Here is a 57671-nt window from a genome sequence, read left to right as displayed (position 1 = left end):
CCCTGTGGACCAATGACATGAGCCCGGGCCGCAAGACGTGCGAGAACGGCACGATCAAGATCCGCGGCGACTGGCGCGAAACCATGAGCACCCACTGGTTCCACGACCACATGCTCGATTTCACCGCGCAGAACGTCTACAAGGGCAACGCGGCGATGATGAACTACTACAGCGCCCTGGACCGTGGCAATGAATCGGTGAACGACGGTGTCAATCTGCGTTTTCCCAGTGGCAGCGCCTTGCCTTGGGGTAACCGCGACTACGACGTCAACCTGCTGTTTGCCGACAAGGCGTGGGACAAGAACGGTCAACTGTGGTTCAACCCCTTCAACACGGCCGGCTTCCTCGGTGACCAGGTGCTGGTCAACTGGAAGTGGAAACCGACCCTGGACGTGCGCGCCCGCAGCTATCGCTTCCGTATGCTCAACGGCTCGGTATCGCGCTACTTCAAGCTGGCGCTGGTGCGTGAAATCAAGGGCACCACGGGTGAATTCCAAGGGCCCGTCGGGTCAGGAGTGTCCTATGCCCGCGTGCCGTTCCACATGATTGCCAACGACGGCAACATCATGGAACACAGCGTGCCATTCGACGGCAGCATGGACCTGGACGCCGACGGCGACAAACAGAACCACAACGCGATCCTGCCCACCCTGGGCATCGCCGAGCGTTTCGACATCATCGTCAACTTCGCGAAAAACGGGATCAAACCGGGCGACAAGCTGTTCTTCGTCAACCTGCAGGTGCATGAAGACGGCAAGGGCCCGGAAGAACCCGCCTCCCTGGCTGACGTGTTGTCCGAGAAATACCGGGCGATCCTCAAGCAAACCAGCAAGGGGCCGAAGTGGGAGGAGGGTGATCCGACGGTGGGCAAGGTGCTGCAACTTAACGTCAAGGCCTATACCGGGCAGGACCTGGCCATGGACCCGGCCGCTTATGAACCGGCCAAACCCGGTAAGGCTGAAGGCCTGGTGATGATCCCGCTGAAGATTCACCGCGACAATCTTGCCGATAAGGCGCTGCTGGCCAAGGCCCGTCACCGCACCTTCACCTTCGGCCGCTCCGACGGCACTGATGAAGCACCCTGGACGGTCAAGACCGATGGCGGCTTCGGTTTCCAGATGGACCCACGGCGCCTAAACGCGTCGACTCAGTTGGCCAGTGGCCCCACCGATGCCGGTGCGACCGGTTTCGGCACCCTGGAAGTCTGGAACATCAAGCTCGGCGGCGAAGGCTGGAGCCACCCGGTGCATGTGCACTTCGAGGAGGGGATCATCCTCAATCGCGGGGGCAAGGCGCCACCGGAATGGGAAAAATGGGCACGCAAGGACGTGTACCGTATAGGCCCGGAAAAGGACGGCCTGGACAACGTAGAAATAGCGATCAGCTTCCGCGAGTTTGCCGGGACCTACATGGAGCACTGTCACAACACCCAGCACGAGGACAACTCCATGCTGCTGCGCTGGGACGTTGAGAAACCCGGGCAATTCCAGCTGATGCCGACACCGCTGCCCAGTTGGGACGGTGTGCGCTACGTGAATTCCGCCGCGCTGCCAACCTTCCGCACTGGCGACGGCAACGGCCCGCAAGCGGTGCTCAAGCCATGAACCGCGAGGGAGCCCGGCCTTACCATGTATGCGCCGTGCTCCCGCGCCCCGGGCTTGAAGGAGCCCTGTCGCCGATGGAGTCGGCGACGCTCTGGGGGGGTGGGATTGCGTTAGCGTAATCGTCGGTTCGGTGGTCATGGCTAACGGTGGCACACTGTCGTTCTCAGTCTTTCCTTCGTACCCATGAGTACAGGATGAAAAAATGAGTAGCGAAAGTCCGCGCACCGGCGCTGAGCGCTCTGGCATTCCCCGCACGATCTGGACGTTAGGCTTTGTCAGCCTGTTCATGGATCTATCGTCGGAGTTGGTCCACAGTCTGCTGCCCGTGTTCATGGTCACTACATTGGGGGCCAGTGCATTGACCGTCGGGGTGATCGAGGGGGTTGCCGAGTCGACCTCGATGCTCATCAAGGTGTTCTCCGGGGCGATCAGTGACTTCATGGGGCGGCGCAAAGGATTGTTACTGCTTGGGTATGGCGTAGCGGCACTGAGCAAGCCACTGTTTCCCCTGGCACATTCGGTGGAAGTAGTCTTCACCGCACGTTTTCTGGATCGAATCGGCAAAGGCATTCGGGGGGCACCGCGAGATGCCCTGGTCGCAGATGTGTCGCCGCCGTCAATCCGTGGTGCCTGTTTTGGGCTGCGCCAGTCGATGGACACCGTAGGCGCTGTTCTTGGCCCGGCCATGGCCATCGTACTGATGTTATGGCTTGCCGATATCCAGCTTGTGCTGTGGTTTGCAGTGATCCCGGCAATAGTGGCGGTGGCGCTCATCTTCGTGGGGGTCAAGGAGCCCACGCCAGTCTCCCGGGAGCGAACGTTCCGATCTCCCATTCATTGGCGAGTCCTTCCCGGCTTCTCCCGTGGCTATTGGTGGGTCGTCGTGATTGGCGGCGTCTTTACACTTGCCCGTTTCAGTGAGGCATTCCTGGTTTTACGGGCGCAGCAGACAGGCCTGTCGGTCGCCTGGGTTCCGCTGGTGATGGTCGTCATGGCCATTTTTTATGCGTTGTCCGCTTATCCCGCCGGCTGGCTGTCTGATCGCATCAGCCGTACGAAGCTGCTGTGCATGGGCATGGGATTACTCATCCTGGCGGACCTGGTGCTCGCTGGATCCGGTTCGTTCATCACGATGATGCTGGGTGTCGCGTTGTGGGGACTTCATATGGGATTCAGCCAGGGCATTCTTGCCTCGCTGGTAGCGGATACCGCGCCCATGGACCTGAAGGGAACCGCCTTCGGTATTTTCAATCTGGTCAGTGGTGTATGCATGCTGATCGCCAGCGTTCTGGCGGGTGCGATATGGCAAGGCATGGGCTCAGTCAATACGTTCCTCGCGGGGGCATTACTGGCCGCGACAGCCCTGTTCTTGCTGATTGCTGTTGAGCGCAGCAGGGCCCGAGCAAGCTAGGGCGTAACGCCCTGGCGGATAGCGGATGTCACGGTTTCTTTTTCGCCGGCTTGTCTGCCTTGTCTTTCTTGTCGGATGACTTCGAAAGCGCTGAGGCCGCAGCGGATTTCCTTTGCTTCGAAATCGACGACCCTCTCCAATTGGGGGGGGAGAAACCGGAGAGCAGGGGACACAGTGTTTGCTCAACGGCAGCGAGTAAAGGCACCCGGGATGCAACAGACCGACCCGGGTTGCGTGTCGTTGAGCGGTTGCAATCGAGTGAGGTCGGTGCATGGCGCAGCCTGATTCGCAACAAGACGATCGATGATCGCTTGGATAATCGAAGGAGAGAGAGATGTCAGGAACATCCAGGGCACTGGGACAGATGCTGCCGATCGCAATGGCGGCGCTGCTCGGCACCGCCGCACCCGTTGTGCTCGCCCAGGCAGAAGCCGTGCCCTCGCAAGCTCTGGTACTGCCGTCAGGACCAGCCGAAAATACCCGTATCACCGAAGCATACGCCCGCCTGGTGGCGCGTGATGCCTGGTTCTGGGCCTGGCCGATGGTCAACATGTACAATCGGCGCCTGGCGTACGCCAAAGCCCCCGAGCAAGGGCTCATTGGCGGCACGCTGCCAATCGCCCCTCACAATCGCCTGACCATGCTCAGCGATTACATCAAGCCGGATCAGCGCTCCATCGCCTGTCCCAACCAGGACGTCGTTTACGGCGCTGGTTACCTGGCGCTCAATGACAGCCCGGTGGTCATCCAGATACCTGACTTCGGCAAACGATTCTGGGTCATTCAACTCTCCGATCTGCGCACTGAAAGCATTAATGGCCTGGGCGTAATGTACGGAACCAAACCCGGTTTTTATCTGGTCGTGGGGCCGAATTGGCAGGGTACGGTGCCCAAGGGCATTACCCGAGTGATCCGGACTCAATCCAATGCCGCCTTCGTCGGCCCACGCGTTTTTCAAGATGACACGCCGCAGGACAGGCAAGCGGTGCAAGAGGTCATCCAAGGCATCAACGTCTATCCAGTCGCCGAATACGACGGCACCCTGAAACGCCAGGACTGGCGAAAGCTGCCTGTCTTCCCGAAGCGCGATGACGCCAGGGGCGAAACCCGCTGGGTGCGTCCCGACGTCTTTTTCGATCAGTTGCCGGCCGTATTGGACCTGGTACCGGCGGTGGCTGGCGAGGCGGCGCGTTATGCGCAAGTATTGGCCGTGATCGCCGCTGCGCAGAAAAATCCGGAATTGAAGCAGGCCATGATCGACGAGGCGGAAAAAGCCGATCGGGAACTGATCGACCCATTGCTACAGTTCCGCAACTGGGGCATTGAGCTACCCCATCACTGGTCCACCATCACCAATGGGGCACACTTTGGCACCGACTATTTCACACGCACCGCCGTGGCGAAGTCGAACATCCTGGTGAATGCACCCAACGAGACACGGTACTTCTATCAAGACCTCGATGCAGCCGGCATGCGTCTCAACGGTGCGACTGCTTACACGGTCACCTTCGCGAAGGGACAATTGCCGCCCGTGAAGGGCTTCTGGTCGCTCACTGCGTATGACTCTGCACACTTTTTTGTGCCCAACCCGCTCAACCGTTATTCGCTCGGCACGAAAAACCAGGATCTGAAGACCAATGCTGACGGCTCGCTGACATTCTACGTACAGGCCGAGTCGCCAGGCGCGGACAAGGAAAGTAATTGGCTACCGGCACCGAAAGGGGCGGACTTCTCCCTCTTCCTGCGAGCTTATTGGCCGGATGATGCAATTACGAAGGGCCTCTGGACACCCCCGGCAATCGAAAAGCGTGCAGTCGATACCTCCAGCTGACAGATCGCCAGCGAGCGGGAGAAATCCCGTTCGCAGGGGCGATTTTTTTCAACAGTGGGTTGGTCGTCGCAGGTCTTAAGACTCAGGAGCCAAGCCGGATTTTTTGTTTCTATGGCAATTCGATAAGAATAGAATCGAACCAAAGTAGTTAATTTCTGTGGGGTGCAATGTGAAACGAGACAACACGCTGATTTTTGGAGTTTTGTCGTGCATTGAATCCAGCCTGATATCCGTTGGGTCTTCATATTCGGAAATTACGCATCAGCTTGAACACGACTATGGCATCTCTGATGATAGTGAGCATCTTGGAGATTTCCAAAGAAGCTTGGAGTATCAGATGGAGATCCTCGAAGATGCTGGATTCGTGAAGAGATACTCAGAACACTACGATACTCCGGACAATATTTTTTATCGTTTGACGTGGGCTGGACACGATTATCTCGATGACAGAAGAACGGCTGGTTGTTTAGTCACGCGGCTTGTCACTTAAAGACCCCGTTATCATGCAGATGAAAAGCTCAAGCGTATCTCGTCAGGACCACATGTGACTTTGCTTCCCAGTGTGGGATATCAAGATAGGCCAACGAGTACGAAATGTGGTTGGCTTACTGAAGTCGTATCCAGGCACACGCGCCATCGACAGTAGCTTTTTAACGATGCTCACCTTCAATGCTGGCTACCCCTGCAAAAAATGATCTAGGTTGCATCTTGGGCATTACCCGCGACGAAACCATCTAGTTGCTGTAAAAATTGGTTTACAACGGGCTAGCGAATCCACTGTGATTCAAGGTGCGTTGACGATGTCGCCTGAGGTGAATGGACCTTATCGCGCCCACTGCGATCACCGTTTCGAAGCTCTCCTGCCGGCAGGTGAAAAACTGCACGTTAAGCAAATCCTTCCACGCCCCATGATTGAACAGGCCGGTGAGACTATCGGTACAGCTCAGGGCGCTAAGACGGCGCTTGTGGTCGGCGAGCTTAATGGCCAGGCGATAACAGACCCAGCCCAGCGCTAACGGGTAGAGCGTCAGCATCGGCAAGCAGGCGTAAATCTTTAGGGCGGTTACATTAAGCTGCACCTGCGGACCGAACAGTGTTATCGCAAGCAGAATTCCGACAACCTGGGCTAGCGCGCCATGCACGAACAAACGCTGGCCGCCTGCAGCGACGTTGTTCATCGTCATCATCGAAAGGATGGTAACGGCAGGCAACGGATTGAACTGCATGGTCGCGGTCCAGAACCCGCCCATCACTGAGTCGTAGAGTAAGTTGCGCCGCTCCGCCTGATACGGCTCACTCGCACGGATGGCCAATTGATAGGCCAGATGCGGCCAAACCAAGCCGTTGAAAAGCAACAGTACCCATATCCATCCCGGCAGATCCAGCGGCGCAATGGCGGCCAGTACGCTGAGCATGCCAATCGCCAGACCGATAAGGCGTGGATGCTTTAAGGAAAGCAGGGGCGATTCCCCTGCCACCTAGTCGGTCCGACGGTGTGGCTGAAGGGGCAGTAATGGCCCACTCGTCCTGGTCTGAGATATCAAGGTGACAGTACGGCGAACTAGTGGTCAGCTACGACATTCGACCTCTAGTGAAAAAAGCGCGCCGTCTAGCCAGTGTGCACGGCGCCTTAAGCTCGTCGCCCAGTACGAGCGGGCCTTAGCTCATGCCACGGCCCGCTTGCGCTTGGCGACAATTGTGCCTGGTCATGATGTTTGGGAGATCATGCTGGGCACTAACGGACGGGATGCCACCCGCCAAGCGCGGTATCAAATAGCCATGCAGGATCTGGTTCGACCCGCCTGTGCCCAGTCAACTATCACTGACATGATCATGTCTCCAAGGCGTGATCCAAGGGTTAAAAGTGGATCTCAGCGGTCTTGAGGCCCAGGTCTCGAAGCTCGGCGATCAAGTCATCCAGATGCCCAAAAGACTCAACCTCCTCGTTGTCATCAACCAAGAAATAACTTCTGCCAGCGTCCTTCTTGAAGAACACTATCCACTCCTTGGGGTTGGTCGGGTTTGCGATCACATGGGTGTCGAAGGTCACGCCTTCGGCATGTTTGGTTTGTACAGTTTTACGATTCATGTCTGTCACCACGCTACGCGCGCTCTCAAAATTCTCTATTTGCAGTGCATGCCCGCCCAGCTCCGTCTGAGCTTTCACTATAAACATCTCCAGCCGCTCGAAGCAGTGGATCTAGGGCATTTCAATTATCACTGCATGTTAATATTATGCACATGCATCCACTGAGGGGCTAGCCATGATTGCGATAGGTGAGGCATGGAAGGCGGGGTTGTTGGGTCGAGGACACTGGCTTCGCAATATGGTGTCTGGCGTGATCGTCGGGGTCGTGGCGCTCCCTCTGGCAATGGCGTTTGCCATTGCATCTGGCGTCAAACCTGAGCAAGGCATTTACACCGCAATCATCGGTGGTCTGCTGGTTTCACTCTTTGGAGGAAGCCGCTTGCAGATTGCCGGACCGACAGGTGCGTTCATCGTGATTCTGGCGGGGGTCACGGCCAAGCATGGCGTTGACGGTCTGCAAATCGCCACGATGATGGCGGGGGCCATCTTGTTATTGCTGGGGATGGCACGGCTCGGTGCAATCATCAAGTTTATCCCCGACCCGGTGATTGTCGGATTCACCGCGGGCATCGGTGTGATCATCTGGGTCGGGCAGTTGAAAGACTTTTTTGGATTACCGACGATCAGTGGAGAGCATTTTCATGAAAAGCTCTGGCATCTGCTACAGGCCCTGCCGGATCTTCACATGGTCACCACCCTGCTGGCGCTACTTAGCCTTTTCCTGGTCATCACCGCGTCCAGAATTCCCGGTCTCAAACGCGTGCCTGGGCCGCTGGTCGCAATGGCGGTCGCTACAGCAATACAGTCAACCTTTCATTTCGAGGGGGTAGCCACGATTGGCAGTGCATTCGGTGGTATACCTCAAGGCTTGCCAGCGTTGAGCCTGCCTGAAATTACGCCGTCCCGCGTCATCGATTTGATTGGTCCGGCGTTCACTATCGCCATGCTTGGAGCAATCGAATCGCTGCTGTCCGCGATGGTGGCCGATGGCATGGCGGGCACCAAGCACGATTCCAATCAGGAGCTGATCGGTCAGGGGGTCGCCAACCTGGTCACACCATTGTTTGGAGGCTTTGCAGCTACCGGGGCCATTGCCCGTACTGCAACCAATATCCGTAACGGCGGTACGAGCCCGCTGGCCGGCATTACGCATGCGGTCACCTTGGTGCTTATTGTTCTGTTCCTGGCACCTCTAGCCTCAAACATCCCACTGTGCGCCCTGGCTGCCATTCTATTCGTGGTCGCATACAACATGAGCGAGTTGAATCACTTCAAACGCATGGTCCAACGAGCCCCACGCGCAGATGTATCCATCCTGCTCATCACTTTCAGCCTCACGGTGTTCAGTGACTTGGTGATCGCCGTGAATATCGGCGTCATTCTTGCGATGCTGCACTTCATGCGCCGCATGGCCTCATCGGTGGAAGTGCAACAGGTCGTGGAGCACGAGCTTGAAGAAGAGCTGAGGACCAATGGCCATACTCGCCTACCGCCAGGGCTTTTGATTTATACGATTGAAGGGCCATTGTTTTTTGCTGCGGCCGAGACCTTCGAGCGTGTGATAGCTCAGACCCACACTGACCCAAAACTGCTGATTATCCGTCTGAAGCGCGTACCGTTTATGGATATCACGGGCTTGCAAGTGTTGGAGGAGGTTATTCAGCAGCTGCACAAGCGGCATATCGTGGTGAAGCTCTGCGAAGCGAACACGAAGGTGCTCAACAAGCTCGATAGGGTGGGTATCCTGCAAGAAATTGGTCCGGAGCATTACCACGCCGACTTCATCACTGCGTTGGCTAAAGCCGTCAGTCACGTAGAGGGTCCGTCGACTCTCTAGAGACTACTGCCCGTCTTAGTTATGACTTGGTGCTGGTGGCATGCTTGCTCTTGGTCGAATAGCTGGCGCCGTGAGCGTCCAGGTAGTCACGAATCAGTTGGCGGACCACCTGCGAAGACGTCAGGTCTTGTGCTGCACAGAGGTCCTCGAAAGCTTTTTTCTTGACGGGATCAATGAGCACAGTGAGGCGCGCAGTCTTGCTTTCCATGGGGTATTCAATCGCTCAAGTCGCTGGATGTTAATCAAATTGTAATTGCCTTGTCCGGTGCTGTCACTGTTGCGGCGGTGGGTTGTTCCGTGCCTCGACTTAACACACTGGAAAGGAATTGGTGCCTACAGTGGATGAGGAAGCGGATCTGCGTTGACTCAAGATGGATAACTCCCGTCCGCGAGCAAGAGTGCGGATTTATTCTGAGCTGGCCGCCTGCCTGCAACGGGTTGACTGTGATCAGTACCGGCAAAAGTCGACCCGAAGCTGCCATCCAGGTCTACCTGACCTACTTGAGGGTGATCCATTCAATCCCCTCAAACTTGTCACCGCGCGGCCGATAGCCTGATACCCCTTCTGCCTCAATGCCTAGCGATGTCACCCCATGCCTGAACACCCACCTTCTGTCCTTGGCTTAGCGCACCGTCGCTCAAGTGTGAGCATCATTCGTGTTTCACTGTTCAAATTCGTTGGCTTGCTGACGGGGGTGTTTTTCCTCGCCGGTTATTTGATTCTCTACCTGGCGCACGACCTGGATCGCAACGAGGAAACCGAAAGCGCGTTCTATACCAGGAAAGCCGTGCAAGGCCTGGAGAAGTCCATAAGCGCCACGGTCAAGGATTACGCGTTCTGGGGCGATGCCTATAAGCATCTGCACGCGAGGGTCGACACCGATTGGGCCTACGTACGGCAGAATGTCGGGCCCACGCTTTATACCGACTTCGGATTCCAAGGCATATTTGTCGTCAACGCCGCCGACCAGACGGCGTATTCCGTAGTCGATGGGCAACTGACGTCGGACGACGCTTGCGGTTGGCTCAAGCAAGCGCTCCCTGGCATATTGCTTAAAGCCCGTGCGGGTGCCGAAGCGGAAACGCCGACGACCCTTTTCATCAATATCGGTGGTCGACCCGCGCTGGTGGGCGCGGCCGCGATTACCCCCGGCACGGATCCGACGGTGACACCCGATGACGAGCCGCCTTCGGTTTTGATCTTCGTTGACATCCTCGAAGACGACAGGCTGGAAACACTGGGCAAAGACTACGGGGTGGATGAACTACGCATCGCTACGGCCGCCGAACTTCAGGGGCGTTCAGTCCTGGCGCTCGGTGAAAACGGCGTTGCCGGAAGCTTGCACTGGGAGCCGCCAAAACCGAGCGAACGCCTGCTTGGCCTGGGCTTGCCCTTGGTCGGCATTGCTGCGCTGCTGGTGTGCCTGATGGCCTGGGCGATACTTCGCCGCACGACTGCCAGTGCTCAGGCGCTCGATGCCAGTTACGACTCATTGCAGCGCAGTCAGTCTGCGTTGGCCATCAGCGAGGCGCGCTTTCGAGACGTAGCAGAGGCCAGTACCGATTGGATCTGGGAGATTGACAGGCAGGGGCGCTTTACCTATTTGTCCGAGCGATTTGAATGTGTCTCGGGTCTGTCCAGGCATGACTGGCTGGGCGCACCCATGGATCAACTGCTGTGCACTGAACTTGGCACGGTGACCCAGTGGCTTTGCATCCCCAATCGTCGCCCGGATATCAGCGTCCAGTGCCGCTATGTCGATCCCAAGGGCCAGCACCGCATCACCCGCCTGTCCGCCAGAGCGATGGGTGACAAGGGATTTCGGGGCACGGCGACAGATGTCACTGAAGAAGTCGAGTCGCGTCGACGCATTGAATTTCTCTCCCAACATGATTCGCTTACCGGGCTGCCGAACAGGACTCGGCTCAGAGAGTTTCTCGATGGCAAGCTCAAGACGCAGCCCACAGCCGAGCGGCCGTTGGTTATGCTCAGCCTCGACCTTGATCGATTCAAGCCGGTCAATGACCTGCTGGGCCACGCGGCGGGCGATGCGGTGTTGAGCGAAATCTCTCGCCGTCTTGCCAACCGCGTTCGCCATGGGGATCTGGTAGCGCGTATCGGCGGCGATGAGTTCGTGCTGATTTTGACGGATCTCAAAGGACAGGACGAAGTAGAAGCGTTGTGCCAGCGCCTGATCGAATCGATCGAAAGACCGATTCAGGTCGGCGACCAGGAGGTGTTCGTCAGCGCGAGCATCGGTATCGCAATGGCGCCCACTGATGCCACCGAAGCCACCGAGTTGCTTCGCTACGCGGATATCGCGCTGTATGAGGCTAAGTCGGGTGGTCGCAATACCTGGCGATTCTATGCTGGCGACATGAACTCGAAGATCGTCGAGCGCCGCCGCCTGGAGAGCGACCTGCGTTTCGCCATCAAGCACGGCGAGTTGCGCTTGCATTTCCAGCCGCGCTTTCGTATTGCGGATGGCAAAATGGTGGGCGCTGAAGCGCTGGTACGCTGGCAGCACCCGGAACGTGGCTTGATTGCGCCTGATACGTTCATTCCGATTGCTGAAGAAACAGGGTTGATTCTGGCCTTGAGCAACTGGGTCCTGGAGACCGCTTTGCGGTACGCCTCCAGCTGGCCTGATCAGCTGTTTGTTTCTGTCAACCTTTCTCCCACCGAGTTCAAGCGCGGCAGTCTGGTCGAGCGCGTACAGCGGGCATTGCACCAGTCGGGAATTGAGCCAGGGCGGGTGGAGCTTGAGATCACTGAAAGCGTTATGTTGGAAGATCCCCAGGGCGCTCTGGAGATCATGCGAACGCTCAAACGCCTGGGCATCCGCATCGCCATGGATGACTTTGGCACAGGGTATTCATCACTCAGCTACCTGCGCACGTTCCCGTTCGACGGACTGAAGATTGACCGAAGCTTTTTATCTCGATTGGGAGCTACCGACGACGACAGGTCCGTTATCGAAGCGATCGTAGGCCTGGGTCACGCTCTTTCTCTAACCGTGACCGCCGAGGGGATCGAGACCCAGGAGCATCTGTCATTGTTGAGGTCTGTGCTATGCGATGAGGGCCAAGGCTACTTTCTTAGCCGCCCCTTGGATACGGATGGCTTCAGCGCTCTGGTTCGGGTGACCGAGGGCGCTGCGCTGACCGTTAAACCATGAGCGGAACATCGGCGGTTGATTGGACCGCTTTTGCGAAGAAGCGCCTTGCCCACGTCAGCTTCTGGCCGATGATTGCCTGTCGTGAAGGACGGCAATCGACCCAATATAGAGAGTTGGCAAGGACTGCCTTCGGCCAGGCGCGGTCCATGCTGGCCGGATACGTTGGCAGTCTCGGCTCTATTCACTCACCAACTGGATTATCGTCTTGCCCTTGGCGCGGCCTTGCGCGACCTGGCGGAAGGCGTCGTTGACCTTATCCAGTGCAAACCATTGCTGATCCACACGGATCGTCAGTTCCCCTGCATCTGCCAGCACAGCCGCCTCGTGCAGGATGGCGCCATGGTGTTCGCGGCCCTTGCCAGTAAGCAACGGCGTCAGGGTGAACACACCCGAATAGGTGGCGCTTTTGAACGATAGCGGTGCGAGGCTGTGCTGGCCCCAACCGAGGCAACTCAGTACGTGCCCGGTATAGGGCTTCACGGCCTTGAATGATGCATCCAGCGTGCTGCCGCCCACGGTGTCATAGACGATGTCGAAACCTTCCCCGGCCGTATACTGCTCGACATAGGCCTCGACACTCTGCTCCTGATAGTCGATCGCGGTGGCCCCCAGCGAGCGAATGAAGTCGAGACTGCCCGCCGAACCGGTGGCGTAGACTTTGGCACCACGCGCCTTGGCCAGTTGGACAGCCATTTGGCCGACCCCGCCTGCGCCGCCATGAATCAGCACTTTGTGGCCAGCGTGGACGTTCGCGCGATCCACCAAACCTTCCCAGGCAGTGATGAACACCAAAGGCAGGGCAGCCGCTTCGCGCATGCCGAGTGCTTTTGGCTTTGGCGCAATCAGCCGGGCATCCACGGCGATGTACTCGGCCATGGTGCCCTGGGCCCCACCGATACCCCCGGCCATGCCGAAGACCTCCTGGCCAGGCGTGAAGCCCTCGGCCGCCTCGCCCAGCTCGACGACCGTGCCGGCCAGATCCAGGCCGAGCACCGCCGGCAGTGCCTGACGGGCGTGCGCCCCTGCACCGGTGGCGATCTTGGTATCGAGCGGGTTGACCCCGGCGGCGTGAACCCTTACGAGGACCTGCCCCTTACCGGGAACCGGGCGGGCAATGCGGCGCACGACCAGTGGGGCCTGGGCGGACTCGGCGACAGCGGCAAGCATGGTCTGACTCATGATGTGAACCTCAGTTGAGTGGATGCTCACAGGTTGCTCTGACTCCTCCATTCCGATAAGAAGCTAACTTTGCATATCAGTTATTCCCAAAAGAGACCTGGTGACGATGGATTTGTTCGACAGCATGCGCATCTTCGTACGTGTCGTGGAGCGTGGGTCTTTTTCGGCAGTGGCTCGGGAGCTGAACATCGGGCAACCGGCAGTGAGCAAGCAGGTCCGTGCTCTGGAGAAGTACCTGGGCGGGCCAGTGTTCGCCCGCAGCACCCGGCACCTGGCGCTGACCGACCAGGGGCAACGTTTCTACGGTCACTGCCAGGAAATTCTCGGGCACCTCGAAAGCGCCACGCGCAGCTTTGCCAGCGGTCAGGAGCAGATCGCTGGCCCGCTGCGCGTCGCCGCACCGGTCAGCTACGGGAGGTTATGCATAGCACCTCTTATCGGCATTTTTCTGCAGCGCTATCCTGATGTGCGGATCGATTTGCGGTTGAGCGATCACAATGAAGACCTACTCATGGAGAACATCGATCTGGCGATCCGGATCGGGGTGGTGAAGAGCGAGGGACTGGTGGCCGTGTCCCTGGGCACCAGCCCCCGACGGGTATACGCCTCGCCTACATATCTGCAACGCCACGGCGTGCCACTCGAGCCGGGTGAACTGGCAGCCCACAACTGCATCGGCTTCACCTTGCTGGAGCACTACGACCGCTGGCGCTTCACGCAAAAGGCGGACGAGTTCGATATCGCCATCACAGGCAACGTCACCAGCAACAGCAGCGAGGCCATTCGTGAAATGGTGCTCTGCGGCTTGGGCATCTCCCTCTCTCCACAATGGCTGTTCGAAGCAGACGTTGAACAAGGCAGCGTGCAGAGTGTGCTCGACAATTACTTGGCCGCGGCACTGCCAGTCAGCGCAGTGTTCAGTCGAGAGCGGCGACATTCGGCACGGGCAATGGCGTTCATCGGTTTTCTGCGGGAGCACCTGCAAGTTTTCCCAGACGGGGCATAGGCCCGCCCCCAATGGTGCAATCGGAATGGCTTTCGGCCAGGTACCGTACAGGGTTGGATCAAGGTCGATGGGCTGTCATCCACGCTTTGACTATTCGAGCGTATTGCCGAGTTTTCTGCCTGACAAGCTATCCCTTGTTCCAAGGCTGATGTTGGTTCAGGCCAGCGAAAGATGAATGGCGGCTACCAGGGGGCTTCGGCTCGGAGCCCACCGTTGATCGAATACAGCCAATTGCGCGCAAGGTCTGCAATAATGACGGCCACCGCGGCACGAACTCGTGCCCTCATCCGGCATTCGGGTTTGGAGAACTCCATGCGTGACATTATTGACGGCTTTCTGCGTTTTCAGCGCGATGTCTATCCGCAACGCGTCGAGCTTTTCAGGCAGCTCGCGACGACACAAAATCCGAAGGCGTTATTCGTCACCTGCTCGGACAGTCGTGTTGTGCCCGAACTCCTTACACAGCGAGAACCGGGCGAACTGTTCGTGATTCGTAACGCCGGCAACATTGTGCCGTCGTATGGTCCCGAGCCCGGCGGCGTCTCGGCCACCGTCGAATATGCGGTCGCAGTCCTCGGCGTACAGGACATCGTGATCTGCGGTCACTCAGACTGCGGAGCGATGGGCGCGATTTCACGCTGCACGTGTCTGGACCATCTCCCGGCGGTCGCTAACTGGCTACGTCACTCCGACGCCGCGAAAGCGATTAACGCGGCGCATGAGTTCGACACGCCCCGCGCGAAGCTCGACGGCCTCGTGCGAGAAAACGTAATCGCACAACTGGCGAATCTGCGTACCCACCCATCGGTGGCACTCGCGCTCGAGCAGGGGCGAATGAATCTGCACGGCTGGGTCTACGACATTGAGGCTGGTTGCATTGATGCGCTTGATGGCGCGACACGACAATTCGTTTCACTTGCCGATTCGCCGAACACCGTGGCGATCGCTGCGCGCAACGGCAGACAGATGTAGTGGCGACAGGCAAGTGAGGGTGGTCGCATTACTTCCGGAGCATTTTCCCCCCGGCTAAGGTCTGCGAAGTTGCATTGTCTCTATCGGACAAGTTTGGGAGAAGACCATCCGTTCGAATGCCTGCCCGACGGGACTGGCGAGCGACCGGAACTGGCCGATTTCCGCCCTTCACGATAGGCAGAAATCGGCCAATTCCGGACCTTGGTGCTTTCGCTTCAAAGAAGACGTTCGCACCCACTCAAGCATTACAGCACTGGTTTGTCACTCCGCGCCTCGAGATTGGCTTTGAGCTGTTCGCTCATCGGCATGTTCAAATTCATTCCTTTTGGAGGAATCGGTGATTGAAACCACTTAGTGTATAGCCTTGCGAATTCGCCCGACTTCATGAGGCGGGTTATGGTGTCATCGACCAATTCCTTGAATTCAGGATCATCTTTGCGAAGCATGCAGCCATAGGGTTCTACTTGCAGCGCATCACCCACGACTTCGAGCGAGTCGGGATTTTTGGAGTTCGCCATGAGGCCAAACAGCAGGACATCGTCCATGGCAAACGCCACGGCACGATCATTCTCAACCAGCGCCAAGGAGTCGTCATAGTCTTTGCCCAAGACGACCTGTACGTCTAGATTGTTGTCGGCACTGTATTGACGGAGGACCTTCTCGTTCGTGCTGCCGGCGGTGCTGGCAACAGTCTTCTTTGCGAGATCGGCGTAGTTCTTTATGCCGGAGGTCTTCTTAGTCAATAAGCGCGTGCCGGTGTAGAAATGGCTAATTGCAAAAGCGACGTCCTTCCCACGCGCAGCGTTGTTAGTGGTGGAACCACACTCCAGATCGTATGTGCCGTTGACCAGCAACGGAATGCGGGTTTGCGAAGACACGGGAATGTAAACCACTTCCAAGTTTGGCTTCTTGAGCTTCCTGCGCACATCATCAACGATGGCATCGGTTAAATCGACTGAGAAACCCACGGCTTTGGTGGGGCTAATCAAGTAGCTGAAAGGTACCGATGCCTCGCGGTAAGACACGGTAATTTTGTTACTGTCGGCAACTTTTTCGAGTGTCTGCGCATTGGCGTGAGATGCGATGGCAGACAAGCCTGCGGCGAGGATTGTCGCTGCTACGAAATATGAGGTTTTCATAGGGCTCCCTTGAAAGCATGAAAAAGACAAAAACTTATCAAAAACACACTGACAAACGTAAAGGGTGAGCTCAAATTTCCGGCGTGGCTAAGAAAGGTCATTGGAAATAAAAAAGGTACGCCCAGGGACGGTAAAAACTTTGCGCCAGATCAAAGAACTGAATCATGTTGCGAAATCGCGCGAATTCCATCGGGATGTTCGGGCGGCAGATTAGGTAGTTTTCATTAAATTTATACCGTTCGGACCACCGGTTTCACTAGCACTGCAACGACTGAATTAACTGCTCGTGCATCCTCACGGAGAGGCCTGATCGGCGCGTCAGCTTAGGACTCCGCGCTGCCGATTGGAGTATTGGGGGTTGCGAAAACGAGGGAAGATGTTTCACTGCCACTTAGGCGCATCTAAAGCCTGGGGCTTAACGTATCGATCAACATGGACGCCGAGCGACGATGCTGCGTAGCAGTGGGCTAGGCCAGACCTTGAATGTCTGCTTCCCAAGCCTGCCGCTTCCGCTTTGCGTCGATTTTTGCCTGTCGTATCCGTCAGGTCGAGTCGAGATCGGCCGTCCTGCCGGGTGAAATCAAGCTGGGATCAAGCAATCCTATCGATGGTCAATCTAAAGCATTTTGACAATCTGCTTCCGGCCAAAATCGACCCCTGCCCCCAATAGAATTATCCCCATGATGGATTGGAACGTCTAACGACAAAGGCCATTAAAACAAAGGCTCACAGCAACGCTCCATCTCCAACGTACCAATTCTGTACCACCAATCCTTCTCAATCTAATTTTTCGCTATGGTTAACTGCGCGGCATCAGGCAGATAACGACCCGAAGCTGCCCTTCATGGAGCGCAGATCTTCCTGGTCACGGAAAGTATCCCGAAAAGGGAACGGAGCCCGGGCGATATCCGCTGCAAGCGTAACTGGCATATATTTTCCAATCCCGGCCCGCGCGCCGGGTTTACTGTTTTCGTTTGGCGGCCGACATCTTTCTGGATCTAAACCTGGGGGCCAGCGGAGGTTTGGTCGCGGGTTTTCCAAAGCGATAGCAGCACACCGCCCAGCAGCAAAGCCACCGTCACGCCCAGAGAAAGGACTGCCGGAATCTTGCCGATTATGCCGACCATGAAGATCTTGCCGCCGATAAACACCAGCACCAGCGCCACGGCGTACTTGAGGTAGGCGAAGCGGTGGATCATCGCCGCCAGAGCGAAATACAGCGCACGTAGGCCGAGGATGGCGAAAATGTTAGAGGTGTAGACGATGAAGGGGTCCTGGGTGATGGCAAAGATCGCGGGCACGCTGTCCACAGCGAATACCAGGTCGGCACACTCGATCAGCACCAAGGCCAGGAACAACGGCGTCGCCCAGACCACGGACTTGCCACTGGCATCCATCTGGTGGACGAAGAAGCGCCCTTCATGCAAGTGATCGGTCACCCGCATGTGTTTGCGCAGGAACTCCACCAGCAAGTTATCGCTAAGGTTCGGGTGGGCATCGACCTTGCTGAACAGCATCTTTACCCCGGTCAACAGCAGGAAGATGCCGAACACATAGAGAATCCAACTGAACTCGGCGATCAGCGCTGCACCGAGGCCAATCATGATAGCGCGCAGCACTATTACACCGAGAATGCCCCAGAACAGCACCTCGTGCTGATACTTACGCGGAATTGAGAGAAAACTGAAGATCATCGCCATCAGGAAAACGTTGTCCATCGACAACGATTTCTCGATAAGAAAGCCGGTATAAAAATCCATCCCGGCATCACCGCCCTTGACCTGCCAGACCCAGAGGCCGAACAGCAAGCCAGCCGTGATATAGCCAGCAGACAGCAGCAGACTTTCACGAACACCGATTTCTCGATGCTCACGGTGTAGCACCCCGAGGTCGAAGATCAACAGGCCCAAGACGATGCTGACGAAAACGAGCCACAACCAACTGGCGGTGCCGAGAAACTCGGCAAAAAAGAACGGTTCCAGGGCAGTCATGAGCCCCTCCTCTAATGTCGAAGTTGTACAAACTGCAACTCCGACATGGCAGCGATTCGCTGTCAGAGGGGCCCGGCGTTGTGAGGAAAAATTTAGAGAGGCGCGTGTGGTTTCTCAATCACTCAAGGGTTGCAAGTTATTTCAATAAGGGAGGCCGCAATTGAGGTCGGAATGACGATTGACAGAGATTGAACAGTCCCGGCTCTCTGGAGAAGTATAGAGACGGCCATCATAGTCGGAGCATATAGGTCCGCTTCTGGCCGATTGCAGCCTGCCACGATGGGCTGCAATCGACCCATTGCTGCCTGTCGTAATTGGTGTGGAATGTTTATGCATGGGGCGTTATTCCTTTGGTAAGGATTAGAAGGAGGCGCCGACACTGATCGCCGCGAAGTCGCGATCACCGCGGGTCCCGTAGCTGCCGTCGATGTAATCGGTGTAAGAGAGGCTCAGCGAATACTTGCTCATGAATGTCGCGTCCAGGCCCAGGCTCACCGAGCGCGAACCTTCGTTGAACGCCGAACCGTCGCCTGGCGAGTAACCCTTGACGTCATGGGACCAAGACAGGTTCGGGCGCAGGTCCAGTCCCTGCATCACGCTTGAGTAACTCCAGGTTGCACGCAGTCGATAACCCCAGGAAAAGGGCGTGACGAAACCTTCGTTATTGCAGTACTCAGGGCTGTTGGAAATGCTCAGGCAAACGCTGTTGTTGGCCAGTTCGCCACTGTTGTAGGCACCGGATCGGCCGTAACGGGGCCCGTATTTTCCTTCCAGGCCGCCGACATAGGTCGCGCCGATTTCGCCCACCAGCAGCAGCTGGTTCGCCCCCATCACCTGGCCAAGGGAATGCATCGCAGAGACTTGCGCCTGGGTGACTTCCTTGCGCCGGTAACCGTTGAACAGGGTCGAGTCGGTAGTCGGGCGCAGGCCGGGTTCGGACAACGGGCTGCGGCCTTCAACGTTGAGCAGTGACTGCAGCACATCGGTGCCGTTGAGCTGCACGGGCATGTTCGGGCGATAGCTGAGCTCGCCCTGAAGCGCCGTGCCGGTGCGCAGGTTGGTGGAGAAAGTCAGGCCGTACAAGCGAATGTCCTCAGGGTACTGCGCGAGGTACTGGGAGGTCCCCATGCGCAACGCGCCCGCCAGGGACTGGCCTGAGCTGGACGTCAGAAACGCGCCGCACCCGGCCGAAGGCACACCGAGATTGCTGCACAACTGCGGGGCGAAAGCGTTGTTGCTGAAGTACGGGCTGCTGACGGTGCCCAGATAAGGCGAGCGGCTGTGGTAGTTGGCGGCATACACACCGAATTCGGCGTCCAGCAGTGCGACATACCAGCGCAGCGACAAGCCCCACTGACCACTGTTGCGAGCATCCTGATCGCCTGCTCGGGGGATGCGTACGCCTTCCTCGTTCATGACCACGCCAAAAGGTCCAAGCCCTCGGTTTGCCGCTGCGAGGTTGACCTGTCGACCGCCGACATCGAGGCTTTCGCAACCCTCGGGAATGAAATCGTTGCCCGAAAAAAATGTGCCGCAGTTGTCCAGTTGCGTCTGTTCCCAATCCAACTGATAGAACGCATCAAGGGACAGCGCTTCATTGATGTTTTGGGTCACGTACAGCAGGTTGACCGGCACCAATGCGTCCTTGACCTCCGAACCCGGTCGACGCAACGCCGCCTGGTTGAAGGGGTTCACGACGTTCAAGCCACCCTGGATGAAAATGCTTTCGCCCCAGTTCACCACTTGTTTGCCAAGACGTGCCGAGCCTGGCTCACCGCTGATGTCGTAGAGGCGATAGACGAAAGCATCGAGCCACTGGAACCCGGCCGTCTTCGCCGAGGTTTTGCGGTTGTGGTCGTCGATGTCCTTGAAGCGTTGGCTGTGATCGCGCTGCGCCGTGTCGTACCAATAAGTACCGCGCACGAAAATGCCCAGGTTGTCGTGTTTGAGTTCCAGGTCGTGGGTACCTTTGAAGACCGTCGAGAACACGTCACCGGATCGATAATTACGCCGACCGTCATTACCGTTGGGGGCTGCCACCTGCAGTTTGTCCGGATTCGCGGTGCTGACGCCGACGCCCAGTGCCAGAGCAGAATCGAACTGGCCTTCTATCTCACCCAGTTCGAATTGCATGGCGCCGACGGGGGCTGCGAGCAGGCTGCACGACAGTAAAACTAGCGAGGACCGGAATCGGTCGGGAACGATAGCGTTCACTCTTAACCTCTTATTGTGTTTATTAGAGAGTGAGGGGATGAAGCACCGAGACCGAGCGAACAGGTTGGTCTCGGTGGCGAGGGGATGATAGGGAGGCGCCGGATTGGCTCACAAATAGCGTCTTTGGATCGTTGCCATAACACTTCGGCATGGGGCTCCGGAGTGACCGGTACACCCAGTTCGGCCAGCTAAAAAAGCTATACCCGGCATCAGTAACTGGTATTACGTTCGCCGTTGCGACGCTGTTTAGGATCGCCCCAGTCCTAACAGTCGACGAGAACAACAACGTGAACCTTGGAAACCTAATCAGTCGAAGTGCCAAGTACTGGCCAGAGCGAACGGCCGTCATCGATCGTCACACCCGAGTGACCTTCGCACAGCTGGAACAGCGCACCAATCAACTGGCCTCGGCGTTACTGGCCCAGGGCATCGACTCTGGCGAACACGTCGCCATACTTGCCGAGAACCGGGTCGAGCTGGTCGAGGCCGAAGTGGCTTTCTACAAGGCCGGCCTGGTCAAGGTGCCGGTCAACGCGCGCCTCTCGCTGGACGAAGTCATCCAGATTCTTAACGATTCCTGCAGCGTTGCGCTGATCACTACACCGGTGTTTGCCCAAGCTTTGGCCGCGCAACGGGCGCAGGTGCCTGCGCTGCGTCTCATCGTGGCGTTGGCAGAGGCGGGCGGCGACGTCGCCTACCCGACGCTGCTGAACCTGGGTGACACCAAACCGGTTAGTTGCGATCCGCCTGACGATGCACTGGCTGTGTTGCACTACACCTCTGGCAGCTCCGGTGTGTTGAAAGCGGCGATGCTCAGTGTCGGCAATCGCAAGGCGCTGATCCGCAAAAGCATCGCCAGCCCCACCCGGCGCGCGGCGCCTGGCGATGTCATGGCGCACGTCGGGCCGATCACCCATGCCAGTGGCATGCAGTTGATGCCATTGCTGGCGGTGGGTGCCTGCAACCTGCTGCTGGAACGCTACGACGATCGATTGCTGCTTGAGTCGATTCAACGCGAAGGCGTCACCCGGTTGTTTCTGGTGCCCGCGATGATCAATCGACTGGTGAACTTCCCCGGTGTGGAACGCTACGACCTGAGCAGCCTGCGCCTGGTCATGTACGGCGCAGCACCGATGGCGCCTTCGCTGGTCAAGCGCGCCATCGAAGTGTTCGGGCCGATCCTGGCGCAAGGGTATGGCGCCGGTGAAACCTGTTCGCTGGTCACTGTGCTCACCGAGCAGGACCATCTGTGCGAGAACGGCGACTATCGACGCCTGGCGTCCTGCGGCCGCTGTTATTTCGAGACGGACTTGCGGGTGGTCAATGACGAATTCCAGGATGTGAAGCCGGGCGAGATCGGCGAAATCGTGGTCAAGGGCCCGGACATCATGCAGGGCTATTGGCGGGCGCCCGAGTTGACCGCCGAGGTGATGCGCGACGGGTACTACCTCAGCGGCGATCTGGCGACGGTCGACGATGAGGGTTACGTGTTCATCGTGGATCGCAAGAAGGAAATGATCATTTCCGGCGGGTTCAACATCTACCCGACCGAAGTCGAACAGGTGCTCTACAACCTGCCGCAAGTTTACGAGGCCGCCGTCGTCGGTGTGCCGGATGAACAGTGGGGCGAAGCGGTGCGAGCCGTGATCGTGCTCAAGCCGGGTACCAAGCTCAGTGAAAGCGAGGTCATCGAGCATTGCGCGCAGACCCTGGCCGGGTTCAAGAAACCCCGCGCCGTGGATTTCGTCACCGAGCTGCCCAAGAACCCCAACGGCAAAGTTGTTCGCCGTCTTATCCGCGATGCCTACTGGCAACACAGCGACCGTCGCATCTGAACAGGAGATCACCATGTACCAGCCAAGTGAAAAGGCCAGCCAGATCATCGAGGCCATCGGTGGCTTCGTTCGCGACGAAGTCCTGCCCCTGGAACAGCGCGCAGGCCTGAGCTGGGCCGAGCCGCATCCGCACGAAGTGCTCAAGGAGGTCTGGAAGCGTTCCTGCGAGCAGGGTTTCTACAACATCATGCTGCCCGAGGCCATTGGCGGCGCCGGGCTCAATGTTTCGGATCTGTGCGCGGTGAAAGAAGCCACCGTGCTGACTGGCTCCATGCTGGCGCCGCATATCCTCGGAGAGTTATCCGGGCCGCCGCGCGTTGGCCATCTGTTCAAGGTGGCGAGCCCTTTCCAGGTAGAGGCTTTTCTGCAACCGGTATGCCGGGCTGAGAAAGCCGTATGTTTCGCGCTGACCGAGAGTGAGGCAGGTTCCGACGCCACGGCGATCAAGACCCATGCCCGTCGCGACGGCGACGATTACGTCCTCAACGGCAGCAAGCGCTTCATCTCGGGTGCTCCCTATGCCGATATCGCGGTGCTGCTGGCGGTCACCGGACCGGGTGGCGGCGCCCAGGGCATCTCGGCATTCTTCGTAGATCTCAAGGCGTCAGGTGTGCGGATCGAAAGCGACTACTCTGTGATGTCCGGTGGTGGTGCTCACGGCGATATTTTCCTGGACGACGTCCGGGTGCCGGTGGCCAACCGGATTGGTGAGGAGGGGCTGGGGTTCAAGCTGGCGATGGGACGCATCACGCTCAATCGTCTGCTGCATTGCCCGACGATGCTGGGCCTGGCAGGGTTGGCTTTGAACCTGTCGATTGATTACGCCCGCACGCGCAAGCAGTTCGGCCAGCCGATCGCAATGTTCCAGTCGATCAACCACATGATTGCCGACATGGCGACGGAACTGCATGCTGCGCGCAGCATGGTCTATGCGACCGCAGCGGTGAACGACGCAGGCGGCGATATCCGTACGCAGGCACCGATGTGCAAGCTGTTCGTCTCGGAGACCGCATTCCGTATCGCCGACCGGGCGGTGCAGATTCACGGTGGTGCGGGGCTGCTGCGCGGCAATGCGGTGGAGTGGATCTTCCGCGCGACCCGCATGATGCGCATCCTGACCGGTACCAGTGAAATTCAGCGCAATACCATTGCCAAAGGCGTTCTGATGCCTGGCTAGCAGTGCCGCCGCACGTCCGGTTGCAACTGGCCGGACGCTCAGACAAAAACAATAACGAGAGACAACCATGACTCACTCTGACACCCCCGGACGTTCAGGCACGGCCTGGATGGTTGCGGTACTGCTGGCACTGCTGATGCTGGTCAACTTCCTCGACAAGGTGGTCATCGGCCTGGTCGCAGTGCCGATGTCCAAAGAGCTTGGCCTGTCACCGACCGAGTTCGGCCTGGTGGGCGGCGCCTTGCACTGGTTCTTCGCTATTTCCGCAGTGGTCGGTGGCTTCATGGCCAATCGCCGGCCGACCCGCACGCTGCTCTTGGGCATGGGCGCGTTTTGGGCGTTGATCCAGTTGCCGATGCTGTTTGTTACATCCTTGTGGGCCATCGTGGCCTGTCGCGTGCTGCTGGGCATAGGCGAGGGGCCGGCGTCGCCGGTGGCGACCCACGCCCTGTACAAGTGGTTTCCCAATGACCGACGCAACCTGCCGGTGGCGCTATTGCATACCGGCAGTGCCTTCGGCCTGCTGGTCGCCGGCGCGATGATCCCCTGGGTCAGCGTGCATTACGGCTGGCGCATGAACTTCATCGTGCTGGCCGCCATCGGCGCGGTGTGGTGCGTGCTGTGGTGGCTGCTGGGACGCGAAGGCACGCTCGATCGTATTCGCCCTGGCCAGTTGAAGCAGGATGACGAGCGTGTGCCTTATCGAAAGTTGCTTACTGACAGCACGGTGCTGAGTAATTACCTGTGCCATTTCGCGGCCAACTGGTCATTGGCGCTGACCCTGACCTGGGTGCCGAGTTATCTGGAAAACGGCCTGGGTATCGATCCGATCATGACCGGCCGTGTGTTCGTGTTGTTTGTGGTCGTCACCACGCCGCTGAGCCTATTCATGGCCTGGCTTTCGCAGCGCCTGATGCGCGGCGGCATGGCGACGCGATGGTCGCGAGGCGCTTTCGTTTCGTTTTGTCTGATCGCCAGCGGTCTGCTCAGCGCTGCGCTGTTTCTACCGGGGCTATCGAGCATTGAACGGATCGTCTGCCTGACATTCAGCGGCGGTCTGGCGCTGGTGATGTACTCGGTGGGGCCGGCCATGCTCGCCGAGTTCACGCCGGGCAGCCAGCGCGCGGGAATTCTGGCGATCGGCAATGGCATCGCCTCGCTGGCCGGTCTGTCGGCACCGGTGGTCACCGGAATCCTGGTGCAGGGCGCCGGTGCCGAGCATCCGGCCGGTTATGGCGAGGGGTTTCTGGTCTGCGGCGCGGTGCTGGTGGTGGCGGGGCTGATCGGGTTGTGGTGGATGGATCCGCAGAAAACCCGCGAGCGGCTGCGAAATGTCGTCGGTGTCGCGCAGCCTCGGGTCAATTGAAACGCCGGGCGCTGCGCGATGCGGCGCCCTTACTGATCGCTCGTGTTCCGCTCTTCCTCCAGCGTACGTTCGATCAGACTGCCTTTCCAGCGGTCATCGCGCACCGCCTCGATCAAGAGCCCGCGCACCAAGTCGCGCATGCAGGTAGCCGCGAACGACAGCGGTTTGTGCTGCGAATGGGCCAGGGAAATGGTGCGGGTGATCCGTGGTTCCACGATCAGTCGTGCCGAGATCGGTTGCAGCAGTTCGGTAAGCGGTGGCCAGTTGCTGATGGTTGCCGCAAGGCCTGCACGCACCAGGCTGCTGATGCCCGGCGCCGACTGCTGCTCATAGCTCGAATCGAGCGTCACTCCGGCCTCCATCGCCGATTGCTCGATCCGCCGACGCAGGTGCAGGGCACGCGGTGGCATCACCAGCCGCGTGGCCGCCGCTTCGGCAAGCGTTATCGGCGAGTCGTCCGACTCAAGGGCAGGGGTGCCGACCCAATACAGGTCTTCAGTGAAGACCGGCTCGGCAATGACATGATCCAGCTCTTCGGCGTTGGGCACGACGCCGAAATCCACTTTGCCCAGTTCAATCGCCTGACCGCCTTCGCGACTCAAGCCATCCCATACCGTGAGTTTGATTCCCGGAAACTTGGCCTGTGCCTGGGTGATGATGGGCGGCAACAACAGCGCGGACGCGGTGGCCGGAATGGAAATCGAAACGTGACCCATCGGGTTGCCGCGACTCGACTTGAGCTCGTCCTTCACCGAATCGATCTGTTGGATCACCGACCGCGCCACTTCGTACAGCTGCCGTCCTGCATCGGTCAACTCAATGCCATCATGCTGACGGGCCAGCAGTTGCATATCCAGTTCGCTTTCCAATAAACCGATTTGGCGGCTCAGGGCAGGCTGGGCGATGAACGCCCGGCGTGCGGCATTGGAGAAGCTTCCAGCTTCGGCAATGGCGATCAGGTAACGCAGCTGTTTCAAAGTCATGGGCAAATCTCTGGCTATGCCGAAGTGCTATGGCAACTATCTGAAGACGCTATTTGTCGGGCCCCAGGGGCCTACTTAGTATCCATTGATACACATCCAGAGGCTATCCGACCACTCGAAAAGAATGATTTGCCACCTGTCCCGGCAGCCTTTTCAACGGTATCCGCCGGGACCTCCAGCTGTTCACTCTCTGATAAACACAATAAGAGGTTAAGAGTGATGACAACCCGCAATCGAGGTGTATTCCGTCCGTCCCTGAGGCCCGTCTCCTGCTGTCTGCTGTTTGCAATGACGTGTGCCACCGGCGCGCTGGCCACGGGCCAATTGCCCCCGGATCTGACGCCCATAGGCGCAGAACGCGGTGCTTCCCCTGACGGGCGAATTCCGGCCTGGCAGGGCGGGCTCACTTCCGCTCAGCAGCGACTGGAACGCAACGGCACGCCGGTCGATCCTTATGCCGGGGAGCGCCCGCTGTACGAAATCACCGCGCAAAATTACCAACATTACGAGGGCCAACTGACGGCCGGGCAAATCGCTTTACTCAAGCGTTTTCCCCAGACGATGAAACTGCCGGTCTATCCCACCCATCGCAGTGTCCCGATCTCCGCGCCGCTCGCCGCTTCGGCCGCGCGCAATGCCGCACATGCGCAGTTGGCGGATCAGGGCAATGGGCTTCGCGGGTTTGCCGGGGCCGTCGCTTTCCCCGTGCCGCATAATGGTCTTGAAGTGATCTGGAACCATCTGACGCGTAACCGCAACGCCAGTTACAGCCTGGTCTCCGACAGTGTCACACCAGTGGGCAACGGCCGCTTCACCCTGATGAGCGCACGTCAGGAATTGGCCCGCCCGGACGGACTGCCGGGGGCGGGGGCCGACAATATTCTTTACTACTTCACCTATCGCATGACGGCGCCGTCGCGGCTCGCCGGCGATGCGATGGTGGTGCATGAAACACTCGACCAGGTCGCCGAGCCGCGCCTGTCCTGGATCTATAGTTCGAGCCAGCGTCGGGTCAGGCGAGCGCCCGGTATTGCCTACGACACCACCGGACCCGGAACGGGCGGGCTGCGCACCGCGGATAGTCGCGACATGTTCAATGGCGCGCCGGATCGTTATGACTGGCAGTTGGTGGGCAAGAAGTTGCTGCACGTGCCCTACAACAGCTATCGCCTGGCATCACCTGATCTGCGTTACAGCGAGTTGATCCGCCCGGGACACGTCGACCCCGTGCCTACCCGCTACGAACTGCACAGGGTGTGGGAGGTGATCGCGACCCTCAAACCCGGCACCCATCACATTTACGGCAAGCGCCGTTATTACATCGACGAAGACACCTGGGCGATTCTCGAGGCCGACCTTTACGATCAACAGGGAACGCTTTGGCGTACCACGGGTGCGCACAGTTTTTATCACCCCGGTGGCGAGGCGGCGGTCAATGCCATGGAGGCAACCTATGACTTGAAGAGCGGTCGTTTTCACGTTTCGGGCCTGATCAATGAACAGCGCATGCCTTATGTCTTCAACCTGCCCACGAGCCTCTCGTATTTCTCGCCGGGCGCCTTGCGCAGCTTTGGAGTGCGCTGATGGCGATGCCGCCAAAGCGCCGTGGCTTGACTGACATTCTGCTTGGCCCGGGAGAGTCGCCCGATCCGCGATTCACACTGGCCAACGAGCGCACCTTTCTCGCCTGGATTCGCACGTCGCTGGCCTTGCTCGGAGGCGGGATCGCCATCGAGGCCCTCACGGCCCAGGTGTTCGAGGCGCGGTTGCGAATGGTCATGGCGGTCAGTCTGCTGATACTGAGCCTGATGGTCAGCGCGGGTGCGTGCGTACGCTGGCTGCGGGTCGAGCGTGCGCTGCGCCAGCGTCGAGCACTGCCTTTGCCGGCGCTGGCACCGTCACTGGCAATGGGCTGTGTAGTCGCCACGGTGTTGGTCAGCGGCGTGCTCTGGCGGCACTGGCATGGGTGATCCGGGGTTGCAGGCCGAGCGCACGGAACTGGCCTGGCGACGTACTCTCCTGGCGCTGATTGCCGTGGTGATGCTTGCCGGACGGTTGGGCGATCCGCTGCCCACGGGGATGGGGGTCGTCGCGGCGTTGATACTGCTTGCCAGGCAGGGGCGTCGGTATCGACAGGGGTTGGCTATGTTGCAGGTCGAACGCGCGGTTCCGGCACCCTGGACGATCTTCGCATTGGGTGCGGTGGTTTGCCTGCTAAGTGTCAGCGCGATGCTCGCGTTGTTGAGCGGCGCCTGAAGCGCCGCCCGCAGCCACTCAGGGCGTCACGATATTGAATCGTGCATCAGCGTCTTCAAGGCCACCCATGAAGCGTAGGAATTTCACCTTTTCACCCTTGATGGTGATATCGCCCACCGTCGCTTCTTTCAGAAAACCCGTCTGCTTCAGCGCGATCCGGTCCAGAGTGGACTTGCTCATGCTGATCTCGACGTCGGCCTGCTCATGCCGAGTCAGATCTCGATGGGTGAGCACGCCATTTCGCAGGGTCAGGGCGTAGTCCTGGTCGAGGTCGGTAAACCGCCAGTTGATAGTCAGGTCGCTGTCGCTGGCTTTGAGCGCATCTACGCGCCCCCCCAGATAGTCGAAGAACAGCGTCGGCGTCAGTGCGCGCACCATGTCATCGACATTGCCGCCGCTGCCGGTCGCCGCGGCCACACCGTCGCGCAGTTCCTGAGCGCCGCTGAGGTAGGCGTTGCGCCAAGTGGCGTTCTCGCTCTGGTAGCCCATCTGCTCCAGCGCATCGGCCTGCAAGTGGCGCGCCTCGCTGTTGTCCGGTTCGGCGAATACCAGGTGATTGGTCAGTTGCGCCACCCAGCGATAATCCCCCTCGCCGAAGGCCTTGCGCGCCTGGCTCAGCACCTTTTCGGCGCCACCCATGGCTGCGACGTAACGCTTGCCGGCTGCCTGCGGTGTCAGCGGATCGAGGTTCGCCGGGTTGCCGTCGTAAAAGCCCATGTAACGCTGGTACACCGCACGCACGTTGTGACTCAGCGAACCGTAATAATCACGGTTGTACCACTTGCTTGCCAGTCGCGGCGGCAGGGAGGTCAGGGTATCGGCGACTTCCATGGGTGTGAGGCCCTGATTGATTAGGCGCAGGGTCTGGCTGTCGATGAAGGCGTACATGTCGCGCTGGTCGGCGAGGTAATCGCGTATCTGCGCACCGCCCCAGGTGGGCCAGTGATGCTGGGCGAAAACCACGTCGGCCTGATCGCCGTAGCGCACCAGTGACTGGTCCAGATAATGCGCCCAGATCTTCGGGTCCCGCACCAGAGCGCCGCGCAAAGTGAGCACGTTGTGCTGCACATGAGTGGCGTTCTCCGCCATGCACAGAGCCTTGAAACGAGGAAAATAGATGTTCATCTCTGCCGGCGCCTCGGTACCGGGGGTCATCTGGAACTCGACCTCGATACCGTCCAGCGTCAGGCGCTCCAGCGGCTGAGCAATTTCCCGAGTTGGCGCGATGAGGCTGACGGTCGCGTCTACCGGCACACCCTTGCCCAGCCCGGCGTCTACCTGACCGCGGTCACTGCGGGGCAGGGGCGCGCCGTACATGTATTGCGCGCGACGCTTCATCGCCGGTCCCGCCAGCACGTTTTCGCCGATGGCGTGTTCGAAGAAGCCTTGTGGCGCGATGACCTGGACCTTGCCGGCCTTGACATCGGCCTCATCGATCACCCCTCGCACGCCACCAAAATGATCGACGTGGGGATGCGTGTAGATCACCGTCGTGACGGGCTTGCGTGGACGGTGTTTGAAATACAGCTCAAGACCGGCCCTGGCGGTTTCGACCGAAAACAACGGGTCGAGAATGATCAACCCACTGTCACCTTCGACGATGGTCATGTTCGCCAGGTCCAGGCCACGAATCTGATAGATGCCCTCCGTGACCTGGAACAAACCGGCAATGGTGTTGAGCTGAGCCATGCGCCACAGACTGGGATTGACAGTGGCAGGTGCGCTCTGCTGGTTCAGGAAAGCGTATTGACTCAGGTCCCAGACTGTCTTGCCGTCTGCGTTGGCAATGACACCGTCGTAGCGTTCGATCAGGCCGCGCCTTGCCGCTTCGAAGTCTGCCGTATCGGAGAAGGGCAGCCTTTGCAGCCACGCCTGGTTGTTGTGACGGGTGACGTCGGTTGCGTCTTTGGCCGGCGTCGCGGCGAAAGCGCCGATCGGGGCCAGCAGGGCAAGTGCCAGCAAGGGCTGTTTGAAGCGCATGGAAGGGTCCTTGTTATTGTTGAGGCGATCCACTCTAAGGAGCACGTCGGACGGCATCCAATACCAGAGCGGCATGGTGGCTATCGCGTTGCGCGATGGCTCAAGTGGCTCCAATCGTCATGATTTGCTCCACCAGCCACCCCAGCGCAGGGTCATGCTGACGATGCGTCAGGTGCACCAGTTCCAGTTCGAAGGGCTCCAGCGCAAAAGGCAATTCAAACAATTCAAGGGGCAGCAGCGTGGCGAACTGTTGCGCCAGCGTCATCGGCAGCACGGCGCACAGATCCGTGGCCGCCACTAGATGGGCGGCCTGCAGGTAGTTGGGTGTGGTATAGACGATCTGCCGTGCGAGATTTTGCTCGGCCAGCCATTGATCGACCATGCCTCGGGTCTGACCGCCATGCACCCACAGGTGGCGCATCCGCAGAAACGCGTCCAGGGTCAAGCCGTTGCCCATTTCCGGGTGGCCTTGGCGCACCGCGACCCGCAACGTCTCGCGGCGCCACAGATGCCGGCCAAAGCGTGCCGGCACGTCATCGAAACGGCCTAGCACCAGGTCGAGTTCGCCGCGATCCAGTGCTTCGGCCGGCAGGTCCGGTGTCAGGTGCGCGACATCGATACGCAGCAATGGCGCTTGTAGCTGAAGATGTGCCAGCAAGGGCGGCATGCACATCTGCTCGACGAAGTCGGTGACGGCAATGCGTAGCTGGCGTTGGCTGTGTTGCGGTTCGAAGGCATCGCCGATGACCAGGGTCTGCTCGATCTGCTGCAACGCTGCGCGGATTGGCCCTTCCAGCGCCAGCGCCCTGGGGGTAGGGCGCATGCGACGTCCGACGCGCACCAGCAGCGGGTCGCCCAGTTGATCCCGCAAGCGCGCCAGGGCGTTGCTGACGGTCGGTTGAGTCAGAGACAGACGCTCGGCTGCACGGGAAACGTTCTGCTCGCGAAGGAGCATGTCGAAGACCCGCAGCAGATTCAGATCGAAGTTCAATGTATTCATGCACGGAATATATGGCATGTAAAAATGAAATTTCAAAAATACTTGATGCCTGCTTAGTGTGACGGCTGTTCTTTTTTTCACAAAAGCAGGAGCGCCGCGCGTGAGTAACTCTTTTGAAATCCAGCAGGTCGCCGTCATTGGTGCCGGCACCATGGGCCGGGGCATTGTTGTCAGCCTCGCCAGTGCCGGGTTGTCGGTGTTGTGGCTGGAAAGCAATGCCGCCACCCTCGACGCGGGCCTGACCATGATCCAGCAGACCTGGGCGCAGCAAGTCGATAAACAACGCATCACCCAGGCCCAGGCTGACGACAATCTGCGCCGTGTGCGGGCGGTGGCCGATTACGCCAGCCTGGCCGACGCCGACATTGCGATCGAAGCGGTTTATGAGAACCTGGAAATCAAGCAGGCGATCTTCCGCGAACTGGATGCTCATCTGAAGCCGCAGGCGATTCTGGCCAGCAATACCTCTGCACTGGATATCGACAGCATCGCCGCCGTGACTGGCCGCGCATCGCAGGTCTTGGGCCTGCACTTTTTCAGCCCGGCTCACATCATGAAACTGCTGGAAATCGTGCGCGGCAAGCACACCCAGAGCGCGGTGCTGCAAGTGGCGCAGGCCCTGGGCCAGCGCATCGGCAAGGTGGCGGTAATCGCCGGCAATTGCCCGGGCTTCATTGGCAACCGCATGCTGCGCAGCTACGTCGCTGAAGCACGCAAGCTCCTGCTTGAAGGCGCGTTGCCGCACGAAGTGGATGAGGCGTTGCAGCAATTCGGTTTCGCCATGGGACCGTTTCGCATGTATGACGTGGTCGGCATCGATCTGGAGTGGCGCGCCCGTCAACTGGCCGGTCAGGGCATGGAGGCACCCTTGGTGCAAATCGACAATGCTCTGTGTGAGCTCGGTCGCCTGGGACAGAAGACCGGCGAGGGTTACTACCGATACGCTCCCGGAAGTCGCAAGGCGGAGCATGATCCGCAGGTCGATGCGCTTGTGCTCAAGGTTTCCCAGGGCCTGGGCTATCGCCGCCGCGTCATAGAACCGCAGGAAATTCTCGAACGTTGCCTGCTCGCGCTGGTCAACGAAGGCGCGAAAATTCTTGAAGAGGGCATCGCTGCCAACAGTCATGACATCGATCAGGTCTGGATCAATGGCTACGGTTTTCCCGCCGAGATCGGCGGGCCGATGACTTGGGCAGATTCGCAAGGGATTAACGCAATTGGCGCTCGCCTCGAACGCTTGCAGCAGGTGCTGGGCGAGCACTGGTGCCCCGCAGCGCTGATCGACCAATTGAGCATCCGCAACAAGCATTTCGGCGAAGTGGCGGGGGAACTGGCATGAACTATCAGGCTCCGTTGCGAGAGGTGCGTTTTGTTCTGCACGAACTGTTTGACGTCTCGGGTCACTGCGAACAACTGGGCATCGACCTGGACCGCGACACGCTCGATGGCATTCTGGAAGAAGCGGCGCGTTTTGCCGGCGAAGTGATCGCACCGCTCAACCGCAATAGCGATGAACAGGGTTGTCAGCTTTCGGGTGGCGATGTCCGCACCCCGGACGGCTTCAAGGAGGCCTATGGTCAGTACGTCGACAACGGCTGGGCGAGCATGACCGGCCCCATGGAGTTCGGGGGGCAGGGTCTGCCGCAAATGGCGTCGGCCAGTTTCCATGAAATGCTGATGGCGGCGTCGTTGTCCTTTCGCATCTATTCGGGGCTCACCGAAGGTGCGGTGCTGGCGTTGCATCGCCATGGCAGCGAAGCGCTCAAGCAAGCCTGGTTGGGCAAGATGGTCAGCGGGCAGTGGACTGGAACCATGTGTCTCACCGAGCCCCAGGCCGGCACCGACCTTGCCTTGTTGCGCACTCGCGCCCAGCCCGATGTCGATGGCAGCTTCGAGATTACCGGCAGCAAGATTTTCATCAGCGGCGGCGAGCAGGACCTGACGGACAACATCATTCATCTGGTACTGGCCCGCTTGCCCGATGCACCGGCAGGGGTCAAGGGCATCAGTCTGTTCCTGGTGCCCAAGGTGTTGCCAGATGGTCGGCGAAATGCCCTGAGCTGTGGTGCGCTGGAGCACAAGATGGGCATCAAGGGCGCTTCCACCTGCGTGATGAATTTCGACGGTGCGCGAGGCTGGCTGATCGGCGAGGCCAATCAAGGACTGGCCTGCATGTTCACCATGATGAACGACGCGCGTTTCCAGGTCGGCCTGCAAGGCTTGGGTATCGCCGAGGCTGCGTTCCAGGGTGGTTTGAGCTACGCCCGCGAACGCTTGCAATCGCGTTCGCTGACCGGTGCCGTGGCGCCGGATAAGCCGGCTGATCCGATCATCGTCCACCCCGATGTGCGACGCATGTTGCTCACCCAGAAAACCCTTACCGAAGGCTGTCGGATGCTGGGCATCTACACGGCGCGGCAACTGGACCTCGAACACGCAGCGCAGGAGCCTGAGACCCGGCGCGCGGCCTCCCGTCGCGCCGCGCTGCTGATCCCCATCGTCAAGGCGTTCTTCACCGATGTCGGTCAGGAAGTCGCGAGCCTTGGCGTGCAGCTGTATGGCGGCCATGGCTACATCCGGGAGTGGGGCATGGAGCAACTGATGCGCGACAGCCGTATCACCCAGCTCTATGAAGGAACCAATGGCATTCAGGCGCTGGACCTGGTTCGCCGCAAACTGCTTGGCGACGGTGGTACGGAGCTGAACGCGCTGATCGAAGAGTTTGGCCGGCACGTCGATGCGGCCGGCGCTCACGTCGAACTGCAGGGGATGGCGGTCGCAGTCGCCCGACGACTCGAAGAATGGCGCGCACTCGGCGCTTCCATCATCGAAGCCTGCCAGCGAGAGCCGCAGGAAATCGGCGCAGTCTCGGTGGATTTTCTCGCCTATTCGGCCTACGTCCTGCTGGCGGGTTTCTGGTTACAGGCGGCGCTGCGAGCCAGCACCGAGTTGGCCAATGGCAGCAGCGAAACAGCGTTCTACCAAGCCAAGCTGCACGCTGCCGATTTTTACTGGCGCCGCGTATTGCCGCGCGCCACGGCTCATCGCGAGGCGTTGCTCGGCGGCGCTGACTGCCTGATGGCCGTGCCGGCCTGCGACTTCGCGTGTTGATTGCAGACCCACAATAATAAGGAGGCGCTGCCATGCAGCCATTCAGCTTTGCTACCACCGCGCAGATTCTCTGCGAAGCCGGCTCGGTCCGGCGTCTGGCCGGCCTTTGCCGCGAGCGTGGAGCGCAGCGTGTATTGATCGTCACCGATCCGGGGATCGTCCGGCTGGGACTGTTGGATGACGTGTTGCCCGGCTTTACCGAGGCGCAGGTCGCTGTGGCGATTTTCAGCGAGGTATCGGCCGACCCGAGTCAGGCGTGTGTGCTGGCCGCCACGCAACGCGCGCAGCATATCGGCGCGGACCTTATTGTAGGTTTCGGCGGTGGCAGCTCGATGGACGTCGCCAAATTGGTCGCGTTGCTGGCCAGTCCCGATTGCGCGCAGTCTATCGCCGAGTTGTACGGCGTCGACAAGGTGCGCGGGCGACGTCTGCCGCTGATCCAGGTGCCAACAACTGCGGGGACCGGTTCGGAGGTCACGCCGATCGCGATCGTCACCACCGGCGACACCAGCAAGCTGGGCGTGGTCTCGCCATTGCTGCTGCCGGATCTGGCAGTGCTGGATGCCGCCTGCACATTGGGTCTGCCGCCGGCCGTGACAGCCGCGACGGGAATCGATGCCATGGTGCATGCGATCGAGGCCTACACCAGCAAACTCAAGCGCAATCCTCTGTCGAGCCTGCTGGCTCGCGAGGCGCTGCGGCTGTTGTCCGGCAATCTGCACCAGGCGGTGCATGAGGGCAGCAATCTGGCTGCTCGTCAGGACATGCTGCTCGGCGCCTGTCTTGCGGGCCAAGCGTTTGCCAATGCGCCGGTTGCGGCGGTGCATGCGCTGGCCTATCCGTTGGGCGGGCATTTCCACATTCCCCATGGGTTGGCGAATGCGCTGGTTTTGCCCCACGTGCTGCGATTCAACCTGCCCGTCGCGACGGCGGACTATGCCGAGTTGGCGCCGGTGATTCTGGGCGAGCGCTTGAAGGCGGGGGGGCATCGTGACCAGGCCGAACAGTTCGTTGCAGAACTGGCGCAACTGGGTCCCCGTTGCGGGCTGCCAGACCGCCTGCGCGATACCGCAGTCACCAAAGAAAGCCTGGCTCGACTGGCGGCGGACGCGATGCAACAGCAACGCCTGCTGGTGAACAATCCGCGTGAAGTCAGCGAAGCCGACGCCCTGGCGATCTATGAGGCGGCATATTGATGAGCCACCCGAGACAACGCGACAGCTACCGGCACTTCACGACGATCGCTACCCGCTGGCATGACAACGACGTTTATGGACATGTGAACAACGTCGTCTACTACAGCTTTTTCGACACTGCGGTGAATCGTCTGCTGATCGAACGAGGCGGGTTGGATATCCACCACGGACCGGTCATCGGCCTGGTGGTGAACTCAAGCTGCGATTACTTCGCGCCGGTCGCCTTTCCACAACTCATCGAGGTCGGTCTGTCGGTGACCCGGCTGGGTAACAGCTCGGTGTCCTACCAGCTAGCGGTATTTGCCGATGGTCACGACCTGGCCAGTGCGCTGGGACGCTTCGTACACGTTTTCGTCAACCGGCATGATCGCCGCTCGGTGCCCATTCCCGAAGAGCTGCGCGGGGCCTTGAATAAATGGCTTTGTGACGGCTTATCTTCCCCGAACAAGGAATTGCAAACATGAAGGACGCCGTCATCGTAGCCACTGCCCGCACGCCGATCGCCAAGGCGATGCGCGGTGCATTCAACGACTTGAAGACGCCGAGCATGACCGCCATTGCCATCCGCGCCGCCGTCGAGCGCGCCGGCATCGAACCTGCGCAGATCGAGGATCTTGTGCTGGGTACCGCCATGCAAAGCGGTACGGCGGCAATCAACCCGGCGCGCCTGTCGGCGTTGGCGGCCGGGCTGCCTGTCTCAGTGAGCGGACAGACCATCGACCGCCAGTGCGCATCGGGTCTGATGGCCATTGCCATTGCCGCCAAGCAAATCATGGTCGACGGCATGCTGGCGACCGTTGGCGCCGGACAGGAACAGATCAGTCTGGTCCAGCATGCCCACAACCAATTGGCGAGCGAGGCCTACGACGCCAATGTGCTGCGCATGAGCGAACACGCCTACATGCCGATGCTGCAGACGGCCGAGTACGTGGCGCGACGGTATGGCATCAGCCGTGAGTCGCAGGACACCTACGCGCTGCAATCACAGCGACGTACTGCTGCCGCTCAGGCGGCTGGACTGTTCGCCGACGAAATCATTCCAGTCTCTACGCGCAAGCGGGTCGTCGATAAGGAAAGAGGCGCGGTCAGCTATCAGGACGTCCGGCTTTCTGCGGACGAAGGCAATCGCCCCAATACCGTACTGGCGGATCTGCAAGCGCTGAAACCGGTGGTGGAGGGTGGCTGTGTCACGGCGGGCAACGCCAGCCAGTTGTCCGATGGCGCCAGTGCCTGTGTATTGCTGGAAGGGAGTTTGGCGGCTCGACTGGGGAGCACACCGTTAGGGCTTTATCGCGGCATCGCCGTGGTCGGTCTGGCGCCGGAAGAAATGGGGATCGGACCGGTACTGGCGGTGCCTCGTTTGCTGCGTGAACACGGTTTGACGGTGGACGACATCGGCTTGTGGGAGCTCAACGAAGCGTTCGCCTGCCAGGTGCTGTACTGCGCCGAGCGATTGGGCATCGACCCAATGAAACTGAACGTCAATGGCGGTGCGATTTCCATCGGGCATCCCTACGGCATGAGCGGGGCGCGTATGGTTGGTCATGCATTGCTGGAGGGAAAGCGACGCGGGGTGAAGTTCGTGGTGGTGACGATGTGTGTGGGCGGCGGGATGGGAGCGGCGGGATTGTTCGAGGTGTTGTAACCGAAGCCCGAATATGGATTGGCAGCGTGCAGGCTGACGTTCAGAAAAACCTTCCGAGTGTCAGCAGAAAAGCCGGTCAGTTAGATCGGCTTTTTTGTTCTTCGCAGCCCACTAAAACCATAGCCTATGGGCATGCGCTGTGACGGCAACGGGAATTGAAAAAAGAAATGGGTACACGGTGAATCGGTCCTGATTCTGTAGACGCATTAGAAGGACTGCTTCTGGCCGATTCTGTTGAAAAAGTCGGATTTTCAGCTCGCCTGAACTCAGGCACGGCCTTTAGCGGAGAACCTACTCACCACATTGAGTGGTTTCTCGGCCCTTCGTTGACCTTTGCTGCTCTGTTATTGGGTTAGTTTGAGGTTTTTTGCTTCGTGCAGGCGCACCTATCCCGTAGCAGGTGGCCCTTGAGATGCAAGTTTGGCCAGACGCCGCAGGTTCTGTACCGCGGCCGCCAGCGTAAACTCATCGGTCGCGCCACTCATGCCACGTAGTCGCAAGCGATCCAATTTCAGGATGCGCTTGAGGTGGGCAAACAACATTTCGACCTTCTTACGTTCGTGGCGAGAGCGCACGTACGCAGGTGTCGCTGCGATGCGCCGAGCCACATCACGAGCAGCTTCATGGACGCTGCGGGCGATCTTGCGAAACGCAGTGTTCGGGCAGCACTTGGCTTTCATCGGACACGTCGCGCAGTCGGTCTGCCTGGATCGGAAGATGATGGTGTTGGCTTTGGTGACGTGCGAACGCTCGTTCTTGAAGGCTCGCCATTCGCTACGTAATGCATTGCCGGCCGGACAGCGGTATTCCTCAGCCTCTTCATTCCAGTGGAAATCGTTGCTCGAAAAACTGTCGTTCTTACGCTCGGTTTTGTCCCACACCGGCACATGCGGCTCGATGTCCTTTTCCTCTACCATCCAGGCCAGCATCGGCGCGGTACCGTAAGCGGTGTCGCCAATCAAGCGTTCCGGCTTGATGTCGAACTGCGCTTCGACCCGATCGATCATCGTCTTGGTGCTCTCGACTTCTGCGGTTCGATGAGCCGGTGTGGGTTCCACATCCATGATCACGCCGTGCTCGGTATCGATCAGATAATTCGTAGAGTAAGCGTAGAATGCTGGGCCACCTGGAGCAGCGGTCCAGCGGGCTTGAGGATCAGTCAGCGATAGGCGCTTCGGTAGCGTTTCGGCCAGAGCTTCTTCATCGAGAGCTTCAAGGTACTCGCGCACAGCGCGGGTGCTCAGGGCTGGATCGCTCCAGTTGACCTGTTCATCACCCGGTACACCGCGCTGTCGACTCGCATCCGCTTTGATGATGCTGGCGTCCACGGCAAAGCCTTCGCCCTTGACCAGGCCGGCGTCCATGCAACGACGCAGCACTTCATTGAACAGCCAGCGAAACAGATCGCTGTCCCGAAAACGGCCGTGTCTATTTTTGGAAAAGGTCGAGTGGTTGGGGACTTCATCTTCAAGGCTCAACCTGCAGAACCAGCGATACGCCAGGTTCAAATGGGCCTCTTCGCACAGCCGACGCTCTGAGCGAATGCCGTAGCAATAGCCCACGATCAGCATGCGGATCATCAGTTCGGGATCAATCGACGGACGCCCAATCGGGCTGTAAAAATCGGCGAGGTAATGGCGCAAGTCGCTCAGATCGAGACACCGATCAATGCTACGCAGAAGGTGATTGGCGGGGATGTGATCTTCAAGGTTGAACGAGTAAAACAGTCAAGCCTGCCCACTCGATACCTGTCCCATCATGCTGCGTGCATCCCTGCTGGCCAATGCCGAAATTTTGCTGGAGGCCAGCCAGGGAGCTACTTTTTCAACAGAATCGGCCGATTACAGCCGATCATTAAGTGGAGAACATCGCCTTTAGCGCTGAAGTCGGGTAGGTGACTTCGCCGGACGGTTACGCTGCACCCTCGTCTTCGATTCGTTGTGAAATCTTGATCCAAAAGGAGCGATTTAGAACCGAACCGGCATGCCAAAACCCGGTTAGTCGAATTGTGTGCCTTTTTGAATCAGCTCGACTTTGTACCCGTTGGGATCTTCAATGAAAGCGATTATCGTGCGTCCATGTTTCATGACACCTGCTGGCCGAGGAACGCGATAACCCAGAATTGCTGCGCGGTTGCACACCGCTTCTGCATCCTCAACCTCGATAGCGACATGCCCATAAGCATCGCCAAGTTCATAGCTATCCTGTCCCCAATTTCGCGTCAGTTCCAAGACGGCAGATTCTGTCTCCGGGCCATACCCGAGGAAAGCAAGGGTGAATTTGCCCTCCGGATAGTCTTTCCGTCTCAAAAGGCTCATGCCGAGCACTTTGGTGTAGAAGTGAATGGTTTTATCCAGATCTACTACGCGTAGCATGGTATGTAGGATGCGCATTAGTTTCTCCGCTGCAGCATCGGCCCGCAAGGCCGACATCTCTTAGAAGGCTTTCTCTAACAGAGACGAAAGCCGTGCGTCCACGCCCTATCTATCGCGAGCCCTTGAGGCCAGAAGATTAAGGTCATTGGATGCCTTTGCGAGGCCGATGTTAAGCTTACACTGGATTCACTAAAAGTGACAAAAAGTGAGCAGTGCCATCACAAAAGGAAAATGTCTTGAAGCTTTCACAGCTCGGTTTTTTTTGCGCCGTCGTAGAGCACGGCACAATAGCCGCCGCCGCCGTACAGCTGAATTGCGTACCCTCGAACATCACAACAAGGCTACGAGAGCTTGAAAACCAGCTGGGTGTCGTCCTGTTCAACCGAGAAAAAAACCGGTTGCTGGTTACACCCGAAGGTAGACTGGTCTACCGCAACGCAAAATTGCTCGTCGATCTCGCGGCTGAAACACGTTCGCTTTTTTCGACCGATTCCATTAATGGTGTGCTTCGAGTCGGGGCGCTGGATGTAGCGCTGGCTAATCATCTACCCCAGCGTCTCGTGCGGTACCGTCTTGAGGCGCCGGGGGTAGATCTCCACATCCGTCCGGAGCACTCGTTACACCTGGAGCGACTTTTGATCGATGGCGAGCTTGATCTGATCCTCACTGATGGCCCAATCGAGCATCCGTTGCTTGAAAGCCGCTTAGCCTTTCGTGAACGCTTACTGAGAGTGGTACCGAAGGCTTTCTCCTCGCCCACCCCCGAAGGCCTGGCTGGACTTGAACTGTATGTATTTGGTCGCACCTGTCACTACAGACACCAGGTTGACAACTGGCTTGAAAGCAACGGCATCCAGCCTCGGGCGATTCTGGAAATCGAGTCGTATCCGAGTATTTTTGCATGTATAGCAGAAGGGTTAGGCTTCGCCTGTGTGCCGGAAAGTTATGTCGACCGTTACGCTAGCCAAGCGGATACATTTCAGGCCGATCATGTGCCTGGCCTGGACTCGAGCGATATCTATTTCGTCTGGCGAAAAAGTCAGCAGTCGCCCTTAATAAAAAACTTCATCGAGATAATTGATATTCAGAGCAATTGGTCGTTACCGAGTCCAAAAAGCCGCGCTGGTGCTGATCATGGTGGACGGTAAAGGGTACCCCGCACGTAAAAGATACGTTGTTTAGCAGAAACCAGCGAATACCTTCCTGACGAAAACCAAGGGGCGTTGCTGCGATTCTTGTCAATGCCAAGACCCGGGTCGACGCCACTTACCACAACCAATACCTGAACCACGGGCAGTTGGAACCGCCTTCTGCGCTGGCCAAATTCAATCCGGACGGTTCGCAGGAGGTCTGGCTGCCGAATCAAGCGCCGGACATGTTCCGTGCGGACATAGTCAAACGCACTGGTCTGGAGCTTTCCCGCATCACATTGCATTCGCCGCTGGTGGGTGGATTCTTCGGGCGGCATTTTCTGTACGATTCCGCCAGCCCGTACCCGCAGGCCATCAATTTGTCCAAGGCAGTGGGGCGTCCGGTGAAACTAATTTGGAGTCGCGAGGAAGGGTTCAGTGCAGGACGTGCCAATTTCCAGTATGGCGAACGCGATGCAGTGGTGGTGGTGGTGGTGGTGGTGGATGAAATTGGCCGAGAAATTGCCTCGAGTCGAGAAGGCAAAGTCAGCCAACGGCGCCAATCTGATACTGTTTTTTATATTTGATCTGAGCCTTTTTTAGTGAGCCGGTGCTCTATAGGGTGCGCGTCCGACGCACCCAGTGAAGCATTGGAGATCAAGCCGATACGGGTCAACGTCGTCTCGCCAGGTGTCGTCGACACCCCGACTCGGGACTTCCTGAGCCGCGAGGATCATCAAGGTCTTCTCGAAAGCGTCGCGGGTAGCCTTCCGGTAGGTCGGGTCGGCCAAGCTGATGATCTTGCAGACGCTGCGCTGTCAATGATGGGAAATGGCTTCATCAAAGGCACCGTGCTCCACGTCGATGGTGGTGGTCGCATTGCCTGACGCTAAGCCTTTCCACTTCACCATGAGGATTTTGAAATGAGCGATAAACACGTAGCACTTGTCGTTGGTTCCAGCGGGATCATCGGCAGCGCTTTGGTCGACACGCTGTTCAGTGCGCCTGAATGGTCCGTGCGGGCTTTGCGTAAAACGAACCTGCCGGGCGTCGAGGCCATCGATTGTGATCTAAGCGATGCTAAGGCAACCCGGTTAGCGCTCGAAGCCGCATCAGATACCACTCATGTGTTCTATGCGGCGTTGCAGACCGATCCTGAATTGGCGCGCGAGTCTGAAATCAACACCGTGATGCTTAGAAACGTTCTGGACGGGTTAAAGGCCAACGGTGCTCCGCTACAGCGGGTTGTGCATTATCAGGGGGCAAAAGTGTATGGCGTTCACCTGGGCGCAAGCGTCGCACCATTCTATGAAGATGACCCACGCCACGTGGCTGCCAATTTCTACTATGCCCAAGAGGATTTGCTCAGAGAAAGACAGGTCAGCGACGGCCTGGATTGGAGCATCCTCAGGCCAGATGTGGTGGTAGGCGACATTGCCGGCAACCCGATGAACATCGCAATGGTGATTGGTGTCTTCGCAGCGCTGAGCAAACAGGCAGGTGTGCCACTGCGTTTCCCTGGCTCCATGCGCACGTATCGAGAGGTCGTTGCTCAACTCACCGACGCGCATTGGCTGGCACGCGCGAGCCTATGGGCCGCACTCGCACCCACGGCCCGTAACGAAGCCTTCAACCTGGTAGGAGAGCCGTTTCGCTGGGAACGCATCTGGATCAAGATCGCCGAAGCGCTAAACATGGAGGTCGCCACGCCTCAGCCGTTTTCTCTCGCCAAGCACATGCCCGGTAAAGCCAAGGACTGGGAGCGACTGGCAACTGAGCATGAGCTCAGCACATTGCCCTATGACAAGCTGGTTGGCTGGCCGTTCGGTGACTTTATCTTCAACACCGGATTCGACATGATTTCGGACATGAACAAGATCCGTCGTGCGGGCTTCACGGAAGTGGTGAACAACGAAGAGATCATGGTTGATGCGTTGAAGTGGTTGGCAGAGAAGGGATTCTTGCCAAGTATTTGAGTTGATTTCGATGGGTTGAATATCTTGACTTGGTGGCTGCTGCTTCGACGGAGGTGGCTGCTATCGGCCGATTCTGTTGAAAAAGTAGCTCCCCTGTTTGGCCTGCGGCAAAATCCTCGTATCGGCCAGCAGGGAAGCACGCAGCATGATGGGACAGTTATCGAGTGGGCAGGAGCGGCTGTTTTACTCGTTCAACCTTGAAGATCACATCCCAGCCAATCACCTTCTGCGCAGCATTGAACGGTGTCTCGATCTGAACGACCTGCGCCATTACCTCGCCGACTTCTATAGCCCGATTGGGCGTCCTTCGATTGACCCTGAGCTGATGATCCGCATGCTGATCGTCGGTTATTGCTACGGCATTCGCTCCGAGCGGCGGCTGTGTGAAGAGGCCCATTTGAACCTAGCCTATCGCTGGTTCTGCCGGTTGAGCCTTGAAGATGAAGTCCCTAATCACTCGACCTTTTCCAAGAATCGACACGGCCGCTTTCGGGACAGCGATCTGTTTCGCTGGTTGTTCAATGAAGTGTTGCGTCGCTGCATGGACGCCGGTCTGGTCAAGGGCGAAGGCTTTGCCGTGGACGCCAGCATCATCAAGGCGGATGCGAAACCGTAACCGCTGCCTGGCGTGGTGCCATGCCGCAGTGTGAGTTCGATCAAGCGGCGATGATCGGCTTGGGATTGAACGCCGCCGCCTACCTCTCGGAGATCTATCGCTCGGGCCTTGAAGCCGTGCCCAAGGGACAAGTCGAAGCGGCCAAGGCGATTGGCATGCCACACCTGAAAGTGTTGCGCTGGGTGGTGCTGCCCCAGGCGATACGTATCGTGTTGGCACCGATTGGTAGCGTGGCGATCTCGCTGTTGAAAGACACGTCGGTGGCCTCGCTGATCGCGGCGCCGGATTTGATGCTGCGGGCTCAGGATTTGAGCTCGGTGTACTTCATGCCGCTGGAGATCTACATCCTCGTTGGCGCCATCTACTTCGCGTTGTGCTACCCGCTGTCGCTGGGGGTGCGTTTGCTGGAGCGCAAGACGAGGCATTGAGCCCTTGGCTCACCGGGTTTTAATCCGCGTGAGCCGTGCTGGTTGAGAATGGGGTTTGCGCAATGTTCAATTCGAGGCAAGCGCCAGCCTTTCCTTGAACCTGGCCGAGCAGGCCCGGCGAGTCAATGCCGAACCCCACCACCCCCGGGGTAAAACCAGAGCGCATGTCCAGCTAGACCACCGCGCCAAACAAGTGCCCCACCAGGGCCGTAATGCCCATGGCCAGCGCCCCCCAGAAGGTCACCCGCCAGGCCCCGGTGATGACCTTGGCTCCACCAGCCTTGGCGGCGATGGCGCCCAATGTCCCGAGAAACACCAATGACATGCCCGATATCCAGGGCACCACACTGTGCTCCGGCGCGACAAACGTCACCGCCAGCGGCAATGCGGCACCCACCACGAAACTGGCGGCGGAGGCGAGGGCGGCCTGCAAGGGTTTGGCGGTGAGAGTGGCGCTGATGCCCAACTCGTCCCGGGCGTGAGAGCCCAGTGCGTCATGGGCCATCAACTGATCGGCCACTTGACGGGCCAGTTCGGGTGATACGCCGCGATGCATGTAGATGTTGGCGAGTTCGATGTGCTCGGCATTCGGGTCGCTGGCCAGTTCTGCCCGTTCGCGGGACAGGTCTGCCCGCTCGGTATCAGCCTGGGAGTGCACGGAAATGTACTCGCCAGCGGCCATGGACATGGCCCCGGCCATCAGCCCCGCCATTGCGGTGACCAGCAATGTGGCATGGCTGGCGTTGGCGGCCGCGACGCCGATCAGCAGGCTGGCGGTAGAGACAATCCCGTCGTTGGCCCCAAGGACGGCGGCGCGCAGCCAGCCGATACGATCGCTTCGGTGCGCCTCGGTGTGCCGGTGCATGAATTTCATTGTTTAACAGGACTCCCTGTCATTGGGCGGTTCACGTCGGACGGGTTCCGAGCGGGCCGGCAATCGGCGTCAGCGGGGTTCAATTTGCGCCTGCAACTGGCCGCCGACAATGGATATTTCTTTGAAGTGTTCACCCTCGCGCAGCACGAACAACGCGTCCATGCCGCGTTCCTGAGCCAGACGTGGGCCCTCGGTTTCGCCCAGGACCATCAGCGCCGTGGCCCAGGCATCGGCGAGCATGCACGAGGCTGCCACCACGGTGACTGCGGCGAGCGGGTTGCACAGCGGCGCGCCAGTGGCCGGGTTCATGGTGTGAGTGTAGGACTGACCGGCCACGTCGACCCAGTGTCGATAGTCCCCGGAAGTCGCGATTGCGGCATCGCTGAGTTCCATCACGCCCATGACTTCACGCACGCCCCGCTTGGGCTTCTCCAGGGCCACGGTCCAGCACTGGCCGTCAGGTTTGACGCCCCGGGCGCGCATCTCGCCATCGATGCCGACCAGATAGCGGGTGATGCCCAAACCCTCAAGGCAACGGGCCAGTTCATCCACGCCAAAACCTTTGGCGATGCCACTCAAGTCAAGGTTCAGCGGCGCGCGTTTGCGCACTTGATTGCGTTGTGGCTCAACCACCAATGCGGCGCTGGCCAACAGCCGGGCCCTCGGCGCAATCGTGCCGATCGCCTGCTCAGTGACTGTCTGCTCCCCGGGGCCGAAGCCCCAGGCGTTCACCAGGTCACCGACAGCGATGTCGAAGGCGCCGCCGGATTGCTGACTGACGCGCAGTGCAGCAGACAGCACCGTGGCCAGTTCCTTGGGCACCGACACCCATTCCTGCTCGGGGGCAGCGTTGAGGCGGTTGAGGTCCGAGTCGGGTTTCCAGGTGGACATTTGCTGGTCCACCCGGGCCACGGCGTGGGCCAGGCGCTGGCGAGCTTGGTCGGTATCGATCCCGGCCCCGGCATAAAACAGGGCGGTGAAGCGGGTGCCCATGGTTTCGCCGTTCAAGCTGTAGCGCTGCAACTCAGTAGACATCTTCACGGTAGCGTCCTTGTGCCTTTAGGGTCAGCACACTCAGGTTGAGAGGCGCCAACACTTCATCAAGGGCCTGCATCACGCCTTTGGCCATTTCGCGACTGCCACACACCAGCACTTGGGCACCTTTTTCAATCAGCCGGCGCAAGGCCAGGGCATCGCTGATCAGCCGGTCTTGCACATAGCTGCGGTCCTGAACCTGAGAGAAGGCGGCGCGCAATGCCGTGAGGCGGCGGTCCGACAAGTATTGGTTGAGCTGCGGCTCGTAGAGAAAATCCGAGGCCGGGTTGCGCCCGCCCCAATACAAGTGCATCGGGTGTCGGGCCTTGTTGTTGCGGATAAACCCGGCCAGAGGACCGATGCCGGTGCCGGCACCGATCAGGATCACCGGGTGCGTGCCCGACGCCGGGCGAAATTGCGGGTTGGGTTGGATAAACGCTTCGATCGATGCGCCGATGTCCAGGTCATGAAGGAATTGCGAGCATATGCCACCGTTGTGTTTACGCACACAGATCTCCAGCACGCCGTCCTGGGAACCGCTGGCCAGCGAGTAGAAACGCGGGATCGGGCTGCCCGGGGGCACAATCCCGACCAGGTCGCCGGCCAGAAAGGCCGGCAGCTCGCCGCAGGCTTTGAAGCGCAATATGTGGGTTGGCGCATTTACCTGTTCGCCATAGGCAATCCGCTCTGTCAGCTCCAATGGCTGGGTACGCGGCTGCTGCGGGGTGTGAACCAGCGCCAGCTCCTGCCCCAACACGTCGCCCAATGCGTGGCCCCAGCGCGCAAACTCCTGAGGGGATTGACGGTTGACGGTTTCTAGCCCCAGCAGTGGCGAACCACCGGCCCGCAACATGGCGTCCTGCACTTGAAGGGCGTACTGACAGAACTGCGCAAACTGGCGGTCGCCCATGCCCAGCACCGCAAAGGGCAGGCCGGGCTTGAGGCCGGTTTTGGCCAGCCGCGCCAGGAATTGCGAAGCCGAGGCGGGCGCATCGCCGTCACCGTGGGTCGCGGTGAGGATTAACACCCGTTGGGCATTGCGGTAATCGCCCGTCCATTCATTCATCGCCGCGCTGTGCACCTGATGGCCACTCTGGTGCAAGGCGTCGTGCAAGGTTTTGGCAAAACCCCAGGTGCTGTTGTTTTCACTGCCCACCAGAATCACGCTGTCGGCACAGTGGGCAGGGCTGTTGTGACGGATGTTCGGGTCAGCCTTTCGGCGGCGCCACCACAACAGAATGCCGGTCACGCTCATCACCGGTACGCCGAGGGCGCAGAGTCCGAGCGGCAGGCCCAGCCACCAGAGGCCTTCGCCGGTGTGCAACTGATAGATCAATTCATATAGGTTGTGCATCGAGTCGTGGGCTTGATAGGACAGCAAGGCGCCGCTGGCCTGATCCAAGTAGCCGTCGCCCTGGGCCGTGCGCAGGGAAAACACATCGCGCGGGTTGCCGGGGCTCGGGTAGACCAGTTCGCGCAGGTCGTTCAGGTCGGTGGCCTGTAAGGCTTGCAGCTTCGCCACCGGCAAGGCCGGGCCGGCGCTGACGTGGGCGGGGAAGGCGGGTTCACTTTGACTGCCGTCGGCGATAAACCCAAACGTGGTGGCGGACATATAGAGCCCGCTCAATGCCGACAGCAGCAGCCCGAGCAAGGCCAGTCGCCCGACTTCAGCATGCCAGCGCTGGCTGAAAGTGCCCCGTAGCGGCCGCAGCAGGTTGCGCCAGCCACCCAGGCGCCGGGCGAGCAATAGCGCGCCAGACACCGACAACATCAACATGAACAGCGCGCCGACACCCGATACTCCATGGCCTGGCGAGCCGAGGAGCATCGAGCGGTGCAGCTCTTTCACCCAACGCGTGAACGCGGAGGGTGCATAGGGTGCCAGGCCTTCGCCGGTCAGTGGATCGACCGTTTCAACCCCGGCCTGACCGTTCTGGTTGTAGTAGACGATGACTGTCCCGGACGCGGTGCGCTGGATCTGCTCCACGCCCGGGAAGTGATTGGCCACACGTCCGGCCAATTGGCCGACGTTGAGTTGCCCGGTGGCGGTGGCGGTGCTGTGCAAGTGTTCCAGCGCCGGGTCGACCGACAGGATCGCGCCACTGATGGCCAACAGCATGACCAACAGGGCCGCGATCAGGCCGGGCAGGGAATGGGACTGGCGAAGCATGTTCAGCCTCCAGAAAGGGCAGGTGCTACAGATCGTAAGTAAAGGACTCGACATAGGTGCTACCGGCCACCGGCTGGCCAGCGCCCTTGGAGGTGAGCGGCGCGCTGACATCGCCGCGTGCGTCACGTTTGTCCTCGACGGCGCTGTCGATGCGGATCTGATACCCGGCATCAATCAGGGTGTCTGCCAGTTCGACGCTGACTTTGAGCGTGCGCCCACTGCCGACACTGGCGCCGCTGATCCCGTCAAACTCACTCGGGTTCATCCCGCTGCCACGGGCCCAGTCGCCCAGGTGTTTGTAGTATTTGGCCTTCTTGCCGGCCACCCAGAGGGTTTTCTGGTATTGGCCATTGGTGTCGGTGACGTAGATCGCCAGGTAGGCATCATTGCCGCTGTAGTCCTTGAGCTGCGTGGTCAAGGTCACTTCACGGGCCTGGGCCAGCCCCGGCAGGGCAATGGCGCCGGCAAGGCAGGTGGCTGCGATGATCTTTTTCATGAGGGTGTCCCTTTGATCGTTAGGTCGAGAGCCTGGACCTGCTTGCTGACAGCAACCTGAAACGCAGGAAAAACTCATCGACAGGTGAGGCGTCATTCGGTGAGCGGGCTGCCGAGGTAATCCCTGGCATCGCCGTCGTCGCGGAAATGGATCTCGAGTGTGCGCAAACGCAGCGAGGCCGGTGAGTAGCTGGCTTCGATGGCGTTGCCTTTTCGATCCAGCCCCTTGAGCTCATAACAACCGTCCTCGACCTTGATGCGTTGCACGCTCCAGCCGTATTGCCGCTCGACCTGCTGACGCAAGGTTTCGCGCGGTTGCCAGTCGCTCACCGGGTCGCTGCAATCGTCATCGGCCAGGGCGTAACCACTGAGCAGCAGGCTCAACAGCGTGGCATTGGCAATAAAACCTGTTTTCATGATCTGTCTCCTGCCGAGGTCGGCGCCTGTGGCATACCCTAAGGAGCATTCCTGACAACCAGCTGAATCTTCAGATTCACGTCAGGTAAGGCAATTAAGGTGCTACACGACAACCATCACAGGAGGTACCCGATGCGGATTCTATTGGTCGAGGACGCTCCAGGCTTGGGGGAAGCGGTGCGCGAGCAGATCGCCGATGACGGCCACGCCGTCGATTGGGTGCAGCGCCTGGACCTCGCGCGCAACAGCGTGCGCACCACGCCTTACGACCTGATCCTGCTGGACCTGATGCTCCCGGACGGTCGCGGGCTGGATTTTTTGCGTCAGCAACGTTCGGCAGGGGACGTGACCCCGGTGATTATCCTGACTGCCCAGGATCAGATTTCCGATCGTATCGCTGGCCTCAACGCGGGCGCCGACGACTACCTGGTCAAACCGTTCGACCTGTTCGAGCTCTCGGCCCGTGTGGCGGCGGTGGCCCGGCGCTACAGCGGCAACCCCAATCCACAGATCAGACTCGGCGACTTGCAGGTCGACATGAGTGCCCGCACGGTGTTGCGGGCCGGTGCGACGGTGGACCTGACCGCGCGGGAGTGGGCGCTGTTCGAGGCGTTTGTGCAACGCCCCAGCGCGCTGCTGTCCAAGTCGCAGCTTGAAGAACGGCTGTATGCCTTCGGCGCCGAAATCGAGAGCAATACCATTGAGGTCTACATCAGCCGTCTGCGTAAAAAACTCGGGCGCGACCTGATTGAAACCGTGCGGGGCATGGGCTACCGGTTGATGTCCGCATGAAGCCGTCTTCGAGCCTGCAAAAACGCCTCGGCCTGGGGCTGACATTGGGCACGACCTTACTGTGGCTGGCGGCGACCGTTGGCGCCTGGCTGGTGGTGCAGCATGAATTGAACGAGGCGTTCGACAGTGCGCTGGAAGAGACTGCACAGCGCATCCTGCCTCTGGCCGTGCTGGAAATCAGCAACCGTGAAAGTCCTCGTGACGCCCAACACGTCGCCACCCTGAAAATGCACAAGGAATACCTGACGTACCTGGTGCGCGATGCCAAGGGCGAGATCCTGATGCAGTCCCACGACGCCAACCCGAAGATCTTCAACCAACGACCGGCCGAAGGCTTTTCAACCACAAAAAAATACCGTCTGTACGGCGCCAGTGCGCTACGTGAAACAGTGTTTATCGAGATTGCCGAACCTCTGGAACACCGCCGCGAAGCGGCACGTGAAGCGTTGCTTGCCTTGTTGTTGCCATTATTGGCGTTGATTCCCATCAGTCTGTTGGGAACGTGGTTGTTTGTGCGCATCAGCTTGCGCAGTGTATTGGCCTATCGTCGTGCCGTGGAGACTCGTGGGGTGGGTGATCTGTCGCCGATCAGCGGGGCGCGATTGCCGGCGGAAATCGCACCACTGGCGGAGGCGGTCAATCATCTGCTGGAGCGCTTGCGCAAGGCCTTGGAGAGCGAACGCAGCTTTACTGCCAACAGCGCCCATGAACTGCGTACGCCACTGGCGGCGACCCTGGCGCAAATCCAGCGACTCCACCATGAGGCGCCCGAGGGCCCGTTGCGAGTACGTGCGGCGAAAATCGAAAACGCGTTGCGCGACCTGGCGCGGCTCTCGGAAAAACTCATCCAACTGGCCAAGGCCGAAGGCGGTGGCCTGTTGTCCGAAACGCCTCAGGACCTCATCCCGTTGCTTGCCCATGTGGTTGATGAGTGGAACAACCGCAGTGGGCACCGGATCAAGTTGCAGCTGCCAAACCAGTCCTGCGTGTACTCGACTATTGACCCGGACGCCTTTGGTATCCTGTTGCGCAACCTGATTGAAAATGCGCTGAAGTATGGTGCAGCGGAACAACCGATCGAAGTCAGTCTCACCGAACAGGCACAGCTACGGGTTGTCAATGGCGGCCCGGCGGTGCCGCAGTCGATATTGCAGCACCTGACTGAGCGTTTTGTGCGCGGTCACAGTGAGATCAGTGGTTCAGGACTGGGCTTGGCGATTGCCAAAACCATAGTGCAGGGGGTAGACGCCAGAATGAAATTGTTCTCCCCGGCAACAGGTCGACAAGATGGGTTCGAAGTCTGCGTCTGGTTACCGCTTGCTCCATCATAAGAGGCTGGGGGGCTCGCCAACGATCGAAAAATACGCCTTCTCATGCATTTGAGGCCCGGAAACCGATAGGGTTGTCGCCAGCGAATGCAGATGTATTCAGACAAAAAAGGAGTAGGGCGCCAAGCACTGTTTTCATCTTCCTTGATGGGCCCGGCGTCAATTGGACGTGATCGTGTGCGCGGCAAACATGTCAGCGATCGTGTCGGCCTATGCAGTCATTTCCGAGGGGCATTGAATTGCCCAGCGTTCGCGCAAATGGCTGATGCCGATCAGCTAGACTCAGCTCCGCCGGGGAATTTTACGTAAATTTTACGGCTAGCCCTGTTGACTCAATTGATACTGTGCGGCGCTCATCAGCCAGGCGTTTTTTATGTCCATTGCAGTGCTGCGTCTTATCGGATTTATCCTGGGTATTTTTTTGATCACGCTGGCCGTAAGCATGGTGATTCCCATGTTTACACTGGTGGTTTATGACCGCAGTGATGATCTATCGGCGTTTCTCTGGTCGAGCCTGATCACGTTCGTCTGTGGGTTGGCGCTGATTATTCGCGGGCGTCCAGAGGTTGCCCAACTTCGTCCACGAGACATGTACCTGTTGACTACGGCCAGTTGGGTTGTCGTCTGCGCCTTTGCGGCTTTGCCGATGGTGCTCATCCATCACATCAGCTATACCGATGCATTTTTTGAAACGATGTCCGGCATCACCACCACCGGCTCGACGATTTTGACGGGGCTGGATACCGCGTCACCAGGATTGCTGATTTGGCGCTCGATGCTGCACTGGCTCGGCGGAATTGGTTTTATCGGCATGGCCGTGGCGATCTTGCCTTTGTTGCGAGTCGGCGGCATGCGTTTGTTCCAGACAGAATCTTCAGACTGGTCAGAGAAAGTCACACCACGCTCTCACGTCGCGGCGAAATATATCCTGGTGCTCTACCTCGGGCTGACCGGGGTGTCCGCTCTGGCGCTATGGGTCGCGGGAATGACACCTTTCGAAGCGATCAATCATGCGATGTCATTTATTTCAACGGGTGGCTTCTCAACCTCGGATGCCTCCCTGGCGCACTGGCCTCAACCGGCCATTCATTGGGTATCCGTGGTCGTCATGATCGTAGGCAGCCTGCCTTTCACCTTGTATGTCGCCACGCTACGGGGCAACAAAAGTGCATTATTTAAAGACCATCAGGTGCGAGGGTTCATTGGATTTCTGGTGATTACCTGGCTGCTATTTGGTACGTGGTTGTGCATTAACAGCGACTACAGCTGGTGGGAAGCGTTTCGTATCGTGGCCGTCAATGTAACCTCGGTGGTCACGACCACGGGTTTAGCCCTCGGGGATTACACCTTGTGGGGCAGCTTTTCTGTCTTGCTGTTTTTCTATTTGACCTTCGTCGGCGGATGCTCCGGGTCTACGGCGGGAGGGCTTAAAATATTCCGCTTTCAGGTTGCCTCCTCCTTGCTGATGGGCAGCCTGAAACAACTGATTCATCCTCGTGCGGTGATTCGAAAAAAATACAACGGCCATCCCATTGACGAAGACATCGCACGTTCGCTGTTGACCTTTTCATTCTTTTTCACCATCACCATCGGTGGCATTGCCCTGGGATTGGCGCTGATCGGTCTTGATTGGACGACAGCCTTAAGTGGTGCTGCCACCGCAGTGTGCAACGTGGGTCCCGGCCTGGGGACGATCATCGGTCCAGCAGGCAACTTCTCGACCTTGCCGGATGCGGCAAAATGGCTGCTGACGGTCGGCATGCTCTTGGGAAGGCTGGAAATTCTGACGGTGCTGGTGCTGCTCACACCAGTCTTTTGGAGGTACTGATCAAGTCGATAACGACGGCCTGGCAGCCCGGGTTCAGAATCAAATCAGAGCCAACAACTTGGCGTTACTGGCTCATCAAGTACTTGGCAACGGCATCATGGGCCGGCAAGGAAGCCGCATCGTTAGCCACGTTGGCGGCGGCGGGATGGCTGGCGAACCGCGCTATCACGACCTCGGCCTTCGGCTCAACATACAGTGCCTGGCCATAGACTCCTCGGGCCATGAAGGCACGATGCTCATTATGGGTTTGCCACCACCTGTCGTGGTAGCTCCAGCCAGCCAAAGACCTGTCGTTCGCTCAGATTGCGGAAGGTACCGGCCCAACCTATGGCCTGATAAACATTCCACGATATCTGAAATTCAGGAGAACATAACAGATCATGGTGGCTGTCAGGCCGACCAATATGTACTGGACGCGGGGCAGGAATATAACCAACCCACCCAAAGACAATACGATCAAGGTGTTTTGTATTATGTATTTCCTTATTTTGGGCACGGCTACGAAATAGCCATATTGCTTGCCCAGGAAAAACAAGGCCATGCCGATGATTGACATAATCTGGAAATCGCGTATCGCAATGTCATTCAGGATCGCATGCCTGATCAAATTGGCGAGGAGTGCTAGCCCCATAAACAGAAAAAGGTGCGAGTAGATCAGGGAGTGCCCACTCATACTGCTTTCTTTGTTGCTCAGCAGGTAAAAGCTTTCAAAATAGATCCACCAGATACTGCAAACCATGATAAATCCGGTGATTGCCGTCATTACGGTATAACGATCCCAGTCAATGTTGGATAACCCTGCAGAAAGGCTAATGACTGACTCGCCCAATAAGATGAGGGTGAGCAAGCCCAGTCGTTCAACCAAGTGTTCTGTATGTGTTGGCAATGGCTTTAGGTTGCTTCCGACAATTACAGGCAAGAGAATGTCAAGAAAAATTCCAAGGTAAGCAACAAGGTAACGCATGGGTGGGTCAAAAAGAATGGATGAAAGACTAATAACTGCGCTGACTAGCAGGGCGAAGCCAAGCCTGGCGGAGAATTTGCCACGGTCATCGTGTTTTCTTCTGGACGATATGTACATAATGCTGATGATGACACGTATACCAAAATAACAGGCCATAACAAGCGGATAGTTTACTTCCGGTATTTTTTCAATCAGTGCAGAGAGCACAATGAGCAGCAACATCATAAACAATGTTGCCAGGCGGTGAGGGTTACTGTCTGTATCAAACCTGTTGGCGTAAATCGTGTGACTAGACCAGATCCACCATAATGGAACAAAAAGCAGTAAAAACGTCCATACTTGCTCAGGCTCAAAGTGCCCGTGATGAACATGACCGAGAATGTGCGTAACCTTGCCAATTGCCACAACAAAAATCAGGTCAAAAAACAACTCTAACCATGTGGCGTGTCGATTTTTGTCATAGTACTTCAAGGACTTCATTCGCTGCTGGCTCCGTGTGCACCTCTTTAAGGTAGAAGGAATCTAACGGATTAGCGAACGGGGGGGCGGGAATAACTAGCGATTGTTACGATAGCGTTCGGTCAACGACTGCACGAGGGTGACGTAGGATTGCGTCTCGGCGTAGGGAGGCACCCCATTGTGCTCGACCACGGACGCTTCGCCAGCGTTGTAACCGGCCAACGCCAGCATCTGGTTGCCGTTGAAACGCTTGAGCAGCCAGGCCAGGTAGCGCACGCCACCACGAATGTTCTGCCGGGCGTCGAATGGATCGTCCACGGCGAAGCGCTCGGCGGTGGCGGGCATCAATTGCATCAGCCCCTGGGCGCCCGCTTCGGAAATGGCGTTGGGGCGAAACGCCGATTCGGCATGTATGACCGCGCGGACCAGCGCTCTGTCGACCCCATATTGACCCGAAGCGGCTTCGATTTCCCGCCGATAGGAACGGGTGTCCAGGCGCAGTGAGGCGACCTTGAAATCCTTCGGCGCCCTGCACAGATAGCAACCCTTGATGTAATAGACTTCAAGGACATCGACCCGCGCGGAAATGCCTACCGGGCGCCGGCTCACATATTGACGAACACCCTTGTGGAGGAAAGTGAACACCCGAATCCGCATCGCGCCGGAGTCGTTGTCTTGCACAAGCCGTGGCAGGGCCATGGGCTTGGCGCCGGCAGCGCCAGCCATGCCATTCACGCGAGTGCAGCGGGCGCTGGCGATGGCTTGACTGGTGTAGCTGATGGCTCCGTCCCCGGCTTGGCACTTGAACATGGCGCTGGCGCACAGTGGCGTGACCAGCAAGGCCAGCTCGATGCCGCCAATAAGGCTCTTGCGAGCCCATCGCCATGCCCTGGAATACATCACATCGCTCCGCGCCGCAGGCGCCGATCAGGGGCGCCTGACCCGAACGTTGCCTTTGGAGGGCCTGGGGTGACCCGCCTGCTGTCCTGACAGTTATACCCCTTGTAGCCGGCGTTGGGACTTGCGTTGACGTACGGGCTGGAACCAGCCCCTCAGCAACCCCACCAACGTAATCCCAAACACACCATCAACTTTATGTTGCTACTAAAAAGTTATTAGCTAATAACAAGAGGCTTATAGCTTTTATCCGGATTTAATAGCGGGACAGGTATATCGGGCTTAATCTATCTTTAGAATAATTTGTGATTAGTCATCGCTGCTTTTATGACTTTATGATCTGTCCCACAACAACTCGTGAGACAGGAGGTAGCTCGATGACTATTCAAATCAAACCGGTCGCCGGTCGAATTGGGGCACAACTGGAAGGCGTGAAGTTGGGGGGAGGCATCAGCGCCGAGGCATTCGAATTCATTAATCAGGCACTGTTGAAATATAAAGTGCTGTTCTTTCGCGACCAACATCTGGATGACGCCGAGCACGAGGCTTTTTCCCGCCGCTTCGGCGATCAGGTCCCGCACCCGACCGTGCGTTCCGCTGAGCAAGGCGCTGCGATCCTGCATTTGGACGCCAAGGAAACCCGCGCCAATTCCTGGCACACCGATGTGACCTTCGTGGCCAACTACCCGAAGATTTCCATCTTGCGTGGTGTCGTAATTCCGCCCTTTGGCGGTGATACGGTATGGGCCAATACTGCAGCAGCCTATGCTGATTTACCCGACCCGTTAAAACAATTGGCCGATAATCTTCGCGTATTGCACACCAACGTGTATGACTACGCAGCGCCGCGTAATACCGACGAGTCGGGACTCAAGCGTTATCGTGAACAGTTCACTGCTGAAGTCTACGAAACCGAACATCCGTTAGTGCGAGTCCATCCGGAGTCGGGTGAAAGAAGTTTGTTGTTGGGGCACTTTGTTAAACAAATTCAAGGTGTCAGTAGCAACGATTCCAAACAACTGATTCGCCTGTTTCACGACCGTATCACCCATGTCGACAACACCGTTCGCTGGCGCTGGCAGGAGGGCGATGTGGTGATCTGGGACAATCGCGCCACCCAGCACATCGCGATCAACGATTACGGCGACGCCCCGCGCATCGTGCGCCGCACCACCATCGACGGTGATGTGCCGGTCGGGGTGGATGGTCGCTTGAGCCAGGCGCTCAAGCCTAGCCCCGAGGCGCGTTCGCCGAAAACCGAAGCCGACAAAAAACACCTCGCCGCCTGACGAGCGACTCTCATTGGTACAAGGAAGGCTGACATGAAGCTCAATGGCATTCGCCTGTTTAAAAAAGGCAGCATCGCTGCAGCGCTGGCTGCGGTTCTTGCGGTATCCGGGGCCGAGGCCGATGTCTTGCGCATCGGTGTCGCCACGGCCGGGGGCGGTGACCCGGTGACCTTCAGCGGCTCGCCTCTGGGCATCGTGCGCAATCAGCAATTGCTGGAAAAAGCCTTCGCCGGAACCGGGACCGAAGTGCAGTGGTTCTTCTTCAAGGGGGCAGGGCCGGCGGTCAACGAAGCCTTCTCCAACCAGCAACTGGACTTCGCCTACCAGGGCGATCTGCCTGCAGTCGTCGGGCGCTCCAACGGACTGGACACCAAGTTGCTGGCGGCGTTGGGTGTGCGCGCCAACCTCTACCTGGCGGTGCCCAAGGGCTCCCCCCTCAAGACCATCGAGGACCTCAAAGGCAAGAAGGTCGCGATCTTCCGCGGTACCAACGGTCATCTGGTGATGATCAATCTGCTGGCGGAGCACGGGCTGACCGAGCGCGATATCAAGGCCATCAACCTCGATACCGGCAGCTCTCAGGCCGCATTGATTTCCAATGGCGTGGATGCCGCATTCGGTGGGCGTGAGTTGTTCAAGCTGCGTGACAAGGGCCTGATCGACATCATTTACGACAATCCTCAGCAGGACGTGCGCTACACCCGGCAGACGGCGCTGGTGGTTCGCGGTGAATATGAAAAAGAGCATCCGGACAAGGTGCAAAAGGTCGTCGACACGCTGGTGGACGCGGCGAAGTGGACATCGGACGAGAGCCATCGCGATGACGTCTTCGCTGAATGGGCCAAGAGCAATGATCCCGCCGATTCACTGCGTGCCGACTTCACCGGGGTTCCTCTCAGGGACCGGGCCTCGCCTCTGGTCGACAATTTTCTGATCAGCCGCTATCAGGCCGTGGCGGATCAGGCCAAGGAAGAAAAACTCATCCGTCGCCCGGTCAGTATCGATGGCTGGTTCGAAAGCAGCTATCTGCAGAAAGCCCTCAAGGCCAAGGGACTGGAAAACTACTGGACGCCCTACGGCCCGGATGGCAAGCAACCGGCGGGTAGCGCGGTAGCGGCCACCACGACCAGCAAGCAAGGGAGCTAGGGAAATGGCCAGGGCACAGACCGCAAGACTCGAGAAGTATGGGGCGCCGGCATTGCCGAGCGACAACGTCAAACGTCTTCCACCGTCGCCCGCTCGCCCGGTCCGCAAGGTCGAGGTACCGCGCACTTCAGCCTGGTCCGTGAACCTGGGTGACAAGGCCTTGCCCTGGCTGTTGCCGTTGCTGTTGCTGGGTTTGTGGTACCTGGGGGTGGAACGCGGCTGGCTTTCGGAGCAGGTGCTGCCACCGCCAGCCTACGTTTACCAGGCGCTGTCGGACCTGTTTGTCAGCGGGGATCTGTGGCTCAACGCATTGGCCAGCCTGCAGCGGGTTGTCGTCGGGTTCAGCCTCGGCGCCTTGCTCGGAGTGGCGCTGGGCCTGGCCATGGGACTGTCCCGGACGCTGGAGGATTACCTGCTGCCGACTTTCAACGCACTGGTGCAAATTCCGGTA

Annotated in this window: 47 protein-coding genes and 4 pseudogenes (2 of these 51 running past the window's edge); 31 read left to right on the top strand and 20 right to left on the bottom strand. The window is 58.8% G+C overall.

What is annotated here, in order from left to right; all coding sequences use genetic code 11:
- The 4 genes from CGA21_RS04825 to CGA21_RS30310 form a co-directional block, all read left to right on the top strand.
- On the top strand, window positions 1–1604 hold the 3' portion of the coding sequence (locus tag CGA21_RS04825) for a multicopper oxidase domain-containing protein (protein ID WP_188263658.1). Its footprint begins 1204 nt before the window's first position; 1604 of the gene's 2808 nt are visible here — the last part of the coding sequence; its start codon lies off the left edge, out of view; the stop codon is at window positions 1602–1604.
- A gap of 202 nt (window positions 1605–1806) precedes the next feature.
- Window positions 1807–3015: an MFS transporter gene (locus CGA21_RS04820; RefSeq protein ID WP_110752287.1), complete on the top strand. Its 1209-nt coding sequence runs from the start codon at window positions 1807–1809 to the stop codon at window positions 3013–3015.
- A gap of 334 nt (window positions 3016–3349) precedes the next feature.
- A complete protein-coding gene (locus tag CGA21_RS04815) occupies window positions 3350–4846 on the top strand; it encodes a DUF1254 domain-containing protein (RefSeq protein WP_188263657.1) in 1497 nt (498 codons plus the stop codon).
- 157 nt (window positions 4847–5003) lie between these two features.
- Entirely contained in the window at window positions 5004–5336 is a 333-nt protein-coding gene (locus tag CGA21_RS30310) for a DUF2513 domain-containing protein (RefSeq protein WP_411157056.1), read from the top strand.
- A 343-nt stretch (window positions 5337–5679) separates the two neighbouring features.
- Here the strand turns inward: CGA21_RS30310 and CGA21_RS04805 are convergent.
- Window positions 5680–6324: pseudogene (locus CGA21_RS04805) on the bottom strand (MASE2 domain-containing protein); the annotation flags it as partial.
- A gap of 380 nt (window positions 6325–6704) precedes the next feature.
- A complete protein-coding gene (locus tag CGA21_RS04800) occupies window positions 6705–6935 on the bottom strand; it encodes a hypothetical protein (RefSeq protein WP_033039294.1) in 231 nt (76 codons plus the stop codon).
- Window positions 6936–7110: 175 nt separating this feature from the next.
- On the opposite strand from CGA21_RS04800, the gene CGA21_RS04795 reads away from it, so the two are divergent.
- Window positions 7111–8772: a SulP family inorganic anion transporter gene (locus CGA21_RS04795; protein WP_188263655.1), complete on the top strand. Its 1662-nt coding sequence runs from the start codon at window positions 7111–7113 to the stop codon at window positions 8770–8772.
- Between the two features lie 19 nt (window positions 8773–8791).
- Here CGA21_RS04795 and CGA21_RS04790 read toward each other — a convergent pair whose 3' ends face one another.
- Window positions 8792–8980: a CopG family transcriptional regulator gene (locus CGA21_RS04790; RefSeq protein WP_188263654.1), complete on the bottom strand. Its 189-nt coding sequence runs from the start codon at window positions 8978–8980 to the stop codon at window positions 8792–8794.
- A gap of 385 nt (window positions 8981–9365) precedes the next feature.
- Here CGA21_RS04790 and CGA21_RS04785 point away from each other — a divergent pair, with 385 nt between their 5' ends.
- Entirely contained in the window at window positions 9366–11951 is a 2586-nt protein-coding gene (locus CGA21_RS04785; protein ID WP_188263653.1) for an EAL domain-containing protein, read from the top strand.
- A gap of 177 nt (window positions 11952–12128) precedes the next feature.
- On the opposite strand, the gene CGA21_RS04780 is transcribed toward CGA21_RS04785, so the two are convergent.
- The gene (locus CGA21_RS04780) at window positions 12129–13130 is read right to left on the bottom strand and encodes a zinc-dependent alcohol dehydrogenase family protein (protein ID WP_188263652.1); all 1002 of its coding nucleotides are present in this window, start codon (window positions 13128–13130) and stop codon (window positions 12129–12131) included.
- Between the two features lie 106 nt (window positions 13131–13236).
- On the opposite strand from CGA21_RS04780, the gene CGA21_RS04775 reads away from it, so the two are divergent.
- Entirely contained in the window at window positions 13237–14136 is a 900-nt protein-coding gene (locus CGA21_RS04775; RefSeq protein ID WP_110752297.1) for a LysR family transcriptional regulator, read from the top strand.
- 312 nt (window positions 14137–14448) lie between these two features.
- Window positions 14449–15108 (top strand): carbonic anhydrase, encoded by a 660-nt coding sequence (locus CGA21_RS04770; RefSeq protein ID WP_110752299.1) that lies wholly within the window; start codon window positions 14449–14451, stop codon window positions 15106–15108.
- A gap of 245 nt (window positions 15109–15353) precedes the next feature.
- On the opposite strand, the gene CGA21_RS04765 is transcribed toward CGA21_RS04770, so the two are convergent.
- The 3 genes from CGA21_RS04765 to CGA21_RS04755 form a co-directional block, all read right to left on the bottom strand.
- Window positions 15354–16247 carry a transporter substrate-binding domain-containing protein gene (locus tag CGA21_RS04765; RefSeq protein WP_110752301.1) on the bottom strand — a complete coding sequence of 298 codons (894 nt, stop codon included), beginning with the start codon at window positions 16245–16247 and terminating at the stop codon, window positions 15354–15356.
- 998 nt (window positions 16248–17245) lie between these two features.
- The gene (locus tag CGA21_RS04760; protein ID WP_188263651.1) at window positions 17246–18238 is read right to left on the bottom strand and encodes a TerC family protein; all 993 of its coding nucleotides are present in this window, start codon (window positions 18236–18238) and stop codon (window positions 17246–17248) included.
- A 360-nt stretch (window positions 18239–18598) separates the two neighbouring features.
- Window positions 18599–20452 carry a DUF1302 domain-containing protein gene (locus CGA21_RS04755; protein WP_317451682.1) on the bottom strand — a complete coding sequence of 618 codons (1854 nt, stop codon included), beginning with the start codon at window positions 20450–20452 and terminating at the stop codon, window positions 18599–18601.
- A gap of 287 nt (window positions 20453–20739) precedes the next feature.
- Between CGA21_RS04755 and CGA21_RS04750 the strand changes: the two genes are divergently transcribed.
- From CGA21_RS04750 to CGA21_RS04740, 3 genes are all read left to right on the top strand, one after another.
- Window positions 20740–22287 carry an AMP-binding protein gene (locus tag CGA21_RS04750; RefSeq protein ID WP_110752307.1) on the top strand — a complete coding sequence of 516 codons (1548 nt, stop codon included), beginning with the start codon at window positions 20740–20742 and terminating at the stop codon, window positions 22285–22287.
- A gap of 13 nt (window positions 22288–22300) precedes the next feature.
- Complete coding sequence (locus tag CGA21_RS04745; RefSeq protein WP_110752309.1) at window positions 22301–23464, top strand: acyl-CoA dehydrogenase family protein; 1164 nt, start codon at window positions 22301–22303, stop codon at window positions 23462–23464.
- Window positions 23465–23573: 109 nt separating this feature from the next.
- On the top strand, window positions 23574–24830 hold the full coding sequence (locus CGA21_RS04740; protein ID WP_110752311.1) for an MFS transporter: 1257 nt from the start codon (window positions 23574–23576) through the stop codon (window positions 24828–24830).
- 29 nt (window positions 24831–24859) lie between these two features.
- Here CGA21_RS04740 and CGA21_RS04735 read toward each other — a convergent pair whose 3' ends face one another.
- Entirely contained in the window at window positions 24860–25813 is a 954-nt protein-coding gene (locus tag CGA21_RS04735; RefSeq protein WP_188263650.1) for a LysR family transcriptional regulator, read from the bottom strand.
- Window positions 25814–26101: 288 nt separating this feature from the next.
- On the opposite strand from CGA21_RS04735, the gene CGA21_RS04730 reads away from it, so the two are divergent.
- Genes CGA21_RS04730 through CGA21_RS04720 form a run of 3 tightly spaced genes read left to right on the top strand, consistent with a single transcriptional unit; the run spans window position 26102 to window position 28069 of the window.
- Window positions 26102–27397 carry a DUF1329 domain-containing protein gene (locus CGA21_RS04730; protein ID WP_188263649.1) on the top strand — a complete coding sequence of 432 codons (1296 nt, stop codon included), beginning with the start codon at window positions 26102–26104 and terminating at the stop codon, window positions 27395–27397.
- Entirely contained in the window at window positions 27397–27783 is a 387-nt protein-coding gene (locus tag CGA21_RS04725) for a YidH family protein (RefSeq protein ID WP_110752317.1), read from the top strand. The genes CGA21_RS04730 and CGA21_RS04725 overlap by 1 nt, the downstream gene beginning before the upstream one ends.
- A complete protein-coding gene (locus CGA21_RS04720) occupies window positions 27776–28069 on the top strand; it encodes a DUF202 domain-containing protein (protein WP_110752319.1) in 294 nt (97 codons plus the stop codon). Before CGA21_RS04725 ends, CGA21_RS04720 begins: the two co-directional genes overlap by 8 nt.
- An 18-nt stretch (window positions 28070–28087) precedes the next feature.
- Here the strand turns inward: CGA21_RS04720 and CGA21_RS04715 are convergent, their stop codons facing one another.
- Together CGA21_RS04715 and CGA21_RS04710 are read right to left on the bottom strand one after the other, a co-directional pair.
- Window positions 28088–30049 (bottom strand): alkyl/aryl-sulfatase, encoded by a 1962-nt coding sequence (locus CGA21_RS04715; RefSeq protein WP_110752321.1) that lies wholly within the window; start codon window positions 30047–30049, stop codon window positions 28088–28090.
- A 100-nt stretch (window positions 30050–30149) separates the two neighbouring features.
- Entirely contained in the window at window positions 30150–31067 is a 918-nt protein-coding gene (locus CGA21_RS04710) for a LysR family transcriptional regulator (RefSeq protein ID WP_110752323.1), read from the bottom strand.
- Window positions 31068–31149: 82 nt separating this feature from the next.
- Here CGA21_RS04710 and CGA21_RS04705 point away from each other — a divergent pair, with 82 nt between their 5' ends.
- From CGA21_RS04705 to CGA21_RS04685, 5 genes are read left to right on the top strand one after another with little or no spacing between them, the layout of a single operon-like run.
- Complete coding sequence (locus CGA21_RS04705) at window positions 31150–32388, top strand: 3-hydroxyacyl-CoA dehydrogenase NAD-binding domain-containing protein (protein ID WP_110752325.1); 1239 nt, start codon at window positions 31150–31152, stop codon at window positions 32386–32388.
- Window positions 32385–34160, top strand: a complete 1776-nt coding sequence (locus CGA21_RS04700) for an acyl-CoA dehydrogenase C-terminal domain-containing protein (protein ID WP_188263648.1) — start codon at window positions 32385–32387, stop codon at window positions 34158–34160. The genes CGA21_RS04705 and CGA21_RS04700 overlap by 4 nt, the downstream gene beginning before the upstream one ends.
- A 32-nt stretch (window positions 34161–34192) precedes the next feature.
- A complete protein-coding gene (locus CGA21_RS04695; RefSeq protein ID WP_188263647.1) occupies window positions 34193–35356 on the top strand; it encodes an iron-containing alcohol dehydrogenase in 1164 nt (387 codons plus the stop codon).
- Window positions 35356–35820 carry an acyl-CoA thioesterase gene (locus tag CGA21_RS04690; protein ID WP_110752331.1) on the top strand — a complete coding sequence of 155 codons (465 nt, stop codon included), beginning with the start codon at window positions 35356–35358 and terminating at the stop codon, window positions 35818–35820. The genes CGA21_RS04695 and CGA21_RS04690 overlap by 1 nt, the downstream gene beginning before the upstream one ends.
- Window positions 35817–37001, top strand: a complete 1185-nt coding sequence (locus CGA21_RS04685) for an acetyl-CoA C-acyltransferase (protein ID WP_188263646.1) — start codon at window positions 35817–35819, stop codon at window positions 36999–37001. The genes CGA21_RS04690 and CGA21_RS04685 overlap by 4 nt, the downstream gene beginning before the upstream one ends.
- Window positions 37002–37387: 386 nt before the next feature.
- Here CGA21_RS04685 and CGA21_RS04680 read toward each other — a convergent pair whose 3' ends face one another.
- The gene (locus CGA21_RS04680) at window positions 37388–38728 is read right to left on the bottom strand and encodes a transposase (protein ID WP_223194008.1); all 1341 of its coding nucleotides are present in this window, start codon (window positions 38726–38728) and stop codon (window positions 37388–37390) included.
- 270 nt (window positions 38729–38998) lie between these two features.
- Window positions 38999–39394 carry a lactoylglutathione lyase gene (gene gloA / locus CGA21_RS04675; protein WP_084321250.1) on the bottom strand — a complete coding sequence of 132 codons (396 nt, stop codon included), beginning with the start codon at window positions 39392–39394 and terminating at the stop codon, window positions 38999–39001.
- Between the two features lie 218 nt (window positions 39395–39612).
- On the opposite strand from gloA, the pseudogene CGA21_RS04670 reads away from it, so the two are divergent.
- The 6 genes and pseudogenes from CGA21_RS04670 to CGA21_RS04645 form a co-directional block, all read left to right on the top strand.
- Window positions 39613–40455: pseudogene (locus CGA21_RS04670) on the top strand (LysR family transcriptional regulator); the annotation flags it as partial.
- A 126-nt stretch (window positions 40456–40581) separates the two neighbouring features.
- A pseudogene (locus tag CGA21_RS04665) lies at window positions 40582–40943 on the top strand (molybdopterin cofactor-binding domain-containing protein); the annotation flags it as partial.
- 213 nt (window positions 40944–41156) lie between these two features.
- Window positions 41157–41393: an SDR family oxidoreductase gene (locus tag CGA21_RS04660; RefSeq protein WP_177010335.1), complete on the top strand. Its 237-nt coding sequence runs from the start codon at window positions 41157–41159 to the stop codon at window positions 41391–41393.
- Between the two features lie 36 nt (window positions 41394–41429).
- Window positions 41430–42482, top strand: coding sequence for an SDR family oxidoreductase (locus CGA21_RS04655; protein WP_084321206.1), 1053 nt, complete (start codon window positions 41430–41432; stop codon window positions 42480–42482).
- A 145-nt stretch (window positions 42483–42627) separates the two neighbouring features.
- Window positions 42628–43089: pseudogene (locus tag CGA21_RS04650) on the top strand (transposase); the annotation flags it as partial.
- 29 nt (window positions 43090–43118) lie between these two features.
- Entirely contained in the window at window positions 43119–43526 is a 408-nt protein-coding gene (locus tag CGA21_RS04645; protein WP_223193991.1) for an amino acid ABC transporter permease, read from the top strand.
- Between the two features lie 172 nt (window positions 43527–43698).
- Here CGA21_RS04645 and CGA21_RS04640 read toward each other — a convergent pair whose 3' ends face one another.
- The 5 genes from CGA21_RS04640 to CGA21_RS04620 form a co-directional block, all read right to left on the bottom strand.
- The gene (locus tag CGA21_RS04640) at window positions 43699–44400 is read right to left on the bottom strand and encodes a VIT family protein (protein ID WP_188263644.1); all 702 of its coding nucleotides are present in this window, start codon (window positions 44398–44400) and stop codon (window positions 43699–43701) included.
- A 69-nt stretch (window positions 44401–44469) separates the two neighbouring features.
- The gene (locus tag CGA21_RS04635) at window positions 44470–45435 is read right to left on the bottom strand and encodes an FAD:protein FMN transferase (RefSeq protein ID WP_188263688.1); all 966 of its coding nucleotides are present in this window, start codon (window positions 45433–45435) and stop codon (window positions 44470–44472) included.
- Window positions 45425–47605, bottom strand: coding sequence for a PepSY domain-containing protein (locus tag CGA21_RS04630; protein ID WP_188263643.1), 2181 nt, complete (start codon window positions 47603–47605; stop codon window positions 45425–45427). The genes CGA21_RS04635 and CGA21_RS04630 overlap by 11 nt, the downstream gene beginning before the upstream one ends.
- A 25-nt stretch (window positions 47606–47630) precedes the next feature.
- Window positions 47631–48101 carry a DUF2271 domain-containing protein gene (locus tag CGA21_RS04625; protein ID WP_188263642.1) on the bottom strand — a complete coding sequence of 157 codons (471 nt, stop codon included), beginning with the start codon at window positions 48099–48101 and terminating at the stop codon, window positions 47631–47633.
- A 92-nt stretch (window positions 48102–48193) separates the two neighbouring features.
- A complete protein-coding gene (locus tag CGA21_RS04620) occupies window positions 48194–48517 on the bottom strand; it encodes a PepSY domain-containing protein (protein ID WP_188263641.1) in 324 nt (107 codons plus the stop codon).
- Window positions 48518–48649: 132 nt separating this feature from the next.
- Here CGA21_RS04620 and CGA21_RS04615 point away from each other — a divergent pair, with 132 nt between their 5' ends.
- The 3 genes from CGA21_RS04615 (at window position 48650) to CGA21_RS04605 (ending at window position 52465) form a co-directional block, all read left to right on the top strand.
- Entirely contained in the window at window positions 48650–49309 is a 660-nt protein-coding gene (locus CGA21_RS04615; protein WP_110752372.1) for a response regulator transcription factor, read from the top strand.
- Window positions 49306–50640 carry a sensor histidine kinase gene (locus CGA21_RS04610; protein WP_188263640.1) on the top strand — a complete coding sequence of 445 codons (1335 nt, stop codon included), beginning with the start codon at window positions 49306–49308 and terminating at the stop codon, window positions 50638–50640. The genes CGA21_RS04615 and CGA21_RS04610 overlap by 4 nt, the downstream gene beginning before the upstream one ends.
- Before the next feature lie 370 nt (window positions 50641–51010).
- Window positions 51011–52465, top strand: a complete 1455-nt coding sequence (locus tag CGA21_RS04605; protein ID WP_188263639.1) for a TrkH family potassium uptake protein — start codon at window positions 51011–51013, stop codon at window positions 52463–52465.
- Between the two features lie 64 nt (window positions 52466–52529).
- Here CGA21_RS04605 and CGA21_RS04600 read toward each other — a convergent pair whose 3' ends face one another.
- The 3 genes from CGA21_RS04600 to CGA21_RS04590 form a co-directional block, all read right to left on the bottom strand.
- Window positions 52530–52688, bottom strand: a complete 159-nt coding sequence (locus tag CGA21_RS04600; protein WP_177411654.1) for a hypothetical protein — start codon at window positions 52686–52688, stop codon at window positions 52530–52532.
- 102 nt (window positions 52689–52790) lie between these two features.
- Window positions 52791–53909, bottom strand: coding sequence for a low temperature requirement protein A (locus CGA21_RS04595; RefSeq protein ID WP_188263638.1), 1119 nt, complete (start codon window positions 53907–53909; stop codon window positions 52791–52793).
- A gap of 75 nt (window positions 53910–53984) precedes the next feature.
- Entirely contained in the window at window positions 53985–54788 is an 804-nt protein-coding gene (locus CGA21_RS04590) for a lytic transglycosylase domain-containing protein (RefSeq protein ID WP_110752378.1), read from the bottom strand.
- 374 nt (window positions 54789–55162) lie between these two features.
- Here CGA21_RS04590 and CGA21_RS04585 point away from each other — a divergent pair, with 374 nt between their 5' ends.
- The 3 genes in view from CGA21_RS04585 to CGA21_RS04575 are tightly spaced (at most 33 nt apart) and all read left to right on the top strand, a layout consistent with a single transcriptional unit that may run on beyond the window.
- Window positions 55163–56074 (top strand): TauD/TfdA dioxygenase family protein, encoded by a 912-nt coding sequence (locus CGA21_RS04585; protein WP_188263637.1) that lies wholly within the window; start codon window positions 55163–55165, stop codon window positions 56072–56074.
- A 33-nt stretch (window positions 56075–56107) separates the two neighbouring features.
- A complete protein-coding gene (locus CGA21_RS04580; RefSeq protein ID WP_188263636.1) occupies window positions 56108–57220 on the top strand; it encodes an ABC transporter substrate-binding protein in 1113 nt (370 codons plus the stop codon).
- Between the two features lie 4 nt (window positions 57221–57224).
- Window positions 57225–57671, top strand: the beginning of a protein-coding gene (locus CGA21_RS04575; protein ID WP_188263635.1) for an ABC transporter permease. The gene runs 459 nt beyond the window's last position; the window shows 447 of its 906 coding nt (coding positions 1–447); it begins with the start codon at window positions 57225–57227; its stop codon lies beyond the right edge, outside the window.

It is taken from the genome of Pseudomonas sp. PSB11, assembly GCF_014596605.1.
Classification (GTDB): domain Bacteria; phylum Pseudomonadota; class Gammaproteobacteria; order Pseudomonadales; family Pseudomonadaceae; genus Aquipseudomonas; species Aquipseudomonas umsongensis.
The sequence above is the reverse complement of the archived record's forward strand: the minus strand, read 5'-3'. Positions and strand labels throughout refer to the sequence as shown.

What these genes read in the sequence shown, in the direction of transcription:
- CGA21_RS04645 (WP_223193991.1), top strand. Translation starts at nt 43,119, where the DNA reads ATGCCGCAGTGTGAGTTCGATCAAGCGGCGATGATCGGCTTGGGATTG.
- CGA21_RS04770 (WP_110752299.1), top strand. Translation starts at nt 14,449, where the DNA reads ATGCGTGACATTATTGACGGCTTTCTGCGTTTTCAGCGCGATGTCTAT.
- CGA21_RS04605 (WP_188263639.1), top strand. Translation starts at nt 51,011, where the DNA reads ATGTCCATTGCAGTGCTGCGTCTTATCGGATTTATCCTGGGTATTTTT.
- CGA21_RS04695 (WP_188263647.1), top strand. Translation starts at nt 34,193, where the DNA reads ATGCAGCCATTCAGCTTTGCTACCACCGCGCAGATTCTCTGCGAAGCC.
- CGA21_RS04620 (WP_188263641.1), bottom strand. Translation starts at nt 48,517, where the DNA reads ATGAAAACAGGTTTTATTGCCAATGCCACGCTGTTGAGCCTGCTGCTC.
- CGA21_RS04685 (WP_188263646.1), top strand. Translation starts at nt 35,817, where the DNA reads ATGAAGGACGCCGTCATCGTAGCCACTGCCCGCACGCCGATCGCCAAG.
- CGA21_RS04595 (WP_188263638.1), bottom strand. Translation starts at nt 53,909, where the DNA reads ATGAAGTCCTTGAAGTACTATGACAAAAATCGACACGCCACATGGTTA.
- CGA21_RS04760 (WP_188263651.1), bottom strand. Translation starts at nt 18,238, where the DNA reads ATGACTGCCCTGGAACCGTTCTTTTTTGCCGAGTTTCTCGGCACCGCC.
- CGA21_RS04655 (WP_084321206.1), top strand. Translation starts at nt 41,430, where the DNA reads ATGAGCGATAAACACGTAGCACTTGTCGTTGGTTCCAGCGGGATCATC.
- CGA21_RS04600 (WP_177411654.1), bottom strand. Translation starts at nt 52,688, where the DNA reads ATGGCCCGAGGAGTCTATGGCCAGGCACTGTATGTTGAGCCGAAGGCC.
- CGA21_RS04800 (WP_033039294.1), bottom strand. Translation starts at nt 6,935, where the DNA reads ATGAATCGTAAAACTGTACAAACCAAACATGCCGAAGGCGTGACCTTC.
- CGA21_RS04590 (WP_110752378.1), bottom strand. Translation starts at nt 54,788, where the DNA reads ATGTATTCCAGGGCATGGCGATGGGCTCGCAAGAGCCTTATTGGCGGC.
- CGA21_RS04815 (WP_188263657.1), top strand. Translation starts at nt 3,350, where the DNA reads ATGTCAGGAACATCCAGGGCACTGGGACAGATGCTGCCGATCGCAATG.
- CGA21_RS04730 (WP_188263649.1), top strand. Translation starts at nt 26,102, where the DNA reads ATGACGTGTGCCACCGGCGCGCTGGCCACGGGCCAATTGCCCCCGGAT.
- gloA (WP_084321250.1), bottom strand. Translation starts at nt 39,394, where the DNA reads ATGCGCATCCTACATACCATGCTACGCGTAGTAGATCTGGATAAAACC.
- CGA21_RS04610 (WP_188263640.1), top strand. Translation starts at nt 49,306, where the DNA reads ATGAAGCCGTCTTCGAGCCTGCAAAAACGCCTCGGCCTGGGGCTGACA.
- CGA21_RS04615 (WP_110752372.1), top strand. Translation starts at nt 48,650, where the DNA reads ATGCGGATTCTATTGGTCGAGGACGCTCCAGGCTTGGGGGAAGCGGTG.
- CGA21_RS04745 (WP_110752309.1), top strand. Translation starts at nt 22,301, where the DNA reads ATGTACCAGCCAAGTGAAAAGGCCAGCCAGATCATCGAGGCCATCGGT.
- CGA21_RS04775 (WP_110752297.1), top strand. Translation starts at nt 13,237, where the DNA reads ATGGATTTGTTCGACAGCATGCGCATCTTCGTACGTGTCGTGGAGCGT.
- CGA21_RS04690 (WP_110752331.1), top strand. Translation starts at nt 35,356, where the DNA reads ATGAGCCACCCGAGACAACGCGACAGCTACCGGCACTTCACGACGATC.
- CGA21_RS04715 (WP_110752321.1), bottom strand. Translation starts at nt 30,049, where the DNA reads ATGCGCTTCAAACAGCCCTTGCTGGCACTTGCCCTGCTGGCCCCGATC.
- CGA21_RS04780 (WP_188263652.1), bottom strand. Translation starts at nt 13,130, where the DNA reads ATGAGTCAGACCATGCTTGCCGCTGTCGCCGAGTCCGCCCAGGCCCCA.
- CGA21_RS04720 (WP_110752319.1), top strand. Translation starts at nt 27,776, where the DNA reads ATGGGTGATCCGGGGTTGCAGGCCGAGCGCACGGAACTGGCCTGGCGA.
- CGA21_RS04735 (WP_188263650.1), bottom strand. Translation starts at nt 25,813, where the DNA reads ATGACTTTGAAACAGCTGCGTTACCTGATCGCCATTGCCGAAGCTGGA.
- CGA21_RS04700 (WP_188263648.1), top strand. Translation starts at nt 32,385, where the DNA reads ATGAACTATCAGGCTCCGTTGCGAGAGGTGCGTTTTGTTCTGCACGAA.
- CGA21_RS04625 (WP_188263642.1), bottom strand. Translation starts at nt 48,101, where the DNA reads ATGAAAAAGATCATCGCAGCCACCTGCCTTGCCGGCGCCATTGCCCTG.
- CGA21_RS04710 (WP_110752323.1), bottom strand. Translation starts at nt 31,067, where the DNA reads ATGCCATATATTCCGTGCATGAATACATTGAACTTCGATCTGAATCTG.
- CGA21_RS04640 (WP_188263644.1), bottom strand. Translation starts at nt 44,400, where the DNA reads ATGAAATTCATGCACCGGCACACCGAGGCGCACCGAAGCGATCGTATC.
- CGA21_RS04725 (WP_110752317.1), top strand. Translation starts at nt 27,397, where the DNA reads ATGGCGATGCCGCCAAAGCGCCGTGGCTTGACTGACATTCTGCTTGGC.
- CGA21_RS04585 (WP_188263637.1), top strand. Translation starts at nt 55,163, where the DNA reads ATGACTATTCAAATCAAACCGGTCGCCGGTCGAATTGGGGCACAACTG.
- CGA21_RS04820 (WP_110752287.1), top strand. Translation starts at nt 1,807, where the DNA reads ATGAGTAGCGAAAGTCCGCGCACCGGCGCTGAGCGCTCTGGCATTCCC.
- CGA21_RS04740 (WP_110752311.1), top strand. Translation starts at nt 23,574, where the DNA reads ATGGTTGCGGTACTGCTGGCACTGCTGATGCTGGTCAACTTCCTCGAC.
- CGA21_RS04790 (WP_188263654.1), bottom strand. Translation starts at nt 8,980, where the DNA reads ATGGAAAGCAAGACTGCGCGCCTCACTGTGCTCATTGATCCCGTCAAG.
- CGA21_RS04785 (WP_188263653.1), top strand. Translation starts at nt 9,366, where the DNA reads ATGCCTGAACACCCACCTTCTGTCCTTGGCTTAGCGCACCGTCGCTCA.
- CGA21_RS04630 (WP_188263643.1), bottom strand. Translation starts at nt 47,605, where the DNA reads ATGCTTCGCCAGTCCCATTCCCTGCCCGGCCTGATCGCGGCCCTGTTG.
- CGA21_RS04635 (WP_188263688.1), bottom strand. Translation starts at nt 45,435, where the DNA reads ATGTCTACTGAGTTGCAGCGCTACAGCTTGAACGGCGAAACCATGGGC.
- CGA21_RS04765 (WP_110752301.1), bottom strand. Translation starts at nt 16,247, where the DNA reads ATGAAAACCTCATATTTCGTAGCAGCGACAATCCTCGCCGCAGGCTTG.
- CGA21_RS04580 (WP_188263636.1), top strand. Translation starts at nt 56,108, where the DNA reads ATGAAGCTCAATGGCATTCGCCTGTTTAAAAAAGGCAGCATCGCTGCA.
- CGA21_RS04795 (WP_188263655.1), top strand. Translation starts at nt 7,111, where the DNA reads ATGATTGCGATAGGTGAGGCATGGAAGGCGGGGTTGTTGGGTCGAGGA.